The organism is Kribbella pratensis, assembly GCF_004365355.1.
In the GTDB taxonomy this organism is placed as follows: Bacteria; Actinomycetota; Actinomycetes; order Propionibacteriales; family Kribbellaceae; genus Kribbella.
In genome coordinates, this window is sequence record NZ_SODP01000004.1 from 57,672 (window position 1) to 115,342 (window position 57,671).

Sequence of the window (57,671 nt, forward strand, 5' to 3'; positions counted from 1 at the left end):
ACCATTGCCTTGGCGCCGAACCCGCCGCCCACGAACCGGGTGATGACCCGGACGCGGGCGATCGGCAGACCGAGCAGGAGGGCCACGGTCTGCTGAGTGGCGCGGATGCCCTGGGTCGACTCGTACAGCGTCAGGTTGCCGCCGTCCCAGGTCGCCACCGTCGACGGAGCTTCGATCGGGTTGTGGTGGTTGGCCGCCATCTTGTAGGCCACCTCGACCCGCACGTCCGCTGCGGCCAGTCCGGCCTCCACGTCGCCGCGCTCGCTGCGCGCCGGCATCAGGCCGCCGAAGAGCCGCTCCGCTTCGTAAGCCTGGTCGCGGCCCTCGTCGATCGTGGTGATCGACTTGGTCGGTTGGTACGAGATCCGCACCAACGAGGCAGCGTGCTGCGCCTGTTCGTACTCCTCCGCGACCACGAGTGCGACCGGCTGTCCGGCGTACTGGACGACGTCGTCCTGCATCGGGAAGAAGCTCTCGCCCGGAGCGGGGCCGCCGACCAGGGACGGCAACAGATGGGGCTCGGCCGCGATCTTCGGCAGATCCTCCGGGGTGAGTACGGCGAGCACGCCCTCGGCGGCCCGCGCCGCCTCGGCGTCGATCGCCGTCACCCGCCCGCTGGCGATGGTGGCCCCGACGACGGCCAGATAGGTCATCCCGGGCAGACCGATCTCGGCGGAGTACTTCGCCGCGCCGGTGACCTTGGCCGGGCCGTCCACCCGCGTGACCGGCGTACCGACGGCGCTCATGACTGGCTCCTGTTCAAGCTGTGGACGAGGCCCCGCACCATCGCCCGCTGGGCTAGCTCGACCTTGAACGCGTTGTGCTCCCGTACGACGGCCTCCGCCAGCTCGGCCGCGGCAGCCTGCCGAAACGACGTCTCGTTCGCCGGCCTTCCGACGAGTGCGGCCTCGGCCCGGCGCGCCCGCCAGGGCTTGGTACCGACACCGCCCATGGCGATCCGCACGCCTGTGACCAGGTTGTCGTCGACCTCGATCGCGGCGGCGACCGATACCAGGGCGAACTCGTACGACTGCCGGTCGCGGAACTTGAGATAGACCGAGCCGCGGCCGATCGGCGCACCGGGTACGTCGATCCCGACGATGAGCTCACCCAGAGCGATCGGATGCTCGAGCTGCGGTGTGTCGCCGGGCAGCAGGAAGAAGTCGTCGAACGGGATCGCGCGCTCGCCGTCCGGCCCGACCGTCCGGATGACGGCGTCGAACGCCACCAGCGCAACGGCGACATCGGAGGGATGCGTGGCGATGCAGTGCTCACTCGTGCCGAGGATCGCGTGCCCTCTGTTGAATCCGTCGAGCGCCGCGCAGCCGGACCCGAGCTCACGCTTGTTGCATGGCGAGACGCCGTCGCGCAGGTAGGCACAGCGGGTGCGCTGGCGGAGATTGCCGCCCAACGACGCCATGTTGCGCAGCTGCTCCGAGGCTCCGAGCAGCAAGGCCCGGGAGATCGCCGGGTAGCGCTCGACGACACTCGGCGTACGCGCGACGTCGCTCATCCGCGCGAGGGCACCGATGTGCAAGCCGCCGTCGGGTAGGTCCTCGACTCCACGCAGCGGCAACTCGTTGATGTCCACGAGATGCTCGGAGTGGGAGATGCCGGCCCGGATCAGATCGACCTCGGTGGTCCCACCCGCGAGGAACGCGCTTGCCTGGTTCGCCGTCGCCAGCGCGATCGCGTCCTGTACGTCCGCGGCCCGGCTGTAGGTGAGGGGCCTCATGGCCTTCCTCCCGCCTCGTCGCGGACGTGCCGGATGGCCGCCCGGATGTTCGGGTACGCCGCACACCGGCAGATGTTGCCGCTCATGAACTCGCTGATGTCTTCATCGGTGGCGGCGTTGCCCTCTTCGATCACCTTGATCGCGGACATGATCTGGCCGGACGTGCAGTAACCGCACTGGAAGGCGTCGTACTCGATGAACGCTCGCTGCATCGGATGCAACTGGTCGCCGTCGGCGAGCCCTTCGATCGTGACGATGTCGTGCCCCGAAGCGGCGGCCGCCAGCGTCAGGCAGGCGAGCACCCGGCGGCCGTCGATCCACACCGTGCACGACCCGCACGTCCCTTGGTCGCACCCCTTCTTGCTACCGGTCAGATCGAGGTGCTCACGCAACGCGTCGAGCAGACTGACGCGCGGCTCGAGTACGACGACGTGCTGCCGGCCGTTGATCCGGAGCGGCACCTCGGTCGCTGCTGCTTCGACAGTTGTCATGGCGCGACGTACCTCCGCTACTCGTGGTGATCCGAAGCCTTCCGCGTCGTCTCGCCATTCGTATCCGGGAGTCCCGGGGTTCGATCACCGGACCGGGAGTCATGGTCCCGGGGGTCGAACCGGTCTATTTTCAGACCATGCTGGTCGATCGGCTGGTTGATCGGTTCGCCGAGCGCCGGCAGCTCGACGAGCTCCTCGATCACGTCCGGAGCGGCCTGAGCCAGGCCCTAGTGATCCGCGGGGAGGCGGGGATCGGCAAGTCGGCGTTGCTCGAGTATCTGGTCGGCGAGGCGTCCAAGTGCCGGGTCATCCGTGCGGCCGGCATACAGGCCGAAGCCGAGTTCGCCTTCGGCGGCCTGCACCAGTTGTGCGCAGCGCTCGTGCACCGCCTCGACCACATTCCGTCCCCACAGGCTGAGGCGCTCGGCACCGCCTTCGGTCTTCGAACGTGTCCGCCACCGGATCGCTTCCTGGTCGGCCTGGCCGTCCTCAGCCTGCTGGCCGACGCCGCGACCGACGACCCGCTGCTCTGCGTCGTCGACGACGCGCAATGGCTCGACGACACCTCGGCACAAACTCTCACGTTCGTGGCCCGGCGGCTGATGCACGAGTCCGTCGCCCTGGTCTTCGCCCTCCGCGACTCGGCCGACGCCGGGCCGTTCTCCGGCGTACCCCGGCTCGACCTCGGCGGCCTCCCGGCACACCACGCACGAGAGCTGCTCAGCGCGGCGATCCCCGGACCCATCGACGAGCGGGTCCGCGACCGCATCCTGGCCGAGACTCGCGGGAACCCACTGGCGCTTCTGGAACTACCGCAGGACCTCAGCTACGCCGAACTGGCCGGTGGCTTCGGCTTGCCCGACGCACAGCAACTCACCCATCGGATCGAAGGCTCCTTCCAGCGCCGGCTCGCACCGTTGCCGTCCGACACCCGCCGGCTGCTCCTGATCGCCGCGGTCGAACCGGCCGGGGACGCGACCCTGGTACGCCGTGCCGCGCAGCGTCTGGGCATCGCCGTCGACACGGTCGATCCAGCCGAGTTCGCCGGCCTGGTGCAGTTCCACGAGCGGATCACCTTCCGGCATCCGCTGGTGCGCTCGGCGATCCATCGGGAGGCGACGCCGGAGGAACGCCAGGAGGCGCACCGTGCGCTGGCCGAGGTCACCGATCCGGCGCGCGACGCGGACCGCCGGGCCTGGCATCTCGCCCACGCGGCGAGTGGCCCCGACGACACCGTCGCCGCGGAACTGGAACAGTCCGCCGGCCGCGCCCAGGCCCGCGGCGGCCTGGCCGCGGCCGCCGCGTTCCTCGAGCGCTCCGCGCGACTGAGCATCGATCCGGCACAGCGGGCCGGCCGGGCGCTGGCCGCGGCGCAGACGAAGAGCCGGGCCGGAGCGTTCGATGCCACGCTGGACCTGCTGCTGATGGCCGAAGCGGGACCGCTCAGCGAATTGCAGCAGGCTCGCGTCGACCTCCTCCGCGCGCAGGTCGCCTTCGCCACCAACCGGGGCCGAGGCGCCGCGCCGCTGCTGCTCAAGGCCGCGAAGCGCCTCGAGCCGATCGACACCGTGCTGTCCCGTGAGACGTACCTGGACGCACTGACGGCTGCCATGTTCGCGGGCCGGCTGGCCGGTCCGGATGGCAACACCCTGGCCGTGGCGCGGGCTGCCAGTACGACGCCCCGACCGCAAGAGCCCACCTCACCGGATCTCCTCCTGGCCGGCCTGGCCGCCAATTTCACCGAGGGCTACGCGGACGGCCTGCCGCTGTTGCGGCGAGCCGTGACCTCGTTCGGCGACGATATGTCCGCCCCGGAGGAACTGCGCTGGTCGTGGCTGGCGTGCGAGGCCGCTCTGCATGTGTGGGACGACGGGCGCTGGGATCGGCTGTCCGCCCGGTACCTCGAGCTCGCCCGCACGACCGGCGCTTTGAGTGAGCTGCCGCTCGCGCTCAGCATGCGCGCGTACCTCCTGCTGTTCGCCGGCGAACTCGGTGCCGCGGGGGCACTCGTCGACGAGATCCAGACCGTGACCGAGGCGACCGGCAGCAACCCGTCGCCGTACGCCGGACTCGCCGTTGCCGCGCTGCGCGGTGCGACCGCCGAGGTGTCCACGCGGATCGAAACGACCATTCCTGACGCGACCCACCGGGGCGAGGGCATCGGGGTCGCCGTCGCCGAACGGGCGACGGCGGTACTGAGCAATGGCCATGGCCGCTACCGCGAGGCGATGGCTGCCGCGCACCGTGCACTCGGCCAGGTGAACCCTCCCTTGGCGCCGACTCCGGGCGCGATGAGCTGGGCCGCGACCGAGTTCGTCGAGGCGGCTGTCCGCAGCGGGCAACCCGAGGCGGCGAAGGAAACGCTGGACTGGCTCACGGCGATGACCAGCGCGAGCGGTACCGAATGGGCGCTCGGGATCGAGGCCCGGTCGCGCGCACTCGTCAGCGACGACCGGTCGGCAGAACCCCTCTACCGTGAGGCGATCGAGCGACTCGCCAGGACGCGGGTCCGCACCGAACTCGCCCGCGCCATCCTCCTGTACGGCGAATGGCTGCGCCGGCAACGCCGCCGCCAGGACGCCCGCGAACAACTCCACACCGCCCACGACCTGTTCACCGGGATGGGAGCCGAAGCCTTCGCCGAACGCGCCCGCCGGGAACTCGTCGCCACCGGCGAAACCGCCCGCAAACGCACTCCCGCCACGACCACCCGGCTGACGGCCCGCGAAAGCCAGATCGCCCGCCTGGCCGGCGATGGTTTGTCCAACCCCGAGATCGGCAGCCGGCTGTTCCTGAGCCCCCGCACCGTCGAATACCACCTCGGCAACATCTACGCCAAGCTCGGCATCACCTCCCGCCACGACCTGCGCCCACACCCCTGACGGTCAGCGCAGCGGATCACTGGTGGTTCGGGGGATCATGCGCTGAAGTCCACGTCGACGAAGTCGGCCACCGGGCGGTAGCCGGCCTGGTGGTAGATCTTGTTGGAGGTGGGGTTGGCCAGCTCCGTGTACAGGCACGCTTGGTTGCCGTCGGCAAGGATCAACGCGGAGACGTGACTGGTCAGCGCGCCGGCGTACCCGTGACGTCGGTGCTCCGGCGGCGTGTAGACCGGACCGACCCGGCAGACCCCGAAGAGCGGGAGGTGGTAGCCGACCATGCTCACCGCCTCGCCGTCGACCTCCCACATCCACATCGTCCCGTCCGCCAGCCGGCCAGCGGCCCACTCGTGGTGGCCGGTGGACAGCTCTTCCACGAAACCGTCCTTGCCCCAGGCCGCGACCAGGTCCACCTCGTCGGCGTTCATCGGGCGCGGCGTTCCGCCGTCCGCCGAGAGCGGCGTGAAATCGATCAGTTTGTGCAGTCGGGTGCCGCGCGTCTCGGTCAGGCTTCCGCCGCCCCGCTCGACCCACCGCTGCGCGAACTTGTGCGCCGCCGGACGATGGCCCGCAACACCGGGGAGCTCGGGCAGTACGTCGGCGTACGCGTCGGCGATCGGTTCGGCGAGCTCCTCCGGCAGCGCGCCGAGATAGACGCCGCGGCCCGGCGTACGCATCGCGACGCCGATCACGTCCGGATCGTGCACGGAGACGAAGTACGACGGCTCGGACTCGGCCCGCGCCGTACCGTTCGCGCGCTCGTGGACGTTGCTCATGATGATCGTGTGCAGCACCGGATCCTGTTGCAGGAAAGGGAACACGGTCTGCTCGAACGCCTGCGGATCGCTCGTCACCCGGACATCCATGGCCCGGATCGTACGCCTGGAGACGGTTGCGGGTCGTCGGATTTACACTGCGACCATGTCCACCACGCGGTTGTTGCTGCTCGGCGTCGTGCGGATCTTCCAGCCGGCGTACGGGTACCAGCTGCGCCGCGAGCTGATGACGTGGAACGTGCAGGCCTGGGCGAACATCAACCCCGGCTCGATCTACACCGGGTTGCGGACGCTCGCCAAGCACGGGTACCTGCTCGAGCTGGAGCAGGACGGGGCACATCGCCCGGGCCGGACGTCGTACAAGCTGACGACCGACGGCGAAACGGAGTACTTCTCGCTCCTGCGCGGCATGCTGTGGACCGTAGACGGCTTCCACCCCGACAAGATGCAGGCCGCCCTGGCCTTCATGTGGTCGCTCCGCCGCGACGAGGTCGTCGATGCCCTCGAGGCTCGCATCTCCCAGCTGGAGGCTTGGCTGAAATCCGGCCCGTACTCCGAACGCCAGATCCGCGAGGACCCCGGCACGCCCAACCACGTCGTCGAGATGTTCCGCATCACCACCGCGCGCGACCGCGGCGAGCTCGAGTGGACCCGCCAGTTCCACGAACGCGTGAGGGCCGGCGACTACGCCTTCGCCGGCGAACCGGCCGACTGGGAGCCTTACCCCGGCATGGTCACGCACTGGGGCGAGATCCCCGATCCGCCCGCTAATCAACGTTGACTAGTCAAAGTTGATTAGTCACACTGGCTCGCATGATGATCGAAGCTCGTGGGCTGGTGCGGACCTTCAAGACCAAGCGGGGGCCCGTGCAAGCCGTGCAGGGTGTTGACCTGGATGTGGCCGACGGGGAGATCGTCGGCTTTCTCGGACCGAACGGCGCCGGTAAGACAACGACGATGCGGATGCTGGCGACCCTGATCAAGCCGACCAGCGGGAGCGCGACGGTGGCCGGTTGTGATCTCGCGAAGGACCCGGTCGGCGTACGTCGCGGCATCGGCTACGTACCGCAGAGCGGTTCCACGCTGCCCGAGGCGATCGCCGGCGACGAGGTCGTCGATCACGCCCGGCTGTACGGCGTACCGAAAGCGAAGGCGTCCGCGGACGGGCAGCGGCTGTTCGAGGAGTTCGACCTGCCCGGCCTCTGGCGCCGGCAGTGCAAGACGCTGTCCGGCGGCCAGCGCCGGCGGCTGGACATCGTGATGGGCCTGATCCACGACCCGAAGCTGATCTTCCTCGACGAGCCGACGACCGGCCTCGACCCGCAGGCCCGCGCGAACCTGTGGGAGCACATCCGCGGCCTCCGCGACCGGGGCGCGACGATCTTCCTCACCACGCACTACCTGGACGAGGCGGACGCGCTCTGCGACCGGATCCTGGTCATCGACCACGGCAAGATCGTTGCCTCCGGCACCCCGGAGAACCTGAAGCAGCAGGTCTCCGGCGACGCGGTCCGTTTGAGTCTCGCCGACAACTCGCAAGCGCCTACGGTGATGAAGATCGTCCAAGAGCTCGACGGCGCCGTGGAGGTCGAGACCGACGCCGACGTGGTCGGTTTCCGCATCCAGCGCGGCGGCTCGGTGCTGCCCGGCCTGCTCCGCTCGATCGATGCCCAGGGCATCGAGTTGCACGGTGTCGAAGTACATCGCCCGACCCTCGACGACGTGTTCCTGACCATGACCGGCCGCTCGCTGCGCGACGAGCACACCGCCGCCCCTATCGACGAGAAGGAAGAGGCCGTCGCATGACCGTCCTGCGTGAGACCTGGATCGTGTTCCACCGGCAGATGCGGCTGTCGCTGCGCAACCCGATGTGGTCGATCCTGATGCTCAGCCAGCCGCTGCTGTACCTGTTCCTGTTCGGCCCGCTCCTCAAGCCGCTCACCGCGCAGATCAGCCAGGGCCAGGCCACGAACGCCTACCAGGTGTTCATCCCGGGCCTGATCGTCCAGCTCGGCATGTTCGGGGCGATGTTCGTCGGCTTCGGCCTGATCGCGGAGTACCGCGCCGGCGTGATCGAGGCCGACCGTGTCACCCCGGCGTCCCGGATGGCCTTGATGGCAGGCCGCGTGCTGCGTGATGTCGTCGTCCTCGTCGTCCAGTCGATCCTGCTACTGCTCGCCGCGCTCCCGCTCGGCCTGCGTGCTCCGTGGGGCGGCGTACTGCTCTCACTCGTGATCGTCGCCCTCCTCGGCGCGACGTTCGCCTCGCTGTCGTACTCCGTCGCGCTGATCACCAAGAGCGAGGACGCGCTGGCCCCGCTGCTCAACGGCATCGCCATGCCGTTGCTGCTGCTGTCCGGCATCCTCCTGCCGATGCAGATCGGCCCGACCTGGCTGCAGCGGCTGTCCGACATCAGTCCGCTCAAGCACGTCGTCAACGGCGTACGCGCGCTGTTCCGTGGCGACATCAGCAGCTCGGCGTCGATGTGGGGCCTGTTCTGGGTCGTGCTGCTCACGGTGATCGGTCTGACCGTCGGAGCGCGCACTTTCCGTAAGGAGTCCGCCTGAGGCTAGGCACTGTTCATTTGGTGGTCGCTCAGAGCAACTAGGGTTTCGCGTATGCGTTCGCCGATGGTCCGTGGGCTGGTCGGCTCTGTCGTCGTTGCTCTGGCCAGCCTGGTGACCTCGGTGGTGCCCCAGTCCTCCTGGGTCGCCAGCCTGCCGGTCACCGGCGATCTCCGCCACTCGCTGCTCGGCCGGATGGTCGGTCTGACATTCATGGTCGCTGGGCTCGGGCTGATGGCCTGGGCCTGGCTGACCGTTGGCCGCCGGGTGATGGCCGGCGAACGGCTCCCGCTGCTCCGCATGACGGCGTACTGGAGCGCACCGCTGCTGCTGGCCCCGCCGCTGTTCAGCCGCGACGCCTGGAGCTACGCAGCGCAGGGCGCACTCGTCGCCAACGGCTACAACCCGTACGACGTGGGCCCCGGCGTACTGTCCGGCCACATCGTCGAGGCAGTCGATCCGATGTGGATGCAGACACCTGCGCCGTACGGGCCGTTGCCGCTCGCGTACGGCGGACTGGTCGCGCACCTGACCATGAACCCGTACACGCTGATGCTGGCGCACCGCCTCCTCGCCGTACTGGGCATAGTGCTCATCGCCTGGGCTGTACCGCGCCTGGCCACCGCATGTCGTGTCGACCCGGCCTTCGCCACCTGGCTGGTCGTGCTGAACCCGATGCTGATCACCCATGGCATCGGTGCGGCACACAACGACGTACTGATGATCGGACTGGCCTGCAGCGCGTTCGCAGTGGCGCTGACCGGCCGGTGGGGTACGGGGGCTGTCATCGCGGGCGCCGCAGCAGCGGTGAAACTGCCAGGTGGACTCGTGGTGATCGCTATCGCCGCAGTGATGAGCCCACTCGCCGGACGGCTGCTCAGGTTCGCCAGTCTGGCGATCGCAGGCGCTGTGTCGGTGCTGACGCTGTTCACGATCGGAGCGCTGACCGGTGTGGGCTCTGGGTGGTTCGGTGCGCTCGACGTGCCCGGACTGGTCCGGTCACCGTTCTCCATCGCCAATCTGATCGGCATGGCGGCGTCCGGCATACTCGGCTGGCTAGGTGAGGACACTGCGGCCGCACAGGCACTCCAGATCGTCCGGCTGGTCGGAATGGTCGCTGCGCTCGGACTGATCGCAGTGCTGAGTCTCCGGTCGTCGATCCACTACGCAGCACGGGCAGTCGGCATCGCACTGCTCGTAGTGGTCGTGCTGGGTCCGAGCGCGCACGACTGGTACTTCCTGTGGTGCCTGCCGTTCCTGGCCGTCGCGAGACCCGGCCGGAAGCTGACGATGATCATGACGGCGGTCAGTCTGATCTTCACGATCGCCGCGCCGCTGAACTCGTCACTGCGCGGAGCGACGATCCCGATCCTGACCACGACCGCGCTGGTGATCGCCGCGGCGCTGCCGCTGCTCAACCACCTCCGCACCATGCACCCGGCGCGGAAGACGACGAAGGTCCCGGTTACAGCTGTTTGAGTGCGGCCACCATCGCCTCACCCAGCGGGCGGTGACCGTCGCGCGCGACCTTCACCTCGACGACGTCCAGGCCGGCCACTGTCGGCGTCAGCGCAGCACGCAGCTCGTCGACCGTTTCGACGCTCGTGTACGGCGTACCCGTCGCGCCGCACAGTGCGCCGAGGTCCACGTTGTGCGGCGTACCGAAGACCCGCTCGAAATGCGTGGCGTGCGTCGGATCGCCCTGCTCCAGCGTGGAGAAGATGCCGCCGCCGTTGTCGTTCACGACCACGATCCGCAGATCAGGACGAGGTTCGTCCGGCCCGATCACGAGCCCGTTGCTGTCGTGCAGGAACGCGAGATCCCCGATCAGCGCGTACGTCGGACCCGCGTTCGCCAGCGCCGCCCCGACGGCCGTCGAGATCGTGCCGTCGATGCCGGCCAGGCCGCGGTTGGCGATCGTGCGGATCGGGACGACCGGGGCGAGGTCGAGATCGCGGATCGGGTTCGACGAGGCGACGACCAGCATGCCGTCGGCGCCGGCTGCCTCACCGACGAGGGCCGCGACGCGCGGTCCGCTCAGGCTCTCCGCGAGTACCTTGTCGATCTCCGGACGGGCCAGCTGGTCGGCGTGCTGCCACCGCTCGAGCCAGTCGGTCGCATCGGCGTCGCTGACCTCGAGCCCGGTGACGACGGACCTCGCGCGCCGGGCCGGGTCCGGCCACAGACCGGTCGGCGAGACGACGATCAGCTCCACGTCCGGCCGGGCCAGCAGCTTCGAGATCGGCCGGGACAACGTCGGGTGCCCGAACACCAGCACCCGTTCGATCTCCGCGCCCAGAGAGCTTGCCTGCAGCAACAAGCGGTACGCCGAGATGACAGACGGGCCGGTCCGCGCCCGGCTGGACGGCTCCGCGAACAGCGGCCACTTGCCGGCCTCCGCCACCAACCGCGCGGCTTGCGACGCGCCGTCACCTGCGACCACTACCGTCTTCGGTCCTGGCGAAATGACAGACGGCTTCCCGGCGGCCGCATGTACTGCAGTCCACGGCCCCGTGCTGCGGCCCTGCAACAACTCCGGCCACTCCGGTCCGTCCGTGGGCACCAGCGGCTCACTGAGCGGGCAGTTGAGCTGCACCGGCCCGGGGTCAGCAGACCGGGCACCTGTCGCGTTGGCGATCGCCCGCGCGACCTGGGACCGCCAGTACGCGACCTGCCCGATCTCGCGGACCGGCGTACCCATCTCGTGGAACAGCCGGACCGCAGAGCCGAACACCTTGATCTGGTCGGTCGTCTGGTTCGCGCCGCTACCTCTGAGTGCCGGCGGGCGGTCCGCACTGAGCACGATCAGCGGGAGCCCACTGTGCGATGCCTCCAGTACGGCGGGGTGCAGGTTCGCCACCGCCGTACCGGACGTGGTGACGACCGGGACCGGCAGACCGGTGCCGCGCATCAGGCCGATGGCAAGGAAACCCGCCGTACGCTCATCGATCCGTACGTGTAGCCGGAGCCGTCCGCTGCGATCCGCCTCGGCGAACGCCAAGGCCAGCGGCGCGCTCCGGGAGCCCGGTGACACCACCGCTTCCCGTACGCCGTTGCGGATCAGCTCATCGACGACCACAGTCGCAAAGGCCGTGGACGGGTTCATCCCGCGCTCCTCACTCGCTCAAGGCGTTCTTCCCACACTTCGGTCCGCTCCGCGTCGGCACGGGCCGCTTCCAGCAGTTGTGCATCCGGGACAACGCGCTTGACCGGCAGGAAACCGTCGACTGCCACTAGTGGCTCAGCAACTAGTTCGGATGTGAACATCGACACCGTCGCCAAACCACACGCATAAGGGAGCTCCGGCAACGCCGCCGCCAACGCCACCCCCGCAGCAATCCCGACCGAGGTCTCCAACGCCGATGACACGACCACCGGCAGCCCGATCTGCTCGGCGATCTCCAGGCAGGCGCGGACTCCGCCGATCGGCTGCACCTTCAGTACGGCGATGTCCGCGGCGTCGAGCTTCTTCACCAGCAGGGGATCCTCGGCCCGCCGGATCGACTCGTCCGCCGCCACCGGTACGTCGGTGCGCCGCCGTACCTCGGCCAGCTCCTCCACGGTCGCCGACGGCTGCTCGACGTACTCGAGGTCGAAGCGCCGCAACTCCTTGAGGCTCCGCACTGCCTGGTCGACGGACCACGCGCCGTTCGCATCGATCCGCACGCGTCCAGGGCCGATCGCGTCGCGCACTGCTTCTACGCGCGCGATGTCGTCGGCCAGTGTCTGACCCGGCTCGGCCACCTTCACCTTCGCCGTACCGCAGCCGCTTGCTCTCACGATCTCCGCGGCCTTCTCGGGGCCGAGCGCGGGCACGGTGCAGTTGACGGGAACACGGTCACGCACCGGCGCCGGCCACCCGATCTCGGCGGCTTCGCGCGCGGCGCGCAACCAGGACACACAGGTCGCGTCGTCGTAGTCCAGGAACGGGCTCCACTCCGCCCACCCTGCCGGACCTTCGAACAGCATCCCCTCGCGGACGGTGATGCCACGAAACTTGTTCTTCAGTCCGATCGAGTACGTGATCACCGCACACCCTCCAGCAAGCCCTGGCGATCAACCTTGCCTGAGGCAAGCATCGGTAGCGCGTCCAGCCTGATCACGTCCTGCGGAGCCCAGGCCCGAGGCAAAGTCTCACTCACCCAGTCCCGCAACGCATTCCGCTCGATCGCAGCCGGTTCCCCGACCACGAACGCGACGACCCGGGTCCCCCACTCCGCGTCCGGAACGCCCAGCACCACAGCATCCTTGACCTGCGGATGCTCGAGCAGCCGAGCCTGGACCGTGGTCAGCGTGACGTTCACCCCACCGGAGATCACCACATCGTCGACACGGCCAACGACCCGCAGCCGTCTGTCCACAAGTTCGCCCCGGTCTTGCGTCCGGAACCACCCGTCCTTCAGCACCTCGGCCGTCAACTCCGGCCGCAACCGGTATCCGGAGAACAGCGTGCTCCCTTTGATCAGGATCCGCTGCTCGTCGTCGAGCAAGATCGACGTACCGTCCAGCGGCACCCCGGCGTACACGCACCCGCTCCCGGTCTCGGTCATCCCGTACGCCGGAATCGCGGTGACGCCGGCCTCCGCCGCCTTCGCTCTCAACGGCTCCGGCATCGACGCCCCACCGATGATGATCGCGTCGAACGACCGCAGCGCGTCCGCGTCCGTCTCCAGATACCGCGTCAGCTGGGTCGGCACCATCGCCGTGTACCGGCGAGCGCCTGTCATTGCGGCAGCGCTCTGCGTGAAGGTCTCCCCGAGCAGCACCGGCGTCGTACCCGCGACGAGCGACCGGGTGAGGATCTGCAACCCGCCGACGAAGTACGGCTTCATCGGCAGCAACCACTGCCCCGGCCCGCCCAGACGGTCGTGGGTCGCCTGAGCGGACGCGATCAGCGCTTCCCGGGACAGCAGGACACCCTTCGGCTCACCGGAGGAACCCGAGGTGGTGAGCACCACAGCGCATCCGTCCTCCAGCGGCCGGTCCGGCGCCGCAGCCTGCTCGGCCCGGGCTGCCCCCGCCGCATCGTCCGGCAGCGGCGCGAACGGCGTACCGCTGCCGTCCAGCACACCGGCAAGCGCCGCCAACACCTCATCCGGCGTCCCCGAAACCAGCCGCAACGTAGCCATAACACCCCGAGCGTACGGCCCGCCGCCCGGACGCCCGCTCACGGCTCGGCCATCCGCCGACCGGCCCGCTGCCGACGTTCGGCCTCGCGGCTGACAGAATCGACGGTCATGGCCACACCTGCCCAGTGGATCGAAGGCGCCCGCCCCCGCACCTTGCCTGCCGCGATCTCCCCTGTCCTCGTCGGAACCGGCGCGGCCGCGTACCTCGACGGCTTCGTCTGGTGGAAGGCGCTGCTGGCCCTCGGCGTCGCGCTGGCGCTCCAGATCGGCGTCAACTACGCCAACGACTACAGCGACGGCATCCGCGGCACCGACGAGAACCGCGTCGGCCCGCTGCGCCTGGTCGGCTCGAAGGTCGCCTCCCCCGGCCAGGTCAAGGCCGCCGCGTTCACCTGCTTGGGCATCGGCGCCGCCCTCGGCATCGTCCTCGCCGCGACCACCACCTGGTGGCTCCTGGTCGTCGGCGCGGCCTCCCTCCTCGGCGCATGGTTCTACACGGGCGGCAAACGCCCGTACGGGTACCGCGCGCTCGGCGAGGTCAGCGTCTTCCTCTTCTTCGGCCTGGTCGCCGTCCTCGGTACGACGTACGTCCAAGCCGAAACCATCAACTGGCCCGCCCTGGCCGGCGCCATCTCGATCGGCTCGATCGCCTGCGCGCTCCTGGTCGCCAACAACCTCCGCGACATCCCCACCGACTCCGTCACCGGCAAACGCACCCTGGCCGTCGTCCTGGGCGCCCCACGCTCACGCAAGTTGTACGCCGCCCTGGTAATCCTCGCCTTCGCCCTGGCCGCCGTCTCCGCGATCGCCACCCCCTGGACCCTCCTCGCCTTCATCGCCGCACCCCTGGCGATCAAGTCGATCCGAGTAGTCCTCAGCGACGCCGTAGGCCCAGCCCTGATCCCAGTCCTCAAAGCCACCGGCCAAACCGAACTCCTCTACGCCATCGGCCTGGCGGTAGGCCTGGCCCTAGGCGGCTGACAGCGGGCAGAAGCGTGGCCTTGAACAGGTTGTGGAGACCTTGAACATGTTATTTCCTGTCTCGGGAACCCACGACTTGTCCGAAGCCCCCACGCGGGCCGGGCGCCGCCTACTCGGGCTCGGTCCAGACGCCGGTGCGGGTGAAGGTTTCGAGGGTGGTGGTGTACGGGGTGATGTCTATGCCACTGGTGCGGAGCCAGGCGTCGTCGTAGTACGTGTTGCCGTAGCGTTCGCCGCTGTCGCAGAGCAGGGTGACGATGCTGCCGCGGGTGCCGGCCTTGCGCATTTCGGCGGCCAGGCGGAGTGAGCCCCACAGGTTGGTGCCGGTGGAGCCGCCAACGAGTCGTCCGGTGACGCGGGAGCAGAAGCGCATCGCCGCAATGGACGCGGCGTCCGGGACCGAGATCATCCGGTCGACGACGCCCAGCACGAACGACGGCTCGACGCGCGGACGGCCGATGCCCTCGATGCGCGACGGTCGCCCGGTGGAGAACTCGTGGTCGCCGGCTTCGAACGCCGGGAAGAACGCCGAGTTCTCCGGGTCGACGACCGCGACCGACGTGTCGTACCGCTGGTAGCGCACATACCGCCCGATGGTCGCCGACGTACCACCGGTGCCGGCCCCGACGACGATCCACGTCGGGATTGGGTGCTGCTCGAGAGACAGCTGCCCGAAGATCGACTCGGCGATGTTGTTGTTGCCACGCCAGTCCGTCGCGCGCTCGGCGTACGTGAACTGGTCCATGTAGTGCCCGCCGGTCTCCTCGGCCAGGCGCTTGGCCTCGCCGTAGATCTGGCCGGAGCGTTCGACGAAGTGGCAGCGGCCGCCGTAGAACTCGATCAGCTCGACCTTCTCGGGGCTGGTCGAGCGCGGCATCACCGCGACGAACGGGAGGCCGAGCAGCCGCGCGAAGTACGCCTCGCTGACGGCCGTGGACCCGCTGGACGCCTCGATGACCGTGGTGCCTTCGTGGATCCAGCCGTTGCAGAGGGCATAGAGGAACAGTGACCGGGCGAGCCGGTGCTTGAGCGAGCCGGTCGGATGGACGGACTCGTCCTTGAGGTACAGGTCTACGCCGGTACCCTCGGGCATCGGGAACACGTGCAGATGCGTGTCCGCGCTGCGGTTCGCGTCGGCATCCACGATCCGGATCGCCTCGGACACCCAGGCGCGCGCTTTGTCGTCCCGCCGGTCGACCTCCCGGCACACCCCGTCAGCCTCACTCATGCGGGCCAGGCTAGGACCTACAGGCCGATTTGAGTATTCCTACGCTCGGTGACCGGGCCCCGCGAGCGGCAGGATCGAGCCCATGATCCCCCTCGGAGCGGTCGAGTTCTCCCCCGGCGACGTCGCCCTGATCCTCGCCGTACTGACGCTCGGCGCCACCGCACTCGCCCTCCCCGCAACCCTCACCTTCGCATGGGTCGGTCACCTGCGGTCCACTCACCACCGAGGCTGGGCAGCGTTCGGATACTGGCTGACAGGTACGGCGATCTGCCTCGCCACGACCGCACTCGCAGCAGGCAAGGGCCTCGGCTGGTGGTCCGTCCCCCTGGGCTGGATCCCGACCCTGTTGCTGGCTGTAGTGCTCAAACCTCGATCGGACCCACAGGCGAGCTAAGTTGGGGGTCCACGACGAGCGGGAAGCAGGGGGAGCGATGAGCGAGAACGGTGATCGGCCGACGCGGCAGCGGGTGACGTTGACCGATATCAGTTCGCGGGCCTGGGAGCACCCTGCGGACCGCGGTGCGCTGGTGGCGCTGCGGCAGCTGAAGGGCTTCGACTACCTGCTGCGGAAGATGTCGGGGATGATCAACGAGCGGGCGTTCCGGCTGCAGTTCCTCGGCTCGTCGATCCGGGTGGACGAGCGGCAGTTCCCGACCATGCACCGGCTCTACACCGAGGCCGGCGCCACGTTGGACGTCCGCCGGCTCCCCGAGCTGTACGTCACCAACAGCCCCATTTGGAATGCGATGACCATCGGCATGGACAGGCCGTTCATCGTGGTGAACAGCGCGCTGCTCCAGGGCATGGACGAGGAGGAACTGCGGTTCATCCTCGGCCACGAGCTCGGTCACGCACAGAGCGGCCACGCGCTGTACCAGTCGCTGCTGCTCTGGCTGATGCGTCTCACCGGCGCGTTCAACTGGATGCCGATCGGCGCGCTCGGGTTCCGCGCGATCGTGGCCGCGCTGCACGAGTGGTCCCGCAAGGCGGAGCTGTCGGCTGACCGCGCCGGTCTGCTCGCGACCCAGGACCCGGCGGTCGCGCTGCGGGTCCAGATGAAGCTGGCCAGCGGCGGTCAGCTCGGTGAGCTCGACACGACGGCATTCCTCGCGCAAGGCACGGAGTACGAGAGCGCCGGCGACCTGCGCGACAGCGTGCTGAAGCTGCTGCTGCTCGAGGCGCAGTCGCACCCGATGGCCGTGAACCGCGCGCACGAGCTGCGCCGGTGGGTCGACGACGGTGAATACACGACGCTCGTGTCCGGCGACTACCCGAAGCGCCAGGACGACGCCACCGCGTCGATGTCGCAGGAGGCGAAGAACGCAGCGAAGTCGTACACTGACGCGTTCGACCGCTCGCAGGACCCGCTCGCCAAGCTGATCCGCGACCTCGGCGACGGCCTCGGCGGCGTCCGCGACTGGGTCTCGGCCAGGTTCCCACCCCGAAACTGACTGGTCTGCCGTCCGGGTCGACTGCGATCCTGTCCGCGTGATCGACATACAGGCCATCGGCCCGGACGACTGGAAGTCCTGGAGCGAGCTCCGGCTCGCCGCGCTGGAGGAAGCACCGTTCGCGTTCGGTTCGCAGCTCGCGGACTGGATCGACGCCCCCGAGGAGCGCTGGCGGGAGCGGCTCAGCGCACCCGGCGGGTACCAGGTGATCGCCTCGATCGACGGTACGCCGGCAGGCATGGCCGGTGGGTTTCCGGCCGACGACCACGCCGAACTGGTGTCGATGTGGGTCGCGCCGGCCGGTCGCGGCAAGGGCGTCGGCAACGCGCTGATGACCGCCATCGAGGACTGGGCCCGCAGCATCGGCGCCGCCGTCCTGAAACTGTCCGTTGTCCCGGGCAACGATCCCGCGCACAACCTCTATCTACGCCACGGGTACGTCGACACCGACGAGCCCGGCGACCTGATGGCCGACGGCGTACGCCGCGAGATCGTCATGCGGAAAGCCCTGTAGACAAAGACGAAGGGCCCGCTTCCCCCCTCCCGGGAAGCGGGCCCTTCGAGCATCAGCAGCACTCAGCCCATGTGGACCGGGGCCTGGCCGTCGTTCGCCAGGTCCTTGTGCTTGATCGACAGGCCGACCAGCGTGATCAGCGCGGCGCCCAGTGCCAGGAACGCCGACCAGACGAACGCCCGGGTGAACCCGTGCGTCGTGGCGAGCGCAGTGAACTGACCCTGCAACTGCTTGATCTGATCCGGCGACTGCCCGGACTCGGCCGCCTTCTGCAGGCCCGGGGCCAGCTCGGCGAACTTGTCCTTGATCGCGCTGGTGGAGATCGTGCCCAGCAGCGCCAGGCCGACCGCACCACCGATCTGCTGCACGGTGTTCAGTACGGCGGATCCGACCCCGGAGTCCTCCGCGGCGACACCACTGACCGCGGTCAGCGTGAGCGGCACGAAGATCAGGCCCATACCGAACGAGAGCACCAGGATGTACGGCAGCAGGTGCGTCCAGTACGTCGAGTCGATCTGGAGCCGGCTGAATCCGAACATGCCCGCGGCAACGAAGACGCCACCGGTACCGGCGATCCAGCGCGGGTCGATCCGCGCCACCAGCGTCGACGCGACCTGGGCCGCGAGCACGATGCCGACGCTGAACGGCAGGAACGAGATACCGGTCTTCAGCGCGCTGTAACCCATGATGCTCTGCACGAAGATGCCCAGGAAGTAGAACATCGAGAACATCGCCGCACCGACGATCAGCATCACGAAGAAGCTGACTCCACGGGTCCGGTTCGCAAGGATCCGGAACGGCATCAGCGCGTGCTTCGACCGGGCCTCGATCGCGAGGAAGATCCCGATCAGCGCCAGACCGCCGAAGATGTACGTCAGCGTGAGCGCGTCGCTCCAGCCGTTGGTCGCGGCGTGCGTCAGGCCGTAGACCAGCGAGGTCAGACCCAGCGTGCCGGTGATCGCACCGGGCAGGTCGAACTTGCCGGACTGCCGGGCCGACTCACCCAGGAACCGGAAGGCCAGTACGGCGACCAGCAGGCCGATCGGCGTGTTGATGAAGAACGTCCAGCGCCAGGACGCCTCGGTCAGCGCGCCGCCCAGGATCAGACCGACGGCAGCGCCCGCACCGGACATCGCGGCGTACACGCCCATCGCCCGGTTGCGCTCCTTGCCGGCCGGGAACGTCGTGGTGATCAGCGCGAGCGCGTTCGGCGAGGCCGCCGCGGCCGCGAGACCCTGCAGGATCCGGCTGACCAGCAGCACGCTCTCGCTCTGCGCGATACCGCCGACGAACGACGCCAGGCCGAACAGGACGACGCCGAACACGAAGACCTTGCGGCGACCGAGGATGTCACCGATGCGGCCGCCGAGCAGCAGCAGACCGCCGAAGGCCAGCGCGTACGCGTTGACCACCCACGGCAGCGACGCGTCGCTGAAACCGAGCGCGCCCTTGATGTGCGGCAGCGCGATGTTGACGATCGTGCCGTCCAGCACCACCATCAGCTGCGCCATGCAGATCAGCGCCAGCGCGATACCGAGATTGCGGTGACCGTGGCCGTCGGGCTCACCGACCGCGTCGGTCGGCCTGCCTTCCGGCGGATCGGCCTTGATGACTTCTTCGGACATAAGAGAACTTCCCCTCTGGGCAGACTGTCTTGCTTTGTCGCGGACCGGCCCCTCACCGGTCAGCTCACCTGCGACCCCCGCGCCGCAGGCAGGATCACGTTGTCGATCACTCGGAGGATCAGGTCGTCGGTCGGCTCGACGCCGAGGATGTAGGCGTGGTGGATGATCACCGCGGGCAACGTCACTGACAGCAGGTCGACGTCGACGCCCGGCGCGATCTCGCCGCGCTCGACGGCACGCTCGTACACCTTGTTGGTCAGGGCCTGCCGGGGCGCCAGGAAGCGCTCACGGAAAGCCTTCTGCAGCTCGTCGTCGCGATGCAGCGCGGTCAGCAGACCGGCGATCACCGACATCGGAAGCTCGTCGGTGAAACCGCCCTCGCCGCAGGCCATCGAGACCAGGTCGCCGCGCAGGCTGCCGGTGTCGACCTCCTCCGGCATCGGGCACCCCTTGGCCCGGCTGATCGCGTCGACGACCAGCTCCGCCTTGGTGGACCAGCGCCGGTACAGCGTGGCCTTGCTGGCCTTCGCCGCCGTCGCCACCGCGTCCATGGTCAGCCGGTCGTAGCCGAGCTCGGCCACCACCGCCACGGTCGCATCGAGGATCTCGTCCTCACGACCACCCTCGACCCGCGGCCGCTGCCGTACGCCTACGTTGTCCACCTTCATCACCCTGTGTAGCTACAAAACCACCGATAGAACGAAACTGTTTCGTTTCATCCATCACTCTACGACTCATGTGAAGGGATGCACAAAGGATTTTGCGGAGATTACGCCAGTGGCATAAGTCACTCTCCGTACCAGTTGCTCACTGGTACGGCGCGCTTGAGCAGTAGAACAGGGCCCGCTAAGTGGGGGCTGTGAACAAGAACTGGTGGCTATGAACAGGAAATTGCCTGTTCAAAGCCACCAGGTACTGTTCACGCCCACCGCGGGTGCGGGAGGCGGAGGTGAGGAGACGTGGGTCAGTCGTCGTCTTCGGCGGTGCGAGCCTGCTCCAGGCGCTGCGAGATGTTCGCGGCGCGGGTCTCGATCTTGCCGGCCAGCCGTTCACGGGCGGCGCGCAGGACGAAGATCGACAGGATCGACGAGATGATCAGGGCGACCAGGAGCAGCGGGAAGATCGTCAGCCAACTGTGCAGCGCGAACCAGAGCACGGCGAAGCAGGCGGCGAACAGCGCCGCCCGCAGGCCGGTGTAGATCGCGAACTCTTTCATCTCAGACCCCAGCGTAGGAGTGCAGGCCGGAGACCAACAGGTTGACGCCGACGAAGTTGAAGATGAAGACGAACCAGCCGACGATCGCGATCGTCGCGGCCCGGCGGCCACGCCAGCCGGCGGTCGCGCGGGCGTGCAGGTAGGCGGCGTACACCACCCAGGTCACCAGCGACCAGACCTCCTTGGGGTCCCAGCCCCAGTACCGGCCCCAGGCGTGCTCGGCCCAGATCGGACCGGCAACCAGTACGCCGAACGTCCACAGCGGGAACGCGAACGCGAGCACCTTGTACGCCGTACCGTCCATCGCCTCGGCGGTCGGGAGCCGGCGTAGCGATGCGGACATCGAGCCGCCCTCGAGGACCTTGCGCTCGGCGCGGGCCTTGACGAGGTACAGGACGGAGACCAGGCCTCCGACCGTGAACGCACCGCCGGAGATCGCGGCGGCGGAGACGTGGATGACGAGCCAGTACGAGTGCAGCGCCGGGACGAGCGGGCCGGCCGGCGTGTAGAGCGCGAGGGAGGCCAGACCGAGTACGGCGGAGATCACGAAGGTCACGCCGAGGCCGAGCCACTGCAGCTTGTACTTCTGCACGAAGATCAGGTAGACGATCGCCACGGCGAGCGACGCGGTGATGGAGAACTCGTACATGTTCCCCCACGGCACCCGCCCCGCCGCCAGCCCGCGGGTCACCACACCACCCAGGTGAAGAACGAACGCCAACCAGGTCAGCAACAACCCGATCCGACTGGCGGCATCCAGCCGCTCGGAGGCGACGCCTTCGGCGCCGGAAGTGGAGGGGCCGGCCGCGCCGGAGCCAGAGCCGGTCGAGACCGAGGCGGCGCCGACCTCGGCCGGCGACGCGGCGGAGCCGACCAGCACCTCGGCGTCCGCTTCCTGCTCCACAGCGGCCTTTGCGACAGCGGTCCGCCCGAGGGCCCACTCCATGGCGTGGGAGATCAGGGCCAGGACGTAGATCACCGTGGCGGTCGGGATCAGCAGGTTGGAGACTTGTGCGTAGGTCTCCGGGCTCATGGCTGCTCCTCTTTGCTCGGGCCGGCGGGTCTCAGACTCTTGGTGATGGCGTGGATCTCGTCGCCGAGGCCGCGTTCGGGGCCGCGGTCCAGACCGGCGACCTCGACAACGGTACGCCCGTCCTCGTCGCGCACGCGCACCCAGGTACGCCGCGGATGCACGAACAGCGAGCCCATCAGCCCGAGGATCGCCAGCAGGATGCCCGCCAGCGCCAGATCCGTCCCGGGAGTGTGGCTGACCTGCAGCTTCACCCATCGGCTGTATCCGTCGAACGTGATCGACCCGGCCTTGTCCGGCAGCGGGACGGTCTGCCCGGGCGCGAGCTGGAACCGCCACTTGTCGCCGTTCTGCTGGAACTGCGTCAGCTTGGTCTTGTCCAGCTGGTACACCGACTCCGGCTTCCCGGTCTCCGGCTGCGGCCGGCCGTAGTACCCGGTCATCACCAGCTCCGGGTTCAGGTCGTCGGGGAAGACCGACACCGGACCGTCCGGGCCGATCACCGCGGTCGGCAGGAAGAACCCTTCGAAGCCGAGCGTCATCGGTCGCGCGTCCGGTGCCTTGATCACGCCGAACGACGAGAAGTTCGAGTCCTGCGGCAGGAACGGCGCCGGCCCGGAGAACGCGACGTTCCCCTGCCCGTCCTTCACCGTCACCCGCGGCGCGTACCCGTGCCCGAGCAGGTAGACGCTGCTGCCGTCCAGCTTCAGCGGATGGTTGACCTGCAGCTCGTACGACTTCTCCGGCGCGTCCGGCGTCTCCTGGTAGGCCAGCTGCGCCTTGAACTCCCGCGCCGCACCCTTCTGCGGCCCGTCCTCCTGGAACTTCACCTGGAAGTCCTTGACGGTCAGCGAGAACGGCGGCAGGTCGTCGTCACCGCTGAACGCGCGCCCCGGCGTGAAGTCGTCGTACTGCGCGACCGTGTTCGAGAAACCGTTGCCCACGACAACCAGCACCGAGCCGCGGTACCCGAACAGCGAACCCCACGCGACGCCGACCAGCGCGAGGATCAGCGAGAAGTGGAAGAGCAGGTTGCCCGCCTCGCGCAGGTAACCACGCTCCGCGCCGACCGCGCCGTCGTACGCCTGCACGCGGAAGCGGCGCTTGCGCAGCTCGCGGGTCGCGGCCTCGAGTACGCCGTCCCCACCGTCGACCTCGAACCGTTCGTACCCGGGCAGCCGGTTCAGGTTCCGCGGCGGTTTCGGCGGCCGGGCCCGCAAGCCCTTCGCATAAACAGACAGCCGCGGTACGACGCAACCGATCAGCGAGATGAACAGCAGCAGGTAGATCGCGGAGAACCATGCCGACTTGTAGACGTCGAACAGCCCGAGCTTGTCGTAGATCGGCCCGAGCGTCTTGTGCGCCGCGAGGAAGTCCGAGACCTTGATCGGGTCGATCGGCGTCTGCGGGACGAGCGAGCCGGGCACCGCGCCGAGCGCGAGCAGGAACAGCAGCACCAGCGCGGTCTTCATCGAGGTCAGCTGCCGCCAGGTCCACCGCAACCAGCCGACCAGTCCCATCGCCGGCGGTGTCGGCGGCTCCTCGGGCTTCGAGGACGCCGCGATCCGGTCCTTGACGTCGCTCATCTCAGACCGCCGATCCGAAGTTGGCGACCCACTGCCGCAGGTCCGCGGTCATCGCATCCCACACTCCCGTCAGCAGCAGCAGTCCCACCGCGATCATCAGTACGCCGCCGATCCGGATCACCAGCAGCTGGTGCTTGCGGACCCACGCCACCGCGCCCAGCATCCGCCGGAACGCCAGGCCTGAGACGATGAACGGAATGCCGAGCCCGAGGCTGAACACCAGCGCCAGCACCGCGCCCCGCCCGCTGCTGCCCTGGGTGGTGGCCAGCGTCATCACGGTCCCGAGCGTCGGACCGATACACGGAGTCCACCCGAATCCGAACAGTACGCCGAGCAATGGCGCCGCCGCGATCCCGACCGCGGGAACCCGGTGCACCCGGAGGTCCCGCTGCATGAAGCCGAACCCGCCGAGGAAGACGATGCCCAGCACAACGGTCAGTGCGCCGAGCACCCGCGTGATCGCGGTCTGGTGATCGATCAGCAGATCACCGGCCTTGCCGAAGACCACGCCGGTCAGGATGAACACCGCGGAGAACCCGGCCACGAACAACGCCGTACCGGCCAGCATCCGGCCGCGCTTCGCCGAGTCCAGCTCGGCTGCGGACAGACCGGTGACGTAGGACAGGTAACCGGGCAGCAGCGGTACGACGCACGGCGAGAAGAACGAGATCGCTCCGGCGAGCACCGCGATCGGCAGTGCTACCAGCATCGAACCCGTCATCGAGTCGGCGAACCACTGTCCCATCAGCTCAACCGGCGTCCTTGACCATGCCGAGCAAAGTCTGTTTGGTGACTTCGCCGACCACCCGCCCGGCGACCTTGCCGGTCTTGTCGATCACCAGCGTGGTCGGGATGGCGGCCGACGAGATCTGGCCGCGGAACCGCAGCAGGCCCTTGCCGTCCGGGTCGTAGAGGTTCGGGTACGGCACCGCGAACTCCTGGACGAACTTCTTCGCCTGGGCCTGATCGAGGTCGCGCGTGTTCAGCCCGATGAACTGCACCGACGGACCGAGCTCCTTCGACGCCGCGACCAGATCAGGCGCTTCCTTGCGGCACGGCGGGCACCACGAGCCCCAGACGTTCAGTACGACGACCTTGCCGGTGTGGTCGGACAGCGTCCAGGTCTTCCCGTCCAGCGTCTTTCCGGTGAGCTCCGGAGCAGCCTTCCGGTCGCCGGCCGCGAACACCGACACGTTGCCGTTGCCGCTGACGAAGCCCGACTGGCCCTGCCGGTTCTGCGAGGCCTGCTGACCCGAGCTGCACCCCGCGACGAGGAGCAGACCGGCCACGGCAACCGCCGTACGACGGATCATCACGCACCGCCGACGAACTTCTTCGGAGGCTTGACCGGCAACAGGTCCTTCGCGGGCTCCGAGTATCCGACCGAGACGATCTGGTCGCCGTGGAAGGTGAACGACGTCAGGCTGGCCAGGCTGCACTGGCGCTTGCGCGGGTCGTGCAGCATCCGTCGACCCTCGATCGCGGACCGGACGGTCCAGATCGGCAGTTGATGCGACACGATCAGCGCCTCGTGCCCGGCGGCCTTCTCCCGGGCCGTCTCGATCGCGTCGCGCATCCGCCGGACGATCTGCTGGTACGGCTCACCCCACGACGGCTTCCAGGGATTCCGCAACAGCCACCAGGCGCTGGGCCGGCGCAGTGCACCGTCGCCGACGCCGAACTTCTTGCCCTCGAACAGGTTCGCCGCCTCGATCACCCGCTCGTCGATATCGGGGGTGAGCCCGAAGACCTTGGCGATCGGCTCCATCGTCTCCTGGGCCCGCTCCAGCGGCGAGCTGACCAGGTGCACGATGTCGCGGTTCTTGACGTGCTCGGCCACGCGCTCGGCCATCGTGCGGCCGAGCTCGGACAGGTGGAAGTCGGGGATCCGGCCGTACAGCACGCCGGTCGGGTTGTGCACCTCGCCGTGACGCATCAGGTGCACGACCGTCGTTTCGGTCACCGCTGTCCCTTCAGTCTTGTACTGCGGCTGCCGCCCGAGCAGCCGGGGCGAGAGCCGACTCCAACGCGGCCAGCGCGTCGTCGTCGATGGCCGCACTGACAAACCAGGCCTCGAAGGCGCTCGGCGGCAGGTAGACGCCGGCGTCCAGCATGGCATGGAAGAACGCCGTGAACCGGGGCAGCACCTGAGCGTTGGCACCGGCGAAGTCCCGGATCTCGGCAGGTCCCTCCGAGGACTCCACGAAGAAGACGCTGAAGAGGTTCCCGGCCGCCTGGATGACGTGCGGCACACCTTCCTTGTCCAGCGCGGTCGACACCAGCCGCTGGATCGTGAGCGACGTCTCATCGATCTTGGCGTAGACCTCGTCGGTCGCCAGCCGCAGCGTGGTCAGACCGGCCGTGGTCGCGATCGGGTTTCCGGACAGCGTCCCGGCCTGGTAGACCGAGCCCTCGGGGGCCAGGTGAGCCATCACATCGGCCCGGCCGCCGAACGCCGCGGCCGGGAAGCCGCCGCCCATCACCTTGCCGAAGGTCATCAGATCCGGCTGCACGCCGTCGACGCCGTACCAACCCGAGCGGGTGATCCGGAAGCCGGTCATCACCTCGTCGGAGATGAACAGCGCGCCGTTCTCGCGGCAGGCCTGCGCCAGGAAAGCGTTGAAGTTGTCACGCGGCGGGACGACGCCCATGTTGCCGGGCGAGGCCTCCGTGATCACGGCCGCGATCTGGTCGCCGTACTCCGCGAACGCCGCAGTGACGGCGGCCTGGTCGTTGTAGGGCAGCACGATCGTGTCGGCCGTGGTCGCCTCGGTGACCCCCGGCGTACCGGGGATGCCCAGCGTGATGACACCGGAACCGGCCTGGGCCAGCAGTGCGTCCACATGTCCGTGGTAGCAGCCGGCGAACTTGATGATCTTGGCGCGACCGGTGAACCCGCGGGCCAGCCGGAGCGCGGACATGGTGGCCTCGGTCCCGGACGACACCAGCCGGACCTTGTCCACCGGCGTCCGGGCGACGATCTCCTCACCGAGCAGCACCTCGGTCTCGGTCGGCGTCCCGTACGACGTACCCCGGGCGACCGCGGCCTGGACGGCGGCGATCACCTCCGGGTGAGCGTGTCCGAGCAGCAGCGGACCCCACGAGGAGACCAGGTCGAGGTAGCGGTTGCCGTCGACGTCGGTCATGTGACATCCGTCACCAGATGCCATGAATCGCGGTACGCCGCCGACGGCGCGGAACGCCCGTACGGGAGAGTTGACCCCGCCCGGGGTGACGGCGGAGGCCCTGTCGAAGAGCGCGGCGGACTGTTCTGTGTGTGCGGGCACGCCGGACATTCTCCCCGACCGGCCACGCGGGCCGGTGGGCAGGGCGGTCCGAATTACACGGGTGGATCGTGCGCAGGGGGTTCACAGGCGCTTTGTTACGCGCCAGTATGGGTACCCGGTAACCGCACGTACACGGTCTCGTCCGGCGCGTAACCCACGCAACGGGGCGGACGTTAGACCTATTACGACGGCGACCGGGAAAGACACAAAGACTGTCCGCAGCGTGGGGCCGGGCTGGTCGATGAGTCACGGAGGGGAATCATCGATGGCGAAGGGCAAGCGCCGCGCCACGGGTAGCGGCTGGCGTCAGGTGGCGCCGCTGATCCCGGTGGCGTTGTTCGCGAGCGCATTCACCGTCAGTGCCACGGATGATCCGGCGGTCGCGACGGCGTCGCTGGAGCAGGGTCTGTCCGGAGGTAACTCGGTCGTCGTTCCGAAGCAGCCGATCTCCCAACCGGCCAACGTGCCGCAGCCGGGCGTCGTCGGTCCAGGCGTCGATCCTGGCGAGCAACCGACCCAGGTGGTCTCCGGCCTGTCGAAGAACGGCATCCCCAACGCCGCACTGAAGGCGTACTCCCGGGCCCAGCAGGTGCTGGCCCAGGCCGACCCGTCCTGTCACCTGCCCTGGACGCTGGTGGCTGCGATCGGCCGGGTCGAGTCCAACCACGGCCGCTTCGGCGGCAACGCGCTGAACTCCCAGGGCGTCGCGGTTCCCGGCATCTACGGTCCGCGGCTGGACGGGTCGTCCGGGATGGCCCGGATCTCCGACACCGACGCGGGCGCGTTCGACGGCGACGGGGCGTTCGACCGCGCGGTCGGCCCGATGCAGTTCATCCCCGGCACCTGGCGAGCCATGGGAGTGGACGGCGACGGCGACGGCGTGCGGAACCCGCAGGACATCGACGACGCAGCCATGTCGACCGCGGTGTACCTGTGCTCCGGCAAGACCGACCTGTCCAACCCCTCCGACCTCAACGCGGCCGTGCTGCGCTACAACCACTCCCAGCAGTACGTCGACCTCGTGGTCAGCATCGCCAAGGCGTACGCCGGCGGCAGCTGGATCGCGGTCGGCAACGGGACCTCCGGTGACGACGTCGACGACGCCGGGAAGCAGCTCGGCGGCGGCGACATCAACGCGCCGTCGGACAAGAACCTGCCGAAGACGATCGACCTCCCGACACCGCCGCCCTCGGTGATCACGACGCCGACGGACGAGCGGGACGAGACGCGGCCGACGGTCGTGCCGACGCAGCGCCCGACGTCGAAGCCCACGTCCGACAAGCCGACGTCGAAGCCGACGCCCGGTAAGCCGACCACGACCAAGCCGACGTCGAAGCCGACCACTCCGACCACCACGACGCCCGGGGTCGCGACCCTGACGACCGCGGCGGGCCTGATCGTCGGCACGGTCGGCTCCACGGTGGGCCAGCTGCAGGCGGCCACGACGTACTGCCAGTCCGAGATGGCGAAGGTGACGATCACCAAGCCGACCCAGGACCAGTTGCAGAAGTGCGTGACCGCCTACCAGACCGGTGGGGCGAAGGCGGTCGATCAGGTCATCCGAAACCTGCTGTCCCTGCTCGGACTGCTGGGCGTTCTGGGTGGAGGCATCCTCGGGAGCTGATCCCCCACAGACCGGCGCGCCTGCCCCCACCCCTCCCTAGGCGCGCCCCTGGCGACGCCACGGAGCACATCCCCCCGGCTTCGTGGCGTCGCCTTTTTAACGATCAGACGCAGCTAACGATCAGACGCAGCTAACGATCAGATGCAGCTAACGATCAGAGCGCCCAGGCTTTGTCGATGGTCTGGGTGATGCTGTTGCCGATCAGGTCCTTGGCCGTCACCCGGATGCTCGGGTAGGAACCGGCCGGAACCTTCGCCCGGACAGCGCCTCCGATCCCGCTGAGCGACAGCTTCTGCCAGGTCTTCCCGTCGAAGGAGATCTCAGCCGTCGTACGGAAGATCCCCAGGCCGTGCACGCCAGGCTGGTACCGCGGCGTGAGCTCGAGCCATCCATTGGTGTGCTTGTAGTCGACCTGCACCAGCGGGAGCACCGCCCGGGTCTTCGTCGGCACCGAGAGGAAGTGCCACGTCGTGTGCGTCGACGTCGACGTGGTCGCCCAGCTGTTCGGACCGCGCTTCTGGTCCAGCGTCAGGTCGTACCACGCCGCCCGCGCCGGTACCGCCCACTGCGCCACCGACCAGTCGGCACTCCCCAGCTGCACGCCGTTGCTGCTGAGCTTCATGCTCGTCACATCGCCGCGATCACCCCAGCCGAACACGCTCCGATCGCCGCTCACATACTGCGGAATCGCGATCCGCAACGCATTCTCGAACCGCGCCGGCGGCCAACCCTGTGCCACGTCCCCGGCGGAATCCGACAACCCAGGGACGGCCGGCCGCATCAGCGATTCCCACCAACCACGCGTGACCTGCTCGCCCGGACGGTACGAGCGCGGGATCGTCGACTCGTACCCGCTCTCGTTCCACTCCCCTGCCGAGGTCGTCTCGTCCCAGGTCACGCCCTTGAGATCGGTGACGAGGTAGTCGGTACGGCTCACCGGACCGGTCACCAATCGGGTCGAGGTCAGCCCGGTGCTGATCCCGGGCAGATGTGCGATCCGCTGGTCGGTGTGAAGGAACCACGCGTCGTTGCGCTGGAAGTTCGTGGTCACCACGGCCGGGTGCATCTTCGCAACGTCGTATGTCAGCGGGCCCTTGACCGTCGACGGTCCGATCGCGACGTCGTACCGGTAGGTGCTGTCGAGGACGCCGCTCAGCTTGAGCGAGACAGGGCCTTTCGCGAGCGTGCCCAGTAGTTGCTTGCCCTGTTCGGAGCGCAGCAGGTAGAGCGGGATGTCTTCCTCGGTCCCGGTCGACCAGAAGCCGGGCGCCTCGTTGTAGAGGAACACCACCTTCGCACCGGCCGCCTTCGCCGCCTGCACCTGTGCGGTCGTGTCGTCCGGCGACGTCCAGCGGATCAGCGCGATCTTGCCCTTGGCGCCGCTCAGCTCCGCCGGCGTACCGTCGCCGCCGTTGTACAGCGGGAGGTTCTCGTTGCCGACGTACACGGTCCGGGAGGAACCCGGGCCAGGCGTCGGCAGCCGGCCGGCGCCCGGTACGTCGACGGTCAGCTGCGGCTGGGCGAGGTCCCAGCGCTGCACGACCTGGAAGGTGCCATTGGCAACCTTCCCGAAGTCTTGCACGTAGATGCCATTGGCAACCTTTCCGTCGAATCCCCAGCCGGACACGGCATCCCGGTCGCCGACCTTCCGGTGCCAGGCAATCCCGATGCTGTGCGCGTCGGCCGGCCGCGGCGTCTTGATCGTCACCTTGTGCGCGGTGCGGGCGTCGAACGTGAACGTACGGTCGCTGCCGATCCACTCGTCCGGATCGCCGAGCAGCGTGATCGAGTTCGCCCAGTTCGCCTCGTCACCGCCCACGGCGTACGCCATCACGCTGTACCGCCCGGTCGGTACGTCGAGGGTGCGGCTGCCGTTCTCGTCGAAGGCGATCGCGTTGACGTCACCGGTGTCCTGGTTCCACAACTGCACGCCGCTCGCGCCGGCCTCGGTGGTCGCAGGCTTGCCATCGCGGCCGATCGCCTTCACCGTCACCTGGTTCAGCCGACCACCGGCGGCAAATCCGATCCCGGTGCGGACCGACTCACTTCCGGCCGCCATACCAAACCGTATGGTATGGGCGGTCAGTGTGCCGGCGTAGTTGGCGGGTTGGGTCCTGGCGAGGTTCAGCGTGACCAACGCGGAGGCGGAGCCGTGCGCCGGGACAGTCAGGCGGGACGGGCTCACCGAGACGGCGGCCTTGACGCCAGCCGCGGACCGTACGTCGACGGACAGGTCGAGGCTCACCGCGCGGTTCGAGCTGTTGCGGTAGGCAACCTTCCGTCCGACCGGCGCGGGTGCGGCCGGGCCTGTCCAGGAGAGGTCGCCGAAGAACAGGTTGGCGGCGTCCGGGAGGACCTTCGGGTCGAGTGCGTTCGGGATGTCGATCCGGCCGAGGCCTTGCTGGTCGGTGCGGGCGCCGGCGGACGGGACCGCGGTCGAGGCCAGCGCGGCCTTCAGCTGCGGACCGGTCCAGTCGGGGTGGCGCTCGGCCAGGATCGCGGCGGCGCCGGCCACGTGCGGCGTCGCCATCGACGTACCGCTCATCGCGGTGTAGTACTGGCCGAGGATGTGGCCCTGCGCGGTACCGGCGGCTCGTGCCGCGGGGATCTCGACGCCCGGCGCGGTCACCTCGGGCTTCAGCGCGCCATCGCCGAGGCGCGGGCCACGGCTGGAGAAGCTCGCGAGGCTGTCATCGCGGTCGACCGCCCCGACGGTCAGGGCCTCGGAAGCCGCGCCCGGAGAGCCGACGGTTTCCTCGGCGCCGGAGTTGCCGGCCGCGATGACGAACAGGGTCCCGCTGGACTTCGACAGCCGGTCGACGGCCTCGCTCATCGGGTCGGTGCCGTCCGACGGGAGGCCGCCGAGGCTCATGCTGACGACCTTCGCGCCCTGCTGGACGGCCCACTCCATACCGGCGATCGCCTCGGAGTCGTAGCCGCCGCCGCTGTTGTCGAGCACCTTGCCGATCAGCAGCTCCGCGCCGGGCGCAACGCCCTTCCGCTTGCCGCCGGACGCAGTACCGAGGCCGGCGACGATCGAGGCGGTGTGCGTGCCGTGGCCGTGCAAGTCCTGGACCGCCTCGTCCGGGACGAAGCTCTCCGACGCGACGACCTGCTTGGCGAGGTCGGGGTGCCCGGTGTCGTACCCGGTGTCGAGCACGGCCACCTTGACGCCGTGGCCGTCGTACCCCTGCTTCCAGGCGGTCGGCGCACCGATCTGCTGGTTCGACTGGTCGTCAGTGGCGTGGGTGCGGCCGTCGAGCCAGATCTTGGTGACCTGGCCGGTCTTGAAGGTGGTCGGACCGCTGATGCCGTCCCAGAACGCCTTGGCGTCGGACTTCTGCACGGTGACCGCGCTGCTTCCGACGCTGGTCAGCGTACGGCGGAGGGTCGCGGCCGCGGGTGCGGTTGGCGCGCTGCGCAGGGTGGGCGGCGCGGTGAGGAGGAGGGGCAGCCGATCGCTGCTCGCGTCGTCGTACCCCTGCGCAGCGAGTTCGGTGAGGTTGAAGAGCCGCTTGTCCAGGCGGCCCGCGGTGAGCAGCGGGTAGGCCTCGGACGGGATCAGGCTGAGCTCACCGTCAAACGTGCCGAAGTAATACGGCTCGTCGTCGGTCAGCCGGGCCGATACCTGCCCGTCGGCGCTCGTGGTCAGCTCGGCGACATCGCCGGTGACGAGCGTGATCCGCTTGACCGACGCGCCCGGCGTCGGGTTGACGGTGCCGGCCGGCTGGGCGGCACCGGGCGGGGCGGCGTGTGCCGGGGTGGTCGTCAGCAGCAGGGAACTGACGACCACCGCGGCAAGCAGGCCGGACGCGGACCGGGACGATCGGGGAAACACTGCGGGACACCTCCCGATGCCCCGACCCACGCGAGGCCATCAGCGGGAGCCTCACAGTTGCCCCGGGCCCCAGTCCACCGGTCCCGCTGACGAACACCCGCCATGACCGATTCCAGCCACCTTGAGCACGCACCAACCACACCACCCGCGGAGAAGTGGTTGACGGGTGCCCAAGGTCAGGCGAAGCGCTTCGCGACGTTCTCCACGCGCTCGAGCAGGTCCAGGTCGTACGCGACGCCGGGGATGTAGAAGATCACGTAGTCGGCGCCGGCCTCGAGTGCTGCGTCCACCTTGTCCGCGATCTCGTCCTCGGTGGCGATGAAGTTGTCGTTGTCGAACTTCTCCCGGTTCATCGGGCCGACCGCCTTCTCGGTCGCCTTCTGCGGGTCGTCACCCTTGTCGATCGGGAACACGTTGAGCCCGGTCGACTTGATGATCTCGTCGTAGTCGCGACCGACCTTGCGGCAGTGCTCGCGGAGGATGTCGCACTTCTCCTTGATCACCTCGGGGTTACCCCCGCCGATGTTCGCGGCGTCGCCGTACTGCGCGACCAGCTTCAGCGTCACCTTCGGGCCGCCGCCGCCGATCCAGAAGCTCGGGTGCGGCTTGCGGACACCCTTCGGCTCGTTGATCGGCGCGTCGATCGAGTAGTACTTGCCGTCGTAGACCGGCTTGTCCTCGGTCCACATCTTGTAGATGATCTCGGTCGCCTCGCGGAACGCGGCCATCCGCTGCGGGACGTCGGTCCACTCGTAGCCGTAGGCCTTCCACTCGTGCTCGTACCAGCCCGCGCCGATCCCGGCGTACAGGCGGCCGTGGCTGGCGACGTCGACGGTGGACGCGATCTTCGCGTACAGCGACGGGTTGCGGTACCCGTTGCAGCCGACCATCTGGCCGATGTTCACCCGCTTGGTATCGCGGGCCAGCGCCGCGGTCGCGCTCCAGCACTCGAACGTGGTGTTGTCACTCGGCTCCGGCACCGTGTGGAAGTGGTCGAAGAGCCAGATCGAGTCCCACGACTGCTCGTCGGCGCGCTTGGCGACGTCCGTCATCGCCTCCCACTGCTCGATCGGATCAGCGATCTGGGCCAGATCCATCTTCCAGCCTTGCGGGACGAATACCCCGAAACGTGTAGTCATGCCGCCATCCTTTCCGGGGATGGCGGTATCGGTCCATCACTACGAGTACTGAATTTGCACTCAATCGGACCACTACAGCTTCTTAATCCACTGTGGGAATCACTGTGTGACTCACCGGGCGCTCAGGACGCCCGCTCCGACGCCGGGGCCGGGGCGGTGGACCGCTCGGGCGGCGAGGATCGCGTTCAGGGCGACCGGTGCGATTCGTCCGCCGAACTCCTGCCGGGTCAACGCCGCGACACCGGCTGCGGTCGGCGCGGAGGCCGACGTACCGAAGAAGCGGCAGTTGCCGGTGACCGTCGTCGGACAGGTTCCGGAGCCGAAGCCGCCGGCGCCGCTGACCGAGACACCATCAGCCGCCAGCCAGTAGGGCGCGGGGAAGCTGATCGATCCGGGTCCGGGGATGCCGCGGCACGGACCGGGCTTGCCGCCCGGGCACCGCGTCGTGGTGAGGAGCTGCGTCGGACCGGCCGCGCTGTACGACTCGAGCGGCGCGGTCGCCGGGTCGGTGGACACGCTGGCGTTGACGGCGCCCGCGCTGGTGGCGAAGCCGATGTAGTTCGAGTCCGGGTTCATCGAGCCGGCGCGCTCCGGCGGGTCGAGGGTCTGCACGCCGGCCGAGAGGGCACGCCAGCGCAGGTCGAGCGTCGGTGCCTTCCGCGCCGAGGAGGTGCCCTGTACGTCGACCACGAGCTTGACGGCCTGCGGTGCGTTCGTCAGGTTGTCGTACTCGAACTGCTCGATCGTGTCGCCGACGCCGTTCGCCTGGACGCCGGTACTCGACTTGAGGCACTTCGTACCCGTGCTGTCCATCAGGTACAGGTTCAGGTCGGTGAAGCCGCCCTGGCCCGCGGTCGGGTAGATCGCCCGCGGCTCGCTCCACTGCAGTGTCGGCATCACCGCGGCGCCGGGCAGCAGGTTCAGGTCGTACGTCGTGTCGTCGCCGCGCAGCTTCACCACGTTGTCCGGGGCGTCCGGGCAGCCGTTGAACGGGCCGGTGACGCCGTCCGGGCCCTTACCCGTGCCGACCGCCGCGACGCGCGGGGCGTGCCGGGCACCGAGGTTGCCGGCCGACGAGCTGACCCAGATCCCGCGCTTGGCGAGTGCTTCCGCGGTGGCAGCGCCGAGGCCCTGCTGGAACGCGGGCTCGTCGTCCAGCGCGATGTCTTCGGCGATCATCGTCACGCCGGCGTTGGCCAGGATGTGGAAGGCCTCGAAGTAGTCGGCGTTGGTCACGCCCGTGCTGGCGAACGCGAGCCGCGCGTCCGGCGCCATGTCGTGGATGATCTCCATCATCGCCGTACCCTCGTCGTCCGTGTACTCCGCAGCTTGTCTGAGGACCTGGACGTTCGACGGCAGCTCACCCGCGGCGACCGCATCGGCGAGGTGGTCGACATCGCCGGAGATCACGCCGACCCTCTGGCCTTTGCCGGTGAGACCGCGCGCCTGCGCCGCGTCCGCCTTGTGCAGCTGGACGCCTTCGGCGGTGACGGGGCCGACGTCGACGGCCGGTCGGAGCGCGGGCCGCAGGGCAGTCACCCAGTCGAGCGCAGCGACCGCGTCAAGCTTGTCGTACGGGACCGATGCGGACACGAGGCCGGTGTTCGGGAGGCCGGCAACCGACTTGAAGTCGGCGGAGTTCTTCTCGACCGTGACACCGAGTGCGGTGAGCGCTGCCTCCTGCGCGGCGGTTACGGGCGCGGCGGCGTACACCTGAACGCCGAGGCGACCCGGCTTCTCCACGCTCAATGCCCGCGGCTGCACGCCGGCCGACTTGCCCTTCGCCGCCGCAGCCGCGCTGTTCGCAGCGTCCCGCAGCATGCTCGGGACTTTTGCCGACGCGGCCGACGCCGCCGACGCGGCCGACGCTGCTGGGTCCTGCGATGACGCCGCGGACGCGGGTGACACCACCGCAACCACAGCCATCGGAACGATCAGCGCCACGCTGCTCAGCACATAACGAAGCTTCATGGAGTCCCTCCCCGTCGTCGCCGGGACCACAGTCACCCACCCACCAACCAACTGTCCAGACTTCGCGTCCTAACCCGCACCGACTCAAGGGAGAACTCTCATCGACAAGTTCGAGCAGTTGTTCACGACAGCCGCACCACAAATTGCGCAAGGCACCCATCAGCGCGAGGAACCACCCAAGGCTGGCGGACGCTGGCCCCTCAGCGTCGTACTGCGACCTCCGCAGGACTGTGCCCTCGCACACGCGCTGGACGCGCTGACAACCGATGCAGCGGCACTGGCCGGTCCAGGCCACTGGGAGACCGGCCAACTCGGCTCGGCCCACCTGACCGTCCGCGCCCTCGAACCAAGGCGCGACGTGATTCCCCCAGGCGATCCCACCCTCACCCGCTACCAGTCGGCTCTCCACCGCGCGACGAAAGCCAGCACCTGGCCCGTCCGCTTCCAGGTCACCGGGCTGACCCTCACCCCAGGCACGGTCATGGCCTGCGCCAAGCCACTGGACCCCTTCCTCTTCAGCAGCCGCCTCACCACCGAGCTGGGTCCGGACGCCTGGTACGAACCCGAGCCTCGCGACATCTGGTATCTCAACCTGCTGCACTTCACGACCGACATCGCGAAGCCGGACGAGCTGATCGACTGGGTGGCCGCCCGCCGGCATCTGGCCGTCGGCACGACCACGATCGCCGTACCGGAGCTCGTCCGCGCCGACCATCACGCCGGCCCGCGGCCGCATATGCGCCTGACGCCTGTGAGAGCGCTCTAGTTCCGGAACCGGTGAGGTCTTGACCGGTGGGGTGGGAGGGCTGAGAGTCGGGGCCGAACGCGGGTGTGAGGCCCGCGCTGAGGTGGGGAGTCGCCCATGCGTGGTTTTCGCCGAATTGCTCTGGTTGCGGCGGCGGCTTTGGTCGCCGGGCTGCTGCCGTTGGACGCGGTGGCCGACGACCCCACACCGGTCACCTTGGCGGCGTTCGAAGGCGGTGAGCCGTTCGCCTCGCCCCCGAACGCGGGCATCTTCGGCTGGGGCAGCGACGCGGACGACCCACCCACGATGGAGCTGCAGACCCGCGCCGACGCCCCGGCCGGCGAGAAGGTCCTGCACGGCACCTACAACATCAGCGGGTACGGCGGCTTCAGCCACGACATCACGTACGACGTGAACCCCGCGGACTGGTCGGCGTACAAGGGGATCCGGTTCTGGTGGTACGGCCAGAACACCGCCCCGCTCCCACCCGGCTCCGGGAAGCGGATCTTCTTCGAGATCAAGGACGGCGGCGCGAACGCCGAGGCCTCCGAACTGTGGAACACCAGCTTCACCGACGACTGGCAGGGCTGGCATCAGGTCGAGATCCCGTTCAGCCAGCTCGTGTACCGCGGTGACTACCAGCCCGTCGGCGGTATCGACCAGATCCTCAACCTGACCCACATGTGGGGCTATGCGTTCACGATGCCGGTCGGATCGCCCGGCGAGTTCGCGATCGACCAGGTCGAGGTCTACGGCAAGGCCGACCCGGCGCTGAAGGCGAGCGTCACCACCGACGCCGGCGTGTACCCGGTCAAGGAGGGCGGCACCGCGCAGGTGAAGGTGTCCGTCACCACCACCGGCAGTACGCCACTCGAAGAACCGGTCACCGTCGACTACAAGACCGGCACGGGCAGCGCCGACGCCGGCGACTACACCCCCGTCGCAGGCACGCTCACGTTCCCGGCGGGTACGGCGTCAGGCACCAGCCAGACCGTGGCGGTGACAACGGTGAAAGACCACACCGCCGAGGCCGCCGAGACCATCCCGCTCGAGCTCACCGTCACCGGCGCGAAGGCACCCACGAACCCGGTCGTGGTGATCAACGCGCACGACCTCCCGTACCTGAACTCGAAGCTCCCAATCAAGAAGCGTGTCGACGACCTCCTCGCCCGAATGACGACAGCCGAGAAGGTCGGCCAGATGACCCAGGCCGAGCGCAACGCGCTACGGTCCCGTAGCGACATCGCGTCGTACGCGCTCGGTTCGCTGCTCTCCGGCGGAGGTTCGGTCCCGACGCCGAACACCCCGGCCGCCTGGGCCGCGATGATCGACAACTTCCAGCTGAACGCGCAGGCGACCCGGCTGCAGATCCCCCTGATCTACGGGGTGGACGCCGTCCACGGACACAACAACGTGGTCGGGGCAACGATCCTGCCGCACAACATCGCGATCGGCGCGACGCGTGATCCGTCGCTGGCACAGAAGGCCGGTCAGGTGACCGCGACCGAGGTCCGCGCGACCGGCATCCCGTGGGACTTCGCGCCGTGCGTGTGCGTGGTCCGCGACGACCGCTGGGGCCGTGCCTACGAAGGATTCGGTGAGGATCCCGCGCTCGTGCAGTCGATGGCGACCGTCATCACCGGCCTGCAGGGCAAGGCCGACGGCAGCCAGCTCAAGCAGAACAACCACGTGCTCGCGACCGCGAAGCACTTCGTCGGCGACGGCGGTACGACGTACGGCAGCTCGACGACCGGCTCGTACAAGATTGACCAGGGCATCACGCAGGTCACCCGGCAGCAGTTGGAGACGTTGCATCTGGCACCGTTCAAGACCGCGGTCGATCTCGGTGTCGGCACGGTGATGCCGTCGTACTCGAGTATGTCGATCGACGGCGCGCCGCCGGTGAAGATGCACGGTGACGGCGAGCTGATCAACGGCGTCCTCAAGCAGCGGATGGGCTTCGACGGGTTCGTGATCAGCGACTGGCAGGCGATCGACCAGCTGCCGGGCGACTATGCGAGCGACATCCGTACGTCGATCAACGCCGGCCTGGACATGATCATGGTGCCGACGAACTACCAGGGCTTCACCCAGGGCCTGACCGACGAGATCGCGGCCGGCCGGATCCCGATGACGCGGATCGACGACGCCGTACGGCGGATCCTGACCGAGAAGTTCAAGCTCGGCCTCTTCGAGCGCCCGTACGCCGACACGTCGAACATCGCGTCGATCGGATCGGCCGCGCATCGTGCGGTCGGGCGTGAGGCGGCGGCGAAGTCCCAGGTCTTGCTGAAGAACGACGGCAACCTGTTGCCGCTGAACGCCGGCCAGAAAGTCTATGTTGCCGGTAGCAACGCCAACGACCTGGGCAACCAGATGGGCGGCTGGAGCATCACCTGGCAGGGCGGTTCGGGGGCGACGACCACCGGTACGACGATCCTCGACGGGATCAAGCAGGTGGTGCCGACGGCAACGTTCAGCGCGGACGCCTCCGCTCCGCTCGAGGGTCATGACGTCGGCGTGGTCGTGGTCGGCGAACGCCCGTACGCCGAAGGAATCGGTGACGTGGGCAACGGTCACGACCTGCAGCTCACCGCCGCGGACAAGGCCGCCGTCGACAAGGTGTGCGGCGCGATGAAGTGCGTCGTCCTGATCGTGTCCGGGCGGCCGCAGGTGATCGCGGACCAGCTCGGCAAGATCAACGCCGTGGTCGCGTCGTGGCTGCCCGGGACCGAGGGCGCGGGGGTTGCCGACGTACTGTTCGGGAAGGTCCCGTTCAGCGGTCGCCTGCCGGTCAGCTGGCCGCGCACCGAGGACCAGCAGCCGTTGAACGTCGGCGACGCGTCGTACGACCCGCAGTACCCGTTCGGCTGGGGGCTGAGCACGCAGGCAGCTGCACGACAGGCGTTGACCGACGCCCGCAACAGCCTGCTGCGCAAGCACGATGCCTACGCGGTGGCGGCCGGGGTCGCGGCGAGCATCGCGCTCGGCGTCAAGGACTGGTCGGGGCCGCAGGCAACTATCGCCCTGGCCGCGGCCGCACAGTCCGCCAAGCTCCTCGAGCGCACCAAGGCCGACACCTTCGCCGAGGACGACGCGGTCGTCGGGATCGCACGCTGGATCGCGCAGAACCACATCGGCCAGAACCTCAACGAACCCGCGTCCAAGCTGGTCTCGGACGCGGACCACGCCCTGCTCAGCGGGCAGCTCTCCACCGCGACCACCAAACTGATCGCGGCCTCGAAGCTCCCTTAGTAAGTGATGGCAGCCTCCGGGCTAGACGGAAGTTCGGCTGCGGAGGCGGCGGAGCATGCGGGCGTCTTCGAAGCCGACGGTGCGGGCCGCCGTTTCGATCGTGGTGCCGTGCCCGATGAGGTGTTCGGCGCGCTCGAGGCGGAGGAGTTGCTGGTAGCGGAGCGGCGTGAGGCCGGTTGCGGAGGTGAAGATGCGGGTCAGGGTGCGCTCGCTGACGCCGACCTGGCCGGCGAGATCGGAGAGCAGGAGGCGATCGGCGTACCGGGAGTCGATGACGTCCTGGACGCGGTGGGCCAGATCGCTGAGATGCCCGCGGTGGCGAAGCATGGCCGACTCCTGCAGCTCGTCACCGTTGCGCCGGGCGTACACGACCATCTCGCGAGCGACCCGGGCGGCCGCCTCCGCGCCGTGGGCGACCGCGACCAGGTGGAGGGTGAGGTCGATACCGCTGGCGATGCCGGCGGAGGTGATGACGCTGTCGTCCTCGACGTACAGCACATCGCGCACGATGGCCGCCCGCGGGTAGCGGGCGGCCAGCTCGTCGGTCAGGTCGTGGTGGGTCGTGAACCGCCGGCCGTCGAGCAGACCGCTGGCCCCGAGCGCGTCAGCACCCGAGCAGACACTCGCGACCGTGCCGCCTGCCGCGTGGTGGTCGCGCAGCCGCCGGCGGGTCACCGGCCCGATCGGCGGGACCGGCGACAGCCGCGGCGATCGCCACCCCGGTACGACGATCAGGTCGTCCGCCCCGATCTCCGGCCAGTCCAGTTGTGCCCGTAAAGGCACGCCCTGCGCGGTTGTGACCTCTTCGGACTCGGCTACGTAATGCACCTCGTAGCCGTACCCGAAGTCGTTCGCAGTCGTGAACACCTGCGCCGGCCCGGCGAGATCCAGCAAGTGCACCTTGGGCACCAGCACGAAGACCACCCGGGTGGGACGCATTCGGTCAGGATGCCACGGGTACGGCGGTGAGCTCGTCGAGTGTCCGGATCGTGGCGAACCGGCCGGCCAGCACGTACTCCGCCCGCTCGGCGACCTGGTCCGCCGTCAGGGTCCGCGGATCGGCCAGGATCTCCTCGACGGATGCCTCGTCGCGGATCGACCAGTGCGCCAGCGCCATCGTCGCGGTCGCCTCGGTCACGAAGACGACGTCGTACCCGAGGTCGGAGCCGACGCGGGCGGTCGTCTCGCAGCACTGCTCCGTACGGATGCCGCTGACAACGATCTCGGAGATGCCGTGCTGGGTCAGCAGCTGCTGCAGATTCGTTGTGGTGAAGGCGTTGTGGGACGTCTTGGTGATCATCGGCTCGGTAGGCAACGGTTCGAGACCGTCGATGAGCCGGACCTGTCCGTTGGCCGGGTCGAAGGGGCCGCCGGTGCCGGGCTCGGTGTGCAGCACCCAGACGACGAGGTCACCCTTGTCGCGGGCGGCCTGCACCAGACGGTTCACCCGCTCGGCGATGTCCGGGTGGTTCACCAGTTGCCAGTTCGGGCGGACCCGGAAGGATTCCTGGACGTCGATCACGATCAGCGCGGTTCGGCTCATGGCCCCAGGATCGCCCGCGGACGGCGTACCGGAGAAGGCTCGATCGAGGCCCGGACCGGACCGATCTGGTCATCCCGCCGACGACCGAGAAGAGATCGGACGAATTCACACCGATCCGAACTGTTCCACACACCGGTCTGGCGCGCTTATCGTGCCAAGGGTCTGCTTTCTACAACGATTGAGGGGATTGCGATGCCCGATCACCTGCCCCGCCGCCAGGTCCTCCGGACCGCCGGCGCACTGGGCCTCGGTGCCGCCGCCGCGGGCGCACTCACCAGCACCGCGGACGCCACGACCCACGCCGGTGGGAGGCCGGATAGGTTGGCCGCCATGGGCGAACATCACGGCAAGCTCGACATCCGTAAGGACCCGTTCGGCACCACCCCGGACGGCCAGGCAGTGGACGTGTACACGTTCACCAACGGCCGGGTGACGATCTCGATGCTCACCTGGGGCGCGACCATCCAGCGGGTCGAGACGCCGGACCGCCGCGGCCGGACCACGAACATCAGCCTCGGCTTCGACAACCTGCCGGACTACGCGGCGCTCAGCCCGTACTTCGGCGCGACCATCGGCCGCTACGGCAACCGGATCGCCAAGGGCAGGTTCACGCTCGACGGGACGACGTACCAGATCCCGATCAACAACGGCGAGAACGCGCTGCACGGCGGCACCATCGGCTTCGACAAGAAGGTGTGGAAGGCCAAGGTCGTCAAGTCCGACAAGGCTGTCGGCGTCGCGTTCACCTACGTCAGCCCGGACGGCGAGATGGGCTTTCCTGGTGAGCTCACCAGCACCGTCACGTACACGCTGGACCGGCGCGACAACCTGCGGATCGACTACCACGCGACCGTCGCGGGCAAGCCGACGATCATCAACCTGACCAACCACGTCTACTTCAACCTGCTCGGCGAGGGCAACGGCACCATCTACGACCACGTGCTCGAGCTGAACGCCGCGAAGTACACCCCGGTCGACGTGAACCTGATCCCGACCGGCGAGATCGCACCGGTCGCGGGTACGCCGTTCGACTTCAACCGGCCGACCGCGATCGGCGCCCGCCTACGCGGCGACCACCAGCAGCTGGTCTTCGGCCGCGGGTACGACCACAACTTCGTCATCGCCGGCCACCCGGACCACGACGGCATGCGCCTCGCGGGCCGCTTCTGGGAGCCCGAGCACGGCCGCACGATCGAGGTCCACACCGACCAGCCCGGCGTCCAGTTCTACAGCGGCAACTTCCTCGACGGCACCTTCCTCGGCATCGGCAACAAGGCCTACCGCCAGGGCGACGCCTTCGCCTTCGAGACCCAGCACTTCCCCGACTCCCCCAACCACCCCAACTTCCCGTCCACGGTCCTCCGCCCCGGCGAGACCTACAAGAGCACCACGATCTACAGCTTCGGTACCAAGTAGCCCCCGCGAGGTGCAGGACGCCGTCCTGCACCTCGCCATTGCCTGCACCGGCCAACTGGCGCACGCTGGCGGGTAGAGGGTGGGTGACGGGTTGTGGCGAGGGCGGCGCCGGCGATCGAACCGGCCCGCGGACCGGGGCCGTGGGCGCTATGGGCGACCGTTGGGGCCGGTTTCGGCACGCTGGTCGTCTCGGTCGCGCTCGCGATGGCGGGAGACGAGCTGGTCCGGCCTGGCTTGCAGGCACTGCTCTTCAACTGGATCACCGTCCCGTACCTGATCAGCGGCACTCTCGCCTGGTGGCGCCGCCCGGCCAGCAGGCTCGGTCCGCTGATGATCGCCACCGGATTCGTCATGGCCCTGACCGCCTTGCAGTGGTCGACCGTGCCGGTCTTGCTCTCCATCGGCCACCTGCTGGACCTGGTGCCGGCGGCCATGTTCCTGCACGTGTTCCTCGCGTACCCCACCGGACGGGTCGTGGGACGTCCCCGCCAGGTGGTCGTCGCCGCCGGTTACGCGACGGCCGTCGTACTGCAGCTCGCGAAGATCCTGCTCGGGATCAATCCGGACAGCCTCTTCACCGTCACGACCAGACCGGTCCTGGCCGGCCGGATCGAGCAGGTGGAGCTGATCACGATGAGCGCCCTGCTGCTCGCCGGCGCCGCCCTTCTCCTGGTACGGCGACCGTCCGCGAGACCTGTCCGTCGACGCCCGGTGGCGTTGCTCGTGGACAGCTTCGGTCTCGCGCTGATCATGCTCGCGATCCTGTTCGTCGGCGGGCTGCGTGGCTGGCCGCAGATCGAAACGGTCCGGCACGTCACCTTCGCCGTACTCGGTCTTGCTCCCGTCGTGTTCCTGCTCGGACTGCTCGACGCGCGACTTGCCCGCACCGATGTCGGCGCACTGCTGATGGATCTGCGCGCGGACCCGGCTGGTGACCTGCGCGAGCCGCTGGCACGCGCCCTGCACGATCCGTCGTTGACGCTCGCCTTCTGGTTGCCGAAGTACAGCACCTGGGCGGATTCCGACGGGCACGCCGTCACGCTGCCCGGCGGATCCGACGGGCGGGCGACGCGGGTGATCTATCGCGACCACGAACCCGTCGTCGCGCTCGAGTTCGACCGGTCGCTCGAGGACGAGCACGAGTTGCTGGACGCCGTCGCGGCGGCGGCCGGCATCGCCTTGGAGAACAGCCGCCTGCAGGCGGAGCTGCGGGCCCGGCTGCACGAGCTGCAAGGATCCCGCGCGCGGGTCATCGACGCCGAGCAGCAGGAGCGGAAACGGCTCGAACGCAACCTGCACGACGGCGCCCAGCAGCGCCTGGTCGCGCTGGCCCTGGAGATCGGACTGCTCGCCGGCCGGTCCGCGGACGACGCCGACACCAAGGCACGACTGTTGCAGGCCAAGCAGCAGGTCACCGCCTCACTGGACGAGCTCCGTGATGTTGCCCGCGGCATCCATCCCGCGGTCCTGACCGGGCACGGTCTCGCCGTCGCGCTGGAGTCCCTCACCGCACAGGCCGCCGTCCCGGTCACGCTGGAGGTCGTGGCCGACGGACGGCTGCCCGAACATGTCGAGGTCGCGGCGTACTACGTCGTCAGCGAAAGCCTGACGAACATCGCCAAGCACGCCCACGCGACAACCGCGTCCGTCCGGGTCACCCGGTCCGCCGGCCGACTGGTCGTCGAGGTCGTCGACGACGGCGTCGGCGGAGCGGATACCGAGCGCGGGTCTGGCCTGCGCGGTCTCGCCGACCGGGTCGAGGCGATCGGCGGCCGGCTCCGGGTCTGGAGTCCTGCCGACGGCGGCACCCGGCTCGAGGCGGAGATCCCATGCGGGTAGCCATCGCCGAGGACAGCGTGCTGCTGCGTGAGGGACTGACCCGGATCCTCGGCGACGCCGGGCTGGACGTGGTCGCGGCGTACGACAACGCCGATGACCTGCTCCAGTACGTCCGCGGCTTCCCGCCGGAGGTCGCGATCCTCGACATCCGGCTGCCGCCGACCCACAACGACGAAGGGATGCGCGCCGCGCTGCAGATCCGCGCGCAGCAGCCCGAGGTCGGAGTACTCGTGCTGTCGCAGTACCTCGAGCTCGGCCTGGCCATGCAACTGTTGTCCGAGTCGGCCGAGGGTGTCGGGTACCTGCTGAAGGACCGGATCAGCGACGTCGAGGACTTCACCGGCGCGGTACGGCGGGTTGCCGCCGGCGGCTCGGCCATCGATCCGAAGATCGTCTCGACCCTGCTGCAACGACGACGCAGCGACGACCCACTCGCCGTACTGACCCCGCGCGAACGTCAGGTGCTGGAGCTGATGGCGACCGGCGCCTCCAACCAGGGCATCGCCGACGACCTGGTCGTCACGCTGCGGGCCGCGGAGAAGTACGTCTCCGGCATCTTCACCAAGCTCGGCATCCCGTCGACGCGTAGCGAGTCGCGCCGCGTGCTCGCCGTACTGCTGTATCTGCGCGCCTGACCGGACACCAGAAACCCGAACCCCGCCTTCACCGGTTGCCCGGTCTGCCGAACACGCGCGCCGACGCGAGTCTCGAAGGAGACCCTCTGGAGGCGCCGTGAAGACCCGAATCATCCAGAACCAGCCCGACGACGACGGCACCCCGCCGCCCGCCCGCGCCGCGGCACCACCTGGCAGCCACTCGTCCGCAAGGAGATCCGTCATGTCGTTCGTCCGCAACCACCCCGTGATCAGCTTCTTCGTCCTGGCCTACGTCCTCGCCTGGGGAGGCGTCCCGTTCGGGAGCTTCTTCGCTCCGGGCGCCCTGGTCGCCGCTCTCGTCGTCGTATTCCTGACCGAAGGCCTCGCCGGCCTGCGGGCGATCGGCACCCGGGTGATCCGCTGGCGGGTCCGCTGGATCTGGTACGTCGTTGCGATCGCCGTACCACTGCTCGTCCACTTCGTCACCATCGGGATCAACCAGGCGATGGGCGCACCGTCACCCAGCAGCGGTCAGTTCACCCCCTGGTACGGCCTGGCGGTCGTCATCGGCATGAACATGATCGATCCGACCGGTGGACCGTTGAGCGAGGAGCCGAGCTTCCGCGGTTTCGCGCAGCCGAAGCTCCAGTCGAGCCGCACGCCGCTCGCCGCGACCGCGATCATGGCCCTCGCGATCACCGGCTGGCACGCACCGCTGTTCTTCATCTCCTCCTTCGGGCTCAAGCCCTTCGAGGCCTTGACCACCGTCGCTGTCACCTTCTGGTACGCGTGGCTGTTCAACCATGCGGCCGGCAGCGTGCTCATCACGCTCATCGCCCACGCCACCGAAGGCAGCATCAACACCGAGGACCTCTGGCCCGGCGGTGCGGACGCGACCCGCGAGACCTGGCTGTACGTCGCCGTGTGGTGCGCGGTCGCCATCACCCTGCTGATCGTCAGCCGCCGCTTCTGGACCCGTCCCTCCCCGACCATCGCCACCTCCTCGTCAGCGACACCGGAGCGTGTCTCATGACCACCACACCGCTGGTTCCCGCACCACCGGCACGTCGTTCCTGGAGCGGCTGGCGCACCCTGCTCGTCGTCGTGGGTGGCCTGTTCGCGATGGTCAGCGTCATCCTGTTCGCGATCGGCGGCTTCGGGCTCTGGGCCCAGCACCAGCGCGACGGCAACGGATACTTCACCGCGGGACCGGAACGCCTCACCACCAGTTCGTACGCGCTGTCGGCTCCGTCGCTCGACATCGGCGGCGCCGGTCCGGATGCGCTCTACACCGACGATTTCCTCGGCGACATCCGGATGGACTTCGCGTCGAAGAGGCCCGGTACGGCGGTGTTCGTCGGCATCGGTCCGGCGGCCGACGTCACGGCATACCTGAACGGTGTCGGGCACGACGAGATCGCGGACTTCGACGTCGATCCCGTCAAGCTCTCCACCACGACCAAGGCGGGAGACGAGCCGTCCGCCGCTCCGGCCTCGCAGTCCTTCTGGGTTGCCTCCGCCACCGGCACCGGACCCAGCACACTGACCTGGAACACCCGCGGCGGCGACTGGTCCGTCGTGATCATGAACGCCGACGGCTCGCGGAACGTCGCCGTCGACCTGAGCGTCGGCGGCACCCTGCCCGCCGTCGAGGGCATCACGGCCGGCGCGCTCGTCGGCGCCGTCGTACTGCTGATCATCGGGGCCGCCGCCATCGTGGCAGCGATCGTCACCCGGCGCGACGCGCGGACCGGCGAGCGAAGGGTTACCTAACAACTTAGGGTCGGGGTATGTCGGACGAGCCTGTGTTGCAGATCCCGTTTGATGATGCGTTTCGGTTTGATCCCTCACCGACCTTCGCCGAGCTGCGGGAATCACGTCCCGTGGCTCGGGTGCGGACGCTGGCAGGCGCCGAGGTGTGGCTGGTGACGCGGTACGACGATGTGAAGCTCGTGCTGGCGGATCCGCGGTTCTCGCGGGCTGCGGTGGTGAAGCAGGGAGCGCCGCGGGTGGCGCTGGCCAAGCCGATGCCGAACAGTCTGACCACGACCGATCCGCCGGAGCACACCAGGCTGCGAAGGTTGGTGGTGCCAACGTTCGCGCACCGGAAGATCGAGCGGACCCGGCCGTGGGTGGCGGAGCTGTCGGCGCAGCTGGCCGAGGATGTCGCGCGTGCCGGTGACGGTGCCGACATCCGCCAGCTCGTCGCGTTGCCGTTGCCGATCCAGGTGATCTGCCAGCTGCTCGGCGTACCGTATGCGGATCGTGCGCAGTTCCGCGAGTGGACCGAGCTCGGGTACAGCATGAAGATGGCCGAGAAGGACCTGGTCGAGGACGCGATGACCAACCTGACGGCGTACATCGAGGACCTGGTCACGAGGAAGCTGGCGAACACCGACCAGCCCGCCGAGGACCTGCTCGACGAGCTGGTGCGAGCCCGCGAGGAGGGCGATCGGCTCAGCCAGGAAGAGCTGATCGCGTTCGGCGTGAACCTGCTGGTCGCCGGTCACGAGACGTCGGCGAACCAGATCTCGAGCTGCGTCGCGACGTTGCTGCGCTGGCCGGAGAACTGGGCCCGGCTCGTCGAAGAGCCCGAGCTGGTCCCGACCGCGATCGAGGAGCTGCTGCGCTTCAACCGCTTCAGCGAGGTCGGTCAGCTTCGGGTCGCGGTCGAGGACATCGAGCTGCACGGCGTACAGATCAAGGCCGGCGAGGGCGTGATGGCCGCGCTCAACTCGGCCAACCGGGACCCTCGGGCGTACGACGCGCCGGACGAGCTCCGCGTGGATCGGCCGGACAACAAGCACTTGTCGTTCGGCTTCGGGCCGCACTTCTGCCTCGGCGCCCAGCTGGCGCGGATCGAGCTGCAGGAATCGTTGCTGGCGCTCGTACGCCGCTTCCCGCGGATGAGCCTCGCGAAGCCGGCCGAAGAACTCGAATGGCGTCGCGTGCTGGTCAGCGGTCTCGCGGAACTGCCGGTGAACCTGGGAGGTTCACCGGCAGCCGGGTGAATCAGTTCTGCGAAACCAGTACGACGCCGTGCTCGGCCTGGTACTGCTCGATATACCTGCGCGCCATCGGTTCACTGCACGCGATCGCATCGGCGATCTTCTTGGCGGTGAGTTCACCGCGCTCCGGCCCCCAGTCGGACAGCAACGCGTACGCCCGCGTCCGCCTCTTCTCCAGCAGCGTCGGCTCCGGCTTGTCCTCCTCCGGCTCCGCAACGACAACGGGCTCCGGGTCGGGCAGCACCGGCTCGACCTTCGGGGTGGTGATGAGTGCCGGCGGTTGCGGGTCGGCCGGGACGGCGAACGGCGACGGCGGCTTCGGCTTCTCCACCAGCGGTTCGGCCTTCGGCTGCGGGGCGAACGGCTTGAGGCTGCTCGACGTACCGTTCACGACGTGCTGCGGTTCGCTCTCGTCCTCGACGACGACCGCCTCGGACACGTTCCCGCTGTCGGTGGGGTCCTGGTCGACGATCGCCATCAGCTCACCGGTCCAGGCGTCGTCGTCACGCAGTCCTACCCCGGTGCCGTCCGCCCGTCGCGGCTGACCACCTTCGAGCACCCAGACCGCGGCCGGCACGGCCGGAGCCTCCTCGGGCTCGGGCGGTGGCGAGATCGCCTTGGTCAGCTTGCTGGTGATGACCTCGTAGTTGATCCGCTCCTCGAGCATCCCGGCCAGCCGGTCCGGGTCGTACGTCGTCTCGGCGATCTTCGCCAGCCGCTCGTCCTGGTGCTCGGACCGGATGTACTCCGCGACGGTGCCGGCGATCGCCTCGCGACGACTCCGGTTGCGGATCTGGTGCTGGGCCGCACGCAGGCTCTCGTACAGCCCGTAGCCGTGCTCGATCGCCAGTGACCGCGCGAGCCAGGTGACCCGCGGTTCGCGGGCCCACTGCACGACGCCGTACACCGGACCGGTCTCGCGCATCTGGCCGGCACGGCGCAGCGCGTCACGACGACGGGCCGAGCTGTGGATCAGCCAGAGCACATACGCGAACGCGGACAGGCCGCCGAAGCCGAAGGCGAGGAACCGCTCCTCCGGCCGCCAGTGGCCGACCACGTTGAACACGACCGCGACGAGCGCCGCGAAGAACGACATCGCGCGGTAGGCATAGGCCTGCTCACCCTTGCGCCGGCGCAGGTCGGCAAGGGCCGCGGTGGCGACACCACCGAGCTCGAGCACCGCGACCGCCGGCGTCACGAGGATGATCTTGAGCAACGGTGAGAAGCCGTCGCTCGGCCAGGGGATGTGGGTCACGCCGGCCCAGACCTGGCCGACCAGCGCCGCGGCGGCCGCGGTCGCGTAAAAGGCGTAGGCGACTTTGTCCGCACCGGTAAGGGGTACGTTGACCAGTTCGCCAGTACTGGTGCTGCTGGTGTTCTCCTGCAAGACGTGCACTCCTGACCGGTTTGGGCTCTCCGGCAGTTCGTCGGGTGGGTGGAACGGCGGCCCCCATATAGCGCGCTGCACGAGGCTACCGGTTTCCGGCCCCGGAAGGGGAGGCGAATCCGGAAACGTCTCGAACCTCCCCGCAACCTGCGTCATTCAAACGACTCATATCCTCGCATCCATGGTCCCGTCCGTGCGCTCCCTCCCCGACCCCGGCGCCCTCGCCGCGCACCTCACCGGCCGGTACGGGCTCGGCTTCACCGGCGCCGTACTGCTCCGGTCGCTGGTCAACGACGTGTACGAGCTCGCCGGCGACGACGGCGCGCGGTACATCCTCAAGCTCTACCGGTACGACGGCCGCCATCCCGACGAGATCCGTTGGGAGACAGGGCTTTCGGCCCATCTGCGGTCGGCCGGCGTACTCGTTCCGTCGGTGCTTCCGCTGCTCGACGGTGATACGGTCGGGCTGCTCGAGACGCCGGAAGGGCCCCGCACGTTCACCCTCTCGTCGTACGTCGAGGGGAGCAAGCCGGAGCGGCCGTTCACCGACGGGTTGTACGCCGCCTTCGGTGCGCAACTCGCCGCATTCCACAATGCCGCCGGCAACTACACGTCGCCGTACTTCCGGCGGCCGGCCGATGTCGTCCATCGGCTCGACGAACCGCTCGAGCAGATTCTCGCCGTGGACAACTCGGAGGAAAACCTGCTCCGGTCGCTGGCGGACGCAGTACGGAACAACCTCGCGCAGTACCCAAAGGCAGGAACCTGCCACGGCGACGTCACCCTGGACAATGTTTTGTTGACCGAGCAGGGACTTCTGCTGCTCGATTTCGACCTCGCAGCAGTCGGCCCACTGGCCGCGGATTTCACCGGCGTCGCGACGACGCCGCACTGGGAGGCGTTCAAGGCCGGGTACGGCGCGATCACTGCGGAGGACGAGGCCGCGATCCCGTACCTCCAGGTTGTCGGAAGTATCTTCAACCTGCGCTTCCACCTCGTCGACAAGCCGCGATTCCGCGGTACGGAGTCAAGAGCCGAGGGGTGGGCGGCGGCGGAGTTGGACGGGCTGCGCGCGGCGGCCGCAGTACTGCTGTGAGTTCACAGCCAGGTGCCAGGGAACGTGGAGGCTGCTTGAGGGCTGGCGGCACATGCTGGGGGCATGCGGGTTGCGGCGCGGTCGTTGAGTGTGCGGGTCGCGGCGGCGATGGTGGTGCTGGTTGCGGTGGTGAGTCTCGTGATCAGCGCGCTGACGACCGCCGCGATCAGCTCGTACCTGACCGGGCAGCTCGACGGAAAGGTGGCCGCGACCCAGGGCCGTGCGATCAACGCGCTGACGCACGGCGATCCGACCGGACCGCCGCGGGACGCTCCGCACGGACAGGACGCGGGCACGGTGACCGTATACGTCACCTCGACCGGGGCCGCGGGCAACGTGATCACCGCCGACGGCACGCTCAGCGAGCTCAGCGACCAGGCGGTCGGCGTACTCGATGACCTGACCGCCGGCCAGAACAGCACGGTCGATCTGCCGGCCCTGGGCGAGTATCGCGTGCACGCATCCAACGTCGGTTCGGTCATGGTGATCACCGGGCTGCCGACGAAGGACATCCAGAACACCGTCAACAGCCTGATCGGCTGGGAGGTGCTCTTCGGCGGCATCGGCGTACTGACCGCGGGTTGCGTCGGTGTCTTCGTCGTACGGCGTCAGCTGCGGCCCCTGCGGCGAGTCGCCCAGACGGCCCGTGAGGTGGCCGGGCTGCCGCTAGACACCGGGGAGATCGGGGTGACCGCGCGGGTGCCGGATAAGCTGACCGACGAAGGTACGGAGGTCGGCCAGGTGGCGGTCGCTCTCAATACGCTGCTCGGTCATATGGAGAACGCACTCGACGCACGACACCGCAGTGAGCAGCAGGTACGGCAGTTCGTCGCCGATGCATCCCACGAACTCCGTACGCCGCTCACCACGATCCACGGCTACGCGCAGCTGAGCCTCCGCCAACGCGATCCCGAGCTCTACGGGCACGCCATGGGAAAGGTCATGGTCGAGACCACCCGCATGGCGTCGTTGGTCGAGGACCTCCTGCTGCTCGCCCGCCTGGACGCCGGCCGGCCGCTCGACCGCAGCCCGGTCGACCTGTCCCGGCTCGCCCGCGACTCGGTCACCGATGCCCAGATAGTTGCCCCCAGCCACCATTGGGAACTGGAGCTGCCATCTGACCCGATCGTGATCATCGGCGACGAGCAGCGCCTCCACCAGGTTGTCACCAACCTGCTCACCAACGCCCGCCGCCACACCCCGGCCGGCACCACGGTCACTGTCGCAGCCAAGCTCGCCGACAACTCCGCCGTACTCACCATCCACGACGACGGCCCGGGCATCCCCGCGGACCTACTCCCGAACGTCTTCCACCGCTTCACCCGAGCCGACACCGCCCGCACCCGCACCACCGGCGGCACCGGCCTCGGCCTCTCCCTGGCCCGCTCCATCACCGAGGCCCACAACGGCACCCTCACCCTCACCTCAACCCCAGGCAACACCAACTTCACCCTGGCCCTACCTACCTAGAGCTGGGCGGTCGGGCTGCCAACGCCGCGGAGAAGAGTGTCGACAAGCTGGGTCGCGAGGGCGTCGGTGTCGTCCGCCAACATCGTCGGCGCCGACTACCTCATCGACGGCGGAAGCGTGAAGACGGCCTGAGGGCGGATCGCCAGGCCATCACAATCTTCGCTTGCGAAGCACGCCCGGCGGGCGCGACCGCCGAGGGACAGATTGTGGTGGCCTGGGGATCCGGCGTTCAGCCCGCCGCCAGCGCCTTGGTCACCTGGGCGGCCAGGCCGGCGGCGCCGTTGTCGTCGGACAGGCCGTCGGCTACCAGTACGGCATACCTGAAGCGGCGGTGTCGGCGGCCGGGAACGGGAGTTCTTCGAAGAAGAAGGGGGGCCGGGCAGACGGCGGCGAAGTCCTCCGAGCGGACGCGGAGCTCGTCGCGGCCTTTGCCTTGCGGGGCCAGGATCGTGCCGTTGGTGAACGCACGAGGGCCGCGCTAGAACAATCCGCCGTACCCAGCGTTCGGCCGGCCTGCCATGGTCGGGCTGCCGATCTGGATGGTGTCGCCGGACACGTTGGTCATCGCGGTCCCGTAGACCAGCACCCGAGGTTCTGCGTCGTCAGCTCTCCCGTTGGGATGGTTTCGTCCATGGCGCCCCGAGTTCGCTGAACAACGCCAGCTCGTCCGAGGCCCGGTCGATCCAGCCCTCGACGTCGAGGACGATCGGCCGGCGCTCAGGTCCTTCGCCTTCCCAGCGAATCAGCTCGTCCGGGATCTCGCGCGGCGGCTCCGCGACCCGCACGGCCTCGACCACCCGGGTGAAGCCACCCGTCGCGGCCAGCGGCACATACAGCGGTACGGCGGGATCCGCCCGGTGCGCGAGCAGATTCTCCAGGAGATCCGCCCGCCCGTACTTCGTCTCGCCGATCCGATCCGAGGCGTATTCCAGTACGGCGTCCCCCTCGGTCCCGTGCACGATCACGGCCGGCTCGAGGTGCTCCTCTGCGCACAAGGTGACCGCGATCAAGATCGTCGTACCGCGGGCAGTCACGATCCGCACCGTCGAGGTGTCGTCGGACTCGATCGGATTCGCGCGGTACAGCTCGGTCTCGACCGACCGTACGTCGTCCACGCCGGTCGACCGGTCCAGCAGCAACGCCGCCGCGGTCGCGTGGGCGAGCGGATTCGTCACCGCGCCGTCGACCACATCGACGCCGTCGAGCCGCCGCTTCCCGGCCCAGCGCGCCCGCTGGAAGTACTTCGCGGTCCGCACCCATTTGCCGACCGCACTGATCCCGCGGATCTCACCGAGCTGACCCGCGGCCACCAGGTCGGCCAGCTTCAGCGTCGCCTCGGACGCCTGCGCCTGGAACCCGACCTGGCAGGCGCGTCCGGTCTCCGCAACCACGGCGGACAGTGCCTCGAACTCGGCCAGCGACGCGGTCGGCGGCTTCTCCAGCAGTACGTCGGCGCCAGCTCGCATCGCCAGTTCCGCCAGCGGGACGTGCGTCTGGATCGGCGTACTGATGATCACGACGTCGACGTCGGTTGCCGCGAGCAACGCCTCGAGGCTGTCGAAGGCGCGCACACCCTCGGTCGGGCGGGGATCGGCGACGCCCACCAGTTCGGCCCGGCCGGCCGCGGCCAGCCGGGCGACGTTACGAACATGGGAGGCGCCGTGGCCGTGGACTCCCGCCACGGCCACGCGCGGCCCCGTCATCGGCAATCAGTTGCTGTCAGCAACACTATTTGAGCTCCCCGTTGACCTCGTCCAGGAATGCCTTGGCGGCCGCATCCGGAGCCTGCCGGCCGAACAGTACCTCGGTCGTGTACCGCTGGATGATCTTCTCCACCTGACCACCACCGACCGGCGGCGCCGGCGACGGGTCGCCGAGCTCCTTGCCGATGTCCTGGATGAACTTCGCGGACGCCGCGTCGGCCGGCTTCAGCTTCGGCGTCACCGCGGTCCGGATCTCGGTGTTCGGCGGTACGCCGCGCTCGGCCAGCAGCACGTTGCCGGCGGCCGGGTTGTTCGCCAGGTAGTTGACGAAGTCGGCGGCCTCCTTCTGGTGCTTCGACCGCGAGGAGATCGACCAGAACATCGAGCCCTTGTAGTAGGAGCCGTTGTCTGCGGCCTTGCCGTCGGTGCTAGGGATCCGCAGCAGCTTCAGCTGCTGGCCGGACGCCTGGCTGAACGCGAGCAGCTGGTTGCTCCAGATGAAGCTCATCGCCAGCTTGCCGGTCGCCATCGCGGACTGGTCGAGCGCCGCGTTCATGTCCTGCGAGGTGAACTCCGCGGACGGGATCGCCTTCATGTCCCGCAGCTTCAGCACGTACTTGAAGAAGTCGGTGGTCTTCTCCGGCGAGACACCGAGCTTGCCGTCCTTGGTCCAGAGCGACTCACCGTTCTGACGGGCCCACAGGTTCAGGCCGGCCTCGTTGGTGCCGAGCGCGCCGGTCCCCCAGCCCTTGCCGTTCAGCTTCGTCGAGATCTCCGCGGAGATCCGGGCGAAGTCGTCCCAGGTCCAGGTGGTGTCGTCCGGGATCGCCACGCCGGCCGCCTTGAACACGGCCGGGTTCGCGACCACCGCGAACGAGTTGATGCCGGCGTTCAGGCCGTACAGCCCGCCGTCGAACTCACCGGCGCTCAACGTGTCCGGCTCGAACTTGCCGGTGTCCAGGCCCTGCGCCTTCTTCAGATCGAGCAGTGCGCCGCGGTCGGCGTACTCCCGCAGGTACTTCTCGTCCATCTGGATGATGTCCGGGGCATCGTTCGCCGCGACGGTCGTGGCGAGCTTGTCCCAGTAGCCGGACCACTCACCGAACTCACCCTTGATCGTGACGTTCGGGTGGTCCTTCTGGTACGCGTCGATCACCTGCTGGGTGAGCTTGGTCCGGGTGTCCGACCCCCACCAGGTGAACCGGAGCGTGACCTTGCCGCCGGCATCGTCCGACGACCCGCCCGGACCGCCGGAGTCGCCGCCGCAGGCGCTTGCCGCCAGCAACGTGGTGGCCAGGGCCAGGGCCGTTGCCACGCGGGGGATGTGCAGCCTCATGATGTGCACCTTTCAGGGGTTACTTGATGCCGGTGGTCGCGATGCCCTTGATCAGGAACCGCTGGCCGAACAGGAAGGCGAGGAAGACCGGGACGAGGGAGACGACCGACATCGCGAACATCGATCCCCAGGAGCTGCTGGAGGTCGAGTCGACGAAGCCCCGCAACGCGACCGGGACGGTGTACATGTGCGGGTCGGTCAGGTAGATCAGCTGGCTGAAGAAGTCGTTCCAGGTCCAGATGAACGTGAAGATCGTCGTGGTGGCGAGCGCCGGCACCATCAGCGGCAGGATCACCCGCAGGAAGATGCTGCCCCGGCCGCAGCCGTCGATCCGGGCGGCCTCGTCCAGCTCGCGCGGGATGCCGCGGATGAACTGCACCATCAGGAACACGAAGAACGCGTCCGTCGCCAGCAGCTTCGGCACGATCAGCGGCAGGAACGTGTTGATCCAGCCCGCGTGCGAGAACAGGATGTACTGCGGCACGATCACCACGTGGATCGGCAGCATGATGCTCAGCAGCATGATCGCGAACCAGAACTTCTTGCCCACGAATTCGAGCCGGGCGAACGCGTACGCCGCCATCGAGCACGAAACCAGGTTGCCGAAGATCGAGCCGAGCACCACCACCGCCGAGTTCAGCAGGTAGCGGGTGAACGGCTCGGTCAGCGCGTTCCAGCCGACCCGGTAGTTGTCGATCCGCAGGTCCTTCACCAGGATCCCGGGGTCGCGGAAGATCTCGTTGCCCGGCCGCAGTGAGCTGACCACCATCCAGATCACCGGGTAGAGCATCACCAGCGCGGACGCCGCGAGGACGACGTGGATCACCAGCGGCCGGACCCGCGCCCAGGTGACGACGCCGGTCCGCCGGGCGGCGACCGTGGTGCGGAGCGTTTCAGTCGTCATAGAACACCCAGTACTTCGAGAGGAGGAAGTTCGCCGCGGTGAAGATGCCGATGATCACGAGCAGGAACCAGGCCATCGCGGACGCGTAGCCCATGTCGAAGTTCCCGAAGCCCCGGTCGTAGAGGTAGAGCGTGAAGAACATCGTCGAGTCCGACGGACCGCCGCTGCCTCCGGAGACCACGAACGCCTGCGTGAACGCCTGGAACGCGTGGATGATCTGCAGCACCAGGTTGAAGAAGATGATCGGCGTCAGCAGCGGCAGCGTGATGCTGAAGAACCGGCGCAGCGTCCCGGCGCCGTCGACCGACGCGGCCTCGTAGTACATCGACGGGATCTGTCGCAGCCCGGCCAGGAAGATCACCATCGGCGAGCCGAACGTCCAGACGTTCAGTACGACGAGCGTGCCCAGCGCCGTACTCGGGTCGGAGATCCAGCCCTTGCCGTGGATGCCGACGAGGTCGAGCAACTGGTTGAGCAGGCCGGTTGTCCCGAACACCTGCCGCCAGAGGATCGCGATCGCAACACTCGAGCCGAGCAGTGACGGCAGGTAGAAGACCGACCGATAGAACGCCATCCCGCGGACGCCACGGTCGAGTACGACGGCCAGCAGCAGGGCGATCGCGAGCTGCAGCGGGACCGACACGAACACGTAGGTGAACGTCACCCGGAGTGAGTTGTGCAGCCGCTCGTCGGACAGCATCCGGGTGAAATTGTCCAGGCCGATCCACTTCGGGGCCTGGATCAGGTTGTAGTCCGTGAAGGACAGGTACAGCGAGGCCAGCATCGGCCCGATCGTGATGAGGAAAAGCCCTAACAGCCACGGGGCCAGAAACAGATACCCGGCCAGGTTGTCTCTCTTCTGACCTGCGGTTTTCTTCCCCCGGAGGCTGCCGAGCTCACCCAGCGCACTCATTGTCGTAGCACCTCCGGACAGTGATGGAAAGCGGTTGGAAAGCGCTTGCCTTGGCCGGTCAAACTAGTACAAGAAACCGGTTCCCGCAAGGGTTCGCCGAGGTAGGAGCTGTCCGGATCCGGCCGCCGTGCGAGCTATTGACAGGACAAAGTTCCGGAGCGACAGTTCTGAGCATTTGGCAACCGCTTACCGCCAGGAGATGCCGATGCTGCGACGTACTTTCCTCACCGGTTCGCTGACCACAGTTGCGGTCGGCGCACAACCGACCGCGGCGCGTGCTGAGGTAGCTGCTGTGGACGACGACTTCCTGACCCTGCTGACCAGCGCCAACCAGGCCCAGATCCCGCTGGTGCTGGCGAACTACCAGAACGCCGGCGACAGCATCCGCACCGTCGCGCGAAAGGCCAGGCGGCTGATCTCCGGATACGTGTGGGGCAGGTCGTCGTACCACCACGACACCACGCTGCTCGGGCCGCTCGGCTGGCTGGTCGACCAGCTCGCGGCGCGGCAACATGACGACGGTCTGTATGACGTCGGCAACCTGCACTCTCCGCCGGACAGCTCGTTCGCGATCCAGGACGTGTGCGTGCTGTACGCGCTGCTCGACGCGGATGACTCGACGGAGACCTCGTCGCTGCGTACGACGCTTGCCGCCGTGATTCGTAAGGCGGCGCCTGCCCTCGCCGCCGGCGGCGTACACACGCCGAATCATCGGTGGGAGGTGTCGGCGGCGCTCGCCCGCGCACACCACCTGTTCCCGGACCGGCGGTACGCGGCGCGGATCGACGAGTGGCTCGACGAAGGCATCGACGCGACCCCGGACGGGATCTACAGCGAACGCAGCTCGACGTACGCCGCCGAGGTCACGAACCCGTGCCTGCTGACCATCGCCTGGCTCCGTGACAAGCCGGCGCTGGTGGACTACGTACGACGGAATCTCGAGGCGACGCTGTATCTCTTGGAGCCGAACGGTGAGGTCGACACGACGGCCTCCCGGCGCCAGGACCAGAAGGGTCTGCGCGAGGTCTGGTGGTACCTGACGCAGTTCCGCGAGCTCGCACTGCACACGAACGACGGCCGGTTCACGACTGTTGCCAAGAGCATCGAAACGCGCGGCACGGGTGAGCTCGGCGACTTCCTGGCGGAGGTGCTCGAGCGGCCTGAGCTTGCCGCCGCGCTCCCGGACGCTCGACCGGTGCCGACCGATTTCGTCCAGCACTTCCCGTCGCAGGCGTCGGCACGCGTACGCCGCGGGGCGCGGACCGCGACCGTGTTCGGCGGGACGGACTTTCACGATATCCCGGTGATCTCGTCAGGGCTGTCCACGAACCCGACGTTCTTCAAGCTCCGCAACGGCGCGGCGATCCTGGACTCGGTCCGGTTGTCGCCGCAGTTC

Annotated in this window: 48 protein-coding genes (2 of these 48 cut by a window edge); 21 read left to right on the plus strand and 27 right to left on the minus strand. The window is 68.6% G+C overall.

Annotated elements, in window-relative coordinates:
• The 3 genes in view from EV653_RS34645 to EV653_RS34655 are tightly spaced (each overlapping or abutting the next) and all read right to left on the minus strand, a layout consistent with a single transcriptional unit that may run on beyond the window.
• Nucleotides 1–746, minus strand: partial view of a xanthine dehydrogenase family protein molybdopterin-binding subunit gene (locus EV653_RS34645; protein WP_134109579.1) — the 5' portion only. It extends 1,504 nt beyond the left edge of the window; only the first 746 of its 2,250 coding nucleotides appear in the window; the start codon lies at nucleotides 744–746; the stop codon falls past the left edge of the window.
• Entirely contained in the window at nucleotides 743–1,735 is a 993-nt protein-coding gene (locus EV653_RS34650; RefSeq protein WP_134109581.1) for an FAD binding domain-containing protein, read from the minus strand. The genes EV653_RS34645 and EV653_RS34650 overlap by 4 nt, the downstream gene beginning before the upstream one ends.
• Complete coding sequence (locus EV653_RS34655; protein ID WP_134109583.1) at nucleotides 1,732–2,226, minus strand: (2Fe-2S)-binding protein; 495 nt, start codon at nucleotides 2,224–2,226, stop codon at nucleotides 1,732–1,734. The genes EV653_RS34650 and EV653_RS34655 overlap by 4 nt, the downstream gene beginning before the upstream one ends.
• Nucleotides 2,227–2,363: 137 nt before the next feature.
• Between EV653_RS34655 and EV653_RS34660 the strand changes: the two genes are divergently transcribed.
• Nucleotides 2,364–5,108 (plus strand): helix-turn-helix transcriptional regulator, encoded by a 2,745-nt coding sequence (locus tag EV653_RS34660; RefSeq protein WP_134109585.1) that lies wholly within the window; start codon nucleotides 2,364–2,366, stop codon nucleotides 5,106–5,108.
• 35 nt (nucleotides 5,109–5,143) lie between these two features.
• Here EV653_RS34660 and EV653_RS34665 read toward each other — a convergent pair whose 3' ends face one another.
• On the minus strand, nucleotides 5,144–5,971 hold the full coding sequence (locus EV653_RS34665) for a GNAT family N-acetyltransferase (RefSeq protein ID WP_134109587.1): 828 nt from the start codon (nucleotides 5,969–5,971) through the stop codon (nucleotides 5,144–5,146).
• 55 nt (nucleotides 5,972–6,026) lie between these two features.
• On the opposite strand from EV653_RS34665, the gene EV653_RS34670 reads away from it, so the two are divergent.
• From EV653_RS34670 to mptB, 4 genes are read left to right on the plus strand one after another with little or no spacing between them, the layout of a single operon-like run.
• Nucleotides 6,027–6,662, plus strand: a complete 636-nt coding sequence (locus EV653_RS34670; RefSeq protein WP_134109589.1) for a PadR family transcriptional regulator — start codon at nucleotides 6,027–6,029, stop codon at nucleotides 6,660–6,662.
• Nucleotides 6,663–6,694: 32 nt separating this feature from the next.
• The gene (locus EV653_RS34675; protein WP_134109591.1) at nucleotides 6,695–7,687 is read left to right on the plus strand and encodes an ATP-binding cassette domain-containing protein; all 993 of its coding nucleotides are present in this window, start codon (nucleotides 6,695–6,697) and stop codon (nucleotides 7,685–7,687) included.
• Complete coding sequence (locus tag EV653_RS34680) at nucleotides 7,684–8,448, plus strand: ABC transporter permease (protein ID WP_134109593.1); 765 nt, start codon at nucleotides 7,684–7,686, stop codon at nucleotides 8,446–8,448. The genes EV653_RS34675 and EV653_RS34680 overlap by 4 nt, the downstream gene beginning before the upstream one ends.
• 51 nt (nucleotides 8,449–8,499) lie before the next feature.
• Nucleotides 8,500–9,924, plus strand: coding sequence for a polyprenol phosphomannose-dependent alpha 1,6 mannosyltransferase MptB (gene mptB, locus EV653_RS34685; RefSeq protein WP_238160657.1), 1,425 nt, complete (start codon nucleotides 8,500–8,502; stop codon nucleotides 9,922–9,924).
• Here the strand turns inward: mptB and menD are convergent.
• Genes menD through EV653_RS34700 form a run of 3 tightly spaced genes read right to left on the minus strand, consistent with a single transcriptional unit; the run spans nucleotide 9,911 to nucleotide 13,574 of the window.
• A complete protein-coding gene (menD, locus tag EV653_RS34690) occupies nucleotides 9,911–11,551 on the minus strand; it encodes a 2-succinyl-5-enolpyruvyl-6-hydroxy-3-cyclohexene-1-carboxylic-acid synthase (protein WP_134109595.1) in 1,641 nt (546 codons plus the stop codon). The genes mptB and menD overlap by 14 nt on opposite strands.
• Nucleotides 11,548–12,474: an o-succinylbenzoate synthase gene (locus EV653_RS34695; protein WP_134109597.1), complete on the minus strand. Its 927-nt coding sequence runs from the start codon at nucleotides 12,472–12,474 to the stop codon at nucleotides 11,548–11,550. Before EV653_RS34695 ends, menD begins: the two co-directional genes overlap by 4 nt.
• Nucleotides 12,471–13,574: an AMP-binding protein gene (locus EV653_RS34700; protein ID WP_134109599.1), complete on the minus strand. Its 1,104-nt coding sequence runs from the start codon at nucleotides 13,572–13,574 to the stop codon at nucleotides 12,471–12,473. Before EV653_RS34700 ends, EV653_RS34695 begins: the two co-directional genes overlap by 4 nt.
• A 108-nt stretch (nucleotides 13,575–13,682) precedes the next feature.
• Between EV653_RS34700 and EV653_RS34705 the strand changes: the two genes are divergently transcribed.
• On the plus strand, nucleotides 13,683–14,555 hold the full coding sequence (locus EV653_RS34705; protein WP_134109601.1) for a 1,4-dihydroxy-2-naphthoate polyprenyltransferase: 873 nt from the start codon (nucleotides 13,683–13,685) through the stop codon (nucleotides 14,553–14,555).
• Between the two features lie 109 nt (nucleotides 14,556–14,664).
• Here the strand turns inward: EV653_RS34705 and EV653_RS34710 are convergent, their stop codons facing one another.
• Entirely contained in the window at nucleotides 14,665–15,783 is a 1,119-nt protein-coding gene (locus EV653_RS34710; RefSeq protein WP_134109603.1) for a PLP-dependent cysteine synthase family protein, read from the minus strand.
• Nucleotides 15,784–15,865: 82 nt separating this feature from the next.
• Between EV653_RS34710 and EV653_RS34715 the strand changes: the two genes are divergently transcribed.
• From EV653_RS34715 to EV653_RS34725, 3 genes are read left to right on the plus strand one after another with little or no spacing between them, the layout of a single operon-like run.
• Complete coding sequence (locus tag EV653_RS34715; protein ID WP_134109605.1) at nucleotides 15,866–16,177, plus strand: hypothetical protein; 312 nt, start codon at nucleotides 15,866–15,868, stop codon at nucleotides 16,175–16,177.
• 37 nt (nucleotides 16,178–16,214) lie between these two features.
• The gene (locus tag EV653_RS34720) at nucleotides 16,215–17,234 is read left to right on the plus strand and encodes a M48 family metallopeptidase (RefSeq protein WP_134109607.1); all 1,020 of its coding nucleotides are present in this window, start codon (nucleotides 16,215–16,217) and stop codon (nucleotides 17,232–17,234) included.
• A gap of 37 nt (nucleotides 17,235–17,271) precedes the next feature.
• Nucleotides 17,272–17,748: a GNAT family N-acetyltransferase gene (locus tag EV653_RS34725; RefSeq protein WP_134109609.1), complete on the plus strand. Its 477-nt coding sequence runs from the start codon at nucleotides 17,272–17,274 to the stop codon at nucleotides 17,746–17,748.
• A gap of 62 nt (nucleotides 17,749–17,810) precedes the next feature.
• Here the strand turns inward: EV653_RS34725 and EV653_RS34730 are convergent, their stop codons facing one another.
• From EV653_RS34730 to hemL, 9 genes are all read right to left on the minus strand, one after another.
• A complete protein-coding gene (locus tag EV653_RS34730; RefSeq protein WP_134109611.1) occupies nucleotides 17,811–19,373 on the minus strand; it encodes an MFS transporter in 1,563 nt (520 codons plus the stop codon).
• A gap of 59 nt (nucleotides 19,374–19,432) precedes the next feature.
• Nucleotides 19,433–20,035 (minus strand): TetR-like C-terminal domain-containing protein, encoded by a 603-nt coding sequence (locus tag EV653_RS34735; RefSeq protein ID WP_238160658.1) that lies wholly within the window; start codon nucleotides 20,033–20,035, stop codon nucleotides 19,433–19,435.
• 302 nt (nucleotides 20,036–20,337) lie between these two features.
• Nucleotides 20,338–20,589, minus strand: coding sequence for a DUF4229 domain-containing protein (locus EV653_RS34740; protein ID WP_134109615.1), 252 nt, complete (start codon nucleotides 20,587–20,589; stop codon nucleotides 20,338–20,340).
• 1 nt (nucleotide 20,590) lies between these two features.
• Complete coding sequence (gene ccsB, locus EV653_RS34745) at nucleotides 20,591–21,622, minus strand: c-type cytochrome biogenesis protein CcsB (protein ID WP_134109617.1); 1,032 nt, start codon at nucleotides 21,620–21,622, stop codon at nucleotides 20,591–20,593.
• Nucleotides 21,619–23,205, minus strand: a complete 1,587-nt coding sequence (resB, locus tag EV653_RS34750) for a cytochrome c biogenesis protein ResB (RefSeq protein ID WP_134109619.1) — start codon at nucleotides 23,203–23,205, stop codon at nucleotides 21,619–21,621. The genes ccsB and resB overlap by 4 nt, the downstream gene beginning before the upstream one ends.
• Before the next feature lies 1 nt (nucleotide 23,206).
• On the minus strand, nucleotides 23,207–23,950 hold the full coding sequence (locus EV653_RS34755) for a cytochrome c biogenesis CcdA family protein (RefSeq protein WP_134109621.1): 744 nt from the start codon (nucleotides 23,948–23,950) through the stop codon (nucleotides 23,207–23,209).
• A 4-nt stretch (nucleotides 23,951–23,954) separates the two neighbouring features.
• Nucleotides 23,955–24,518 (minus strand): TlpA family protein disulfide reductase, encoded by a 564-nt coding sequence (locus EV653_RS34760; RefSeq protein WP_134109623.1) that lies wholly within the window; start codon nucleotides 24,516–24,518, stop codon nucleotides 23,955–23,957.
• Nucleotides 24,518–25,141, minus strand: coding sequence for a histidine phosphatase family protein (locus tag EV653_RS34765; RefSeq protein WP_238160723.1), 624 nt, complete (start codon nucleotides 25,139–25,141; stop codon nucleotides 24,518–24,520). The genes EV653_RS34760 and EV653_RS34765 overlap by 1 nt, the downstream gene beginning before the upstream one ends.
• A gap of 37 nt (nucleotides 25,142–25,178) precedes the next feature.
• Entirely contained in the window at nucleotides 25,179–26,501 is a 1,323-nt protein-coding gene (gene hemL, locus EV653_RS34770; RefSeq protein WP_134109627.1) for a glutamate-1-semialdehyde 2,1-aminomutase, read from the minus strand.
• Nucleotides 26,502–26,757: 256 nt separating this feature from the next.
• On the opposite strand from hemL, the gene EV653_RS34775 reads away from it, so the two are divergent.
• Nucleotides 26,758–28,116 carry a lytic transglycosylase domain-containing protein gene (locus EV653_RS34775; RefSeq protein ID WP_134109629.1) on the plus strand — a complete coding sequence of 453 codons (1,359 nt, stop codon included), beginning with the start codon at nucleotides 26,758–26,760 and terminating at the stop codon, nucleotides 28,114–28,116.
• A 154-nt stretch (nucleotides 28,117–28,270) separates the two neighbouring features.
• Here the strand turns inward: EV653_RS34775 and EV653_RS34780 are convergent, their stop codons facing one another.
• The 3 genes from EV653_RS34780 to EV653_RS34790 all read right to left on the minus strand — a co-directional run bounded on the left by EV653_RS34780 (nucleotide 28,271) and on the right by EV653_RS34790 (nucleotide 35,064).
• Nucleotides 28,271–31,954 carry a S8 family peptidase gene (locus EV653_RS34780; RefSeq protein ID WP_134109631.1) on the minus strand — a complete coding sequence of 1,228 codons (3,684 nt, stop codon included), beginning with the start codon at nucleotides 31,952–31,954 and terminating at the stop codon, nucleotides 28,271–28,273.
• Nucleotides 31,955–32,130: 176 nt separating this feature from the next.
• Nucleotides 32,131–33,093 (minus strand): LLM class F420-dependent oxidoreductase, encoded by a 963-nt coding sequence (locus tag EV653_RS34785; protein WP_134109633.1) that lies wholly within the window; start codon nucleotides 33,091–33,093, stop codon nucleotides 32,131–32,133.
• A 111-nt stretch (nucleotides 33,094–33,204) separates the two neighbouring features.
• Nucleotides 33,205–35,064 (minus strand): hypothetical protein, encoded by a 1,860-nt coding sequence (locus tag EV653_RS34790; RefSeq protein WP_134109635.1) that lies wholly within the window; start codon nucleotides 35,062–35,064, stop codon nucleotides 33,205–33,207.
• A gap of 118 nt (nucleotides 35,065–35,182) precedes the next feature.
• On the opposite strand from EV653_RS34790, the gene EV653_RS34795 reads away from it, so the two are divergent.
• Nucleotides 35,183–35,830, plus strand: a complete 648-nt coding sequence (locus tag EV653_RS34795) for a hypothetical protein (RefSeq protein ID WP_134109637.1) — start codon at nucleotides 35,183–35,185, stop codon at nucleotides 35,828–35,830.
• Between the two features lie 96 nt (nucleotides 35,831–35,926).
• Nucleotides 35,927–39,064, plus strand: a complete 3,138-nt coding sequence (locus EV653_RS34800; protein ID WP_134109639.1) for a glycoside hydrolase family 3 N-terminal domain-containing protein — start codon at nucleotides 35,927–35,929, stop codon at nucleotides 39,062–39,064.
• A 21-nt stretch (nucleotides 39,065–39,085) separates the two neighbouring features.
• Here EV653_RS34800 and EV653_RS34805 read toward each other — a convergent pair whose 3' ends face one another.
• Nucleotides 39,086–40,003 carry a GlxA family transcriptional regulator gene (locus EV653_RS34805; RefSeq protein WP_134109641.1) on the minus strand — a complete coding sequence of 306 codons (918 nt, stop codon included), beginning with the start codon at nucleotides 40,001–40,003 and terminating at the stop codon, nucleotides 39,086–39,088.
• Nucleotides 40,004–40,007: 4 nt separating this feature from the next.
• Nucleotides 40,008–40,607, minus strand: coding sequence for a cysteine hydrolase family protein (locus EV653_RS34810; protein ID WP_202871976.1), 600 nt, complete (start codon nucleotides 40,605–40,607; stop codon nucleotides 40,008–40,010).
• Between the two features lie 192 nt (nucleotides 40,608–40,799).
• On the opposite strand from EV653_RS34810, the gene EV653_RS34815 reads away from it, so the two are divergent.
• The 6 genes from EV653_RS34815 (at nucleotide 40,800) to EV653_RS34840 (ending at nucleotide 47,469) form a co-directional block, all read left to right on the plus strand.
• Nucleotides 40,800–42,023 carry an aldose epimerase family protein gene (locus tag EV653_RS34815; RefSeq protein ID WP_134109643.1) on the plus strand — a complete coding sequence of 408 codons (1,224 nt, stop codon included), beginning with the start codon at nucleotides 40,800–40,802 and terminating at the stop codon, nucleotides 42,021–42,023.
• A 93-nt stretch (nucleotides 42,024–42,116) separates the two neighbouring features.
• Nucleotides 42,117–43,862, plus strand: coding sequence for a sensor histidine kinase (locus EV653_RS34820; protein WP_134109645.1), 1,746 nt, complete (start codon nucleotides 42,117–42,119; stop codon nucleotides 43,860–43,862).
• Nucleotides 43,853–44,497: a response regulator transcription factor gene (locus EV653_RS34825; protein WP_134109647.1), complete on the plus strand. Its 645-nt coding sequence runs from the start codon at nucleotides 43,853–43,855 to the stop codon at nucleotides 44,495–44,497. The genes EV653_RS34820 and EV653_RS34825 overlap by 10 nt, the downstream gene beginning before the upstream one ends.
• Nucleotides 44,498–44,594: 97 nt before the next feature.
• Nucleotides 44,595–45,491, plus strand: coding sequence for a CPBP family intramembrane glutamic endopeptidase (locus EV653_RS34830; RefSeq protein WP_134109649.1), 897 nt, complete (start codon nucleotides 44,595–44,597; stop codon nucleotides 45,489–45,491).
• Nucleotides 45,488–46,231, plus strand: a complete 744-nt coding sequence (locus EV653_RS34835) for a hypothetical protein (RefSeq protein ID WP_134109651.1) — start codon at nucleotides 45,488–45,490, stop codon at nucleotides 46,229–46,231. The genes EV653_RS34830 and EV653_RS34835 overlap by 4 nt, the downstream gene beginning before the upstream one ends.
• Before the next feature lie 17 nt (nucleotides 46,232–46,248).
• Nucleotides 46,249–47,469, plus strand: coding sequence for a cytochrome P450 (locus EV653_RS34840; RefSeq protein ID WP_134109653.1), 1,221 nt, complete (start codon nucleotides 46,249–46,251; stop codon nucleotides 47,467–47,469).
• Nucleotide 47,470: 1 nt separating this feature from the next.
• Here EV653_RS34840 and EV653_RS34845 read toward each other — a convergent pair whose 3' ends face one another.
• Nucleotides 47,471–48,853 (minus strand): hypothetical protein, encoded by a 1,383-nt coding sequence (locus tag EV653_RS34845; RefSeq protein WP_134109655.1) that lies wholly within the window; start codon nucleotides 48,851–48,853, stop codon nucleotides 47,471–47,473.
• Nucleotides 48,854–49,034: 181 nt separating this feature from the next.
• On the opposite strand from EV653_RS34845, the gene EV653_RS34850 reads away from it, so the two are divergent.
• Nucleotides 49,035–49,949 (plus strand): phosphotransferase enzyme family protein, encoded by a 915-nt coding sequence (locus EV653_RS34850; RefSeq protein WP_134109657.1) that lies wholly within the window; start codon nucleotides 49,035–49,037, stop codon nucleotides 49,947–49,949.
• A 63-nt stretch (nucleotides 49,950–50,012) separates the two neighbouring features.
• Nucleotides 50,013–51,419: a sensor histidine kinase gene (locus EV653_RS34855; RefSeq protein ID WP_134109658.1), complete on the plus strand. Its 1,407-nt coding sequence runs from the start codon at nucleotides 50,013–50,015 to the stop codon at nucleotides 51,417–51,419.
• Between the two features lie 602 nt (nucleotides 51,420–52,021).
• Here the strand turns inward: EV653_RS34855 and EV653_RS34860 are convergent.
• The 4 genes from EV653_RS34860 to EV653_RS34875 are packed head-to-tail and all read right to left on the minus strand — an operon-like array spanning nucleotide 52,022 to nucleotide 56,275.
• Nucleotides 52,022–53,122, minus strand: a complete 1,101-nt coding sequence (locus tag EV653_RS34860; protein ID WP_134109660.1) for a Gfo/Idh/MocA family protein — start codon at nucleotides 53,120–53,122, stop codon at nucleotides 52,022–52,024.
• Between the two features lie 25 nt (nucleotides 53,123–53,147).
• Nucleotides 53,148–54,458 (minus strand): ABC transporter substrate-binding protein, encoded by a 1,311-nt coding sequence (locus EV653_RS34865; protein WP_134109662.1) that lies wholly within the window; start codon nucleotides 54,456–54,458, stop codon nucleotides 53,148–53,150.
• Between the two features lie 19 nt (nucleotides 54,459–54,477).
• Nucleotides 54,478–55,362, minus strand: coding sequence for a carbohydrate ABC transporter permease (locus tag EV653_RS34870; RefSeq protein WP_134109664.1), 885 nt, complete (start codon nucleotides 55,360–55,362; stop codon nucleotides 54,478–54,480).
• On the minus strand, nucleotides 55,352–56,275 hold the full coding sequence (locus tag EV653_RS34875; RefSeq protein ID WP_134109666.1) for a carbohydrate ABC transporter permease: 924 nt from the start codon (nucleotides 56,273–56,275) through the stop codon (nucleotides 55,352–55,354). Before EV653_RS34875 ends, EV653_RS34870 begins: the two co-directional genes overlap by 11 nt.
• Nucleotides 56,276–56,480: 205 nt before the next feature.
• On the opposite strand from EV653_RS34875, the gene EV653_RS34880 reads away from it, so the two are divergent.
• A protein-coding gene (locus tag EV653_RS34880; RefSeq protein ID WP_202871977.1) for a hypothetical protein crosses the window boundary here: on the plus strand, nucleotides 56,481–57,671 show its 5' portion. The gene runs 555 nt beyond the window's last position; the window shows 1,191 of its 1,746 coding nt (coding positions 1–1,191); its start codon is at nucleotides 56,481–56,483; its stop codon lies beyond the right edge, outside the window.

Coding starts and splice junctions, on each gene's coding strand:
- EV653_RS34700 (WP_134109599.1), bottom strand. CDS start 13,574: ATGGCTACGTTGCGGCTGGTTTCGGGGACGCCGGATGAGGTGTTGGCG.
- EV653_RS34740 (WP_134109615.1), bottom strand. CDS start 20,589: ATGAAAGAGTTCGCGATCTACACCGGCCTGCGGGCGGCGCTGTTCGCC.
- EV653_RS34660 (WP_134109585.1), top strand. CDS start 2,364: ATGCTGGTCGATCGGCTGGTTGATCGGTTCGCCGAGCGCCGGCAGCTC.
- EV653_RS34855 (WP_134109658.1), top strand. CDS start 50,013: ATGCGGGTTGCGGCGCGGTCGTTGAGTGTGCGGGTCGCGGCGGCGATG.
- EV653_RS34805 (WP_134109641.1), bottom strand. CDS start 40,003: ATGCGTCCCACCCGGGTGGTCTTCGTGCTGGTGCCCAAGGTGCACTTG.
- EV653_RS34825 (WP_134109647.1), top strand. CDS start 43,853: ATGCGGGTAGCCATCGCCGAGGACAGCGTGCTGCTGCGTGAGGGACTG.
- EV653_RS34650 (WP_134109581.1), bottom strand. CDS start 1,735: ATGAGGCCCCTCACCTACAGCCGGGCCGCGGACGTACAGGACGCGATC.
- EV653_RS34775 (WP_134109629.1), top strand. CDS start 26,758: ATGGCGAAGGGCAAGCGCCGCGCCACGGGTAGCGGCTGGCGTCAGGTG.
- EV653_RS34675 (WP_134109591.1), top strand. CDS start 6,695: ATGATGATCGAAGCTCGTGGGCTGGTGCGGACCTTCAAGACCAAGCGG.
- EV653_RS34865 (WP_134109662.1), bottom strand. CDS start 54,458: ATGAGGCTGCACATCCCCCGCGTGGCAACGGCCCTGGCCCTGGCCACC.
- EV653_RS34800 (WP_134109639.1), top strand. CDS start 35,927: ATGCGTGGTTTTCGCCGAATTGCTCTGGTTGCGGCGGCGGCTTTGGTC.
- EV653_RS34720 (WP_134109607.1), top strand. CDS start 16,215: ATGAGCGAGAACGGTGATCGGCCGACGCGGCAGCGGGTGACGTTGACC.
- EV653_RS34850 (WP_134109657.1), top strand. CDS start 49,035: ATGGTCCCGTCCGTGCGCTCCCTCCCCGACCCCGGCGCCCTCGCCGCG.
- EV653_RS34835 (WP_134109651.1), top strand. CDS start 45,488: ATGACCACCACACCGCTGGTTCCCGCACCACCGGCACGTCGTTCCTGG.
- menD (WP_134109595.1), bottom strand. CDS start 11,551: ATGAACCCGTCCACGGCCTTTGCGACTGTGGTCGTCGATGAGCTGATC.
- EV653_RS34755 (WP_134109621.1), bottom strand. CDS start 23,950: ATGGGACAGTGGTTCGCCGACTCGATGACGGGTTCGATGCTGGTAGCA.
- EV653_RS34705 (WP_134109601.1), top strand. CDS start 13,683: ATGGCCACACCTGCCCAGTGGATCGAAGGCGCCCGCCCCCGCACCTTG.
- EV653_RS34710 (WP_134109603.1), bottom strand. CDS start 15,783: ATGAGTGAGGCTGACGGGGTGTGCCGGGAGGTCGACCGGCGGGACGAC.
- EV653_RS34665 (WP_134109587.1), bottom strand. CDS start 5,971: ATGGATGTCCGGGTGACGAGCGATCCGCAGGCGTTCGAGCAGACCGTG.
- EV653_RS34840 (WP_134109653.1), top strand. CDS start 46,249: ATGTCGGACGAGCCTGTGTTGCAGATCCCGTTTGATGATGCGTTTCGG.
- EV653_RS34810 (WP_202871976.1), bottom strand. CDS start 40,607: ATGAGCCGAACCGCGCTGATCGTGATCGACGTCCAGGAATCCTTCCGG.
- EV653_RS34670 (WP_134109589.1), top strand. CDS start 6,027: ATGTCCACCACGCGGTTGTTGCTGCTCGGCGTCGTGCGGATCTTCCAG.
- EV653_RS34790 (WP_134109635.1), bottom strand. CDS start 35,064: ATGAAGCTTCGTTATGTGCTGAGCAGCGTGGCGCTGATCGTTCCGATG.
- EV653_RS34730 (WP_134109611.1), bottom strand. CDS start 19,373: ATGTCCGAAGAAGTCATCAAGGCCGATCCGCCGGAAGGCAGGCCGACC.
- EV653_RS34765 (WP_238160723.1), bottom strand. CDS start 25,141: ATGCGTCACGGCGAGGTGCACAACCCGACCGGCGTGCTGTACGGCCGG.
- EV653_RS34875 (WP_134109666.1), bottom strand. CDS start 56,275: ATGAGTGCGCTGGGTGAGCTCGGCAGCCTCCGGGGGAAGAAAACCGCA.
- EV653_RS34655 (WP_134109583.1), bottom strand. CDS start 2,226: ATGACAACTGTCGAAGCAGCAGCGACCGAGGTGCCGCTCCGGATCAAC.
- EV653_RS34680 (WP_134109593.1), top strand. CDS start 7,684: ATGACCGTCCTGCGTGAGACCTGGATCGTGTTCCACCGGCAGATGCGG.
- EV653_RS34815 (WP_134109643.1), top strand. CDS start 40,800: ATGCCCGATCACCTGCCCCGCCGCCAGGTCCTCCGGACCGCCGGCGCA.
- ccsB (WP_134109617.1), bottom strand. CDS start 21,622: ATGAGCCCGGAGACCTACGCACAAGTCTCCAACCTGCTGATCCCGACC.
- EV653_RS34715 (WP_134109605.1), top strand. CDS start 15,866: ATGATCCCCCTCGGAGCGGTCGAGTTCTCCCCCGGCGACGTCGCCCTG.
- mptB (WP_238160657.1), top strand. CDS start 8,500: ATGCGTTCGCCGATGGTCCGTGGGCTGGTCGGCTCTGTCGTCGTTGCT.
- hemL (WP_134109627.1), bottom strand. CDS start 26,501: ATGTCCGGCGTGCCCGCACACACAGAACAGTCCGCCGCGCTCTTCGAC.
- EV653_RS34860 (WP_134109660.1), bottom strand. CDS start 53,122: ATGACGGGGCCGCGCGTGGCCGTGGCGGGAGTCCACGGCCACGGCGCC.
- EV653_RS34760 (WP_134109623.1), bottom strand. CDS start 24,518: ATGATCCGTCGTACGGCGGTTGCCGTGGCCGGTCTGCTCCTCGTCGCG.
- EV653_RS34870 (WP_134109664.1), bottom strand. CDS start 55,362: ATGACGACTGAAACGCTCCGCACCACGGTCGCCGCCCGGCGGACCGGC.
- EV653_RS34785 (WP_134109633.1), bottom strand. CDS start 33,093: ATGACTACACGTTTCGGGGTATTCGTCCCGCAAGGCTGGAAGATGGAT.
- resB (WP_134109619.1), bottom strand. CDS start 23,205: ATGAGCGACGTCAAGGACCGGATCGCGGCGTCCTCGAAGCCCGAGGAG.